This is a genomic window from Streptomyces sp. NPDC060064 (assembly GCF_042736455.1).
GTDB lineage: Bacteria > Actinomycetota > Actinomycetes > Streptomycetales > Streptomycetaceae > Streptomyces.
Map to the genome: position 1 here is coordinate 1 of NZ_JBHWWF010000018.1, position 57039 is coordinate 57039.

Annotated in this window: 46 protein-coding genes, 1 tRNA gene and 2 pseudogenes (1 of these 49 only partly in view); 23 read left to right on the plus strand and 26 right to left on the minus strand. The window is 69.6% G+C overall.

The genetic code is table 11. From position 1 onward, the window contains the following. Positions 1 to 45: 45 nt before the first annotated feature. A complete protein-coding gene (locus tag ACFWDI_RS21630; RefSeq protein WP_385306282.1) occupies positions 46 to 2175 on the minus strand; it encodes an OmpL47-type beta-barrel domain-containing protein in 2130 nt (709 codons plus the stop codon). A gap of 71 nt (positions 2176 to 2246) precedes the next feature. Further along, on the minus strand, positions 2247 to 4730 hold the full coding sequence (locus tag ACFWDI_RS21635; protein WP_385306094.1) for a ThuA domain-containing protein: 2484 nt from the start codon (positions 4728 to 4730) through the stop codon (positions 2247 to 2249). Between the two features lie 197 nt (positions 4731 to 4927). On the opposite strand from ACFWDI_RS21635, the gene ACFWDI_RS21640 reads away from it, so the two are divergent. After that, positions 4928 to 5926, plus strand: coding sequence for a multicopper oxidase domain-containing protein (locus ACFWDI_RS21640; protein WP_385306096.1), 999 nt, complete (start codon positions 4928 to 4930; stop codon positions 5924 to 5926). A gap of 5 nt (positions 5927 to 5931) precedes the next feature. Here ACFWDI_RS21640 and ACFWDI_RS21645 read toward each other — a convergent pair whose 3' ends face one another. Beyond that, the gene (locus tag ACFWDI_RS21645) at positions 5932 to 6363 is read right to left on the minus strand and encodes a hypothetical protein (RefSeq protein ID WP_385306098.1); all 432 of its coding nucleotides are present in this window, start codon (positions 6361 to 6363) and stop codon (positions 5932 to 5934) included. Between the two features lie 725 nt (positions 6364 to 7088). Here ACFWDI_RS21645 and ACFWDI_RS21650 point away from each other — a divergent pair. Continuing rightward, positions 7089 to 7883, plus strand: a complete 795-nt coding sequence (locus tag ACFWDI_RS21650) for a VOC family protein (RefSeq protein ID WP_385306100.1) — start codon at positions 7089 to 7091, stop codon at positions 7881 to 7883. 151 nt (positions 7884 to 8034) lie between these two features. Then, positions 8035 to 8280: a WhiB family transcriptional regulator gene (locus ACFWDI_RS21655; RefSeq protein ID WP_327327228.1), complete on the plus strand. Its 246-nt coding sequence runs from the start codon at positions 8035 to 8037 to the stop codon at positions 8278 to 8280. A 31-nt stretch (positions 8281 to 8311) separates the two neighbouring features. Here ACFWDI_RS21655 and ACFWDI_RS21660 read toward each other — a convergent pair whose 3' ends face one another. The 4 genes from ACFWDI_RS21660 to ACFWDI_RS21675 are packed head-to-tail and all read right to left on the minus strand — an operon-like array spanning position 8312 to position 11138. Beyond that, entirely contained in the window at positions 8312 to 8926 is a 615-nt protein-coding gene (locus tag ACFWDI_RS21660) for a hypothetical protein (RefSeq protein ID WP_385306102.1), read from the minus strand. Next, on the minus strand, positions 8923 to 9609 hold the full coding sequence (locus ACFWDI_RS21665; protein ID WP_385306104.1) for a hypothetical protein: 687 nt from the start codon (positions 9607 to 9609) through the stop codon (positions 8923 to 8925). Before ACFWDI_RS21665 ends, ACFWDI_RS21660 begins: the two co-directional genes overlap by 4 nt. Before the next feature lie 10 nt (positions 9610 to 9619). Further along, entirely contained in the window at positions 9620 to 10843 is a 1224-nt protein-coding gene (locus ACFWDI_RS21670) for a hypothetical protein (protein WP_385306106.1), read from the minus strand. Next, the gene (locus tag ACFWDI_RS21675) at positions 10836 to 11138 is read right to left on the minus strand and encodes a hypothetical protein (protein WP_385306107.1); all 303 of its coding nucleotides are present in this window, start codon (positions 11136 to 11138) and stop codon (positions 10836 to 10838) included. The genes ACFWDI_RS21670 and ACFWDI_RS21675 overlap by 8 nt, the downstream gene beginning before the upstream one ends. 266 nt (positions 11139 to 11404) lie before the next feature. On the opposite strand from ACFWDI_RS21675, the gene ACFWDI_RS21680 reads away from it, so the two are divergent. From ACFWDI_RS21680 to ACFWDI_RS21690, 3 genes are all read left to right on the plus strand, one after another. Further along, complete coding sequence (locus ACFWDI_RS21680; RefSeq protein WP_385306109.1) at positions 11405 to 12742, plus strand: SDR family NAD(P)-dependent oxidoreductase; 1338 nt, start codon at positions 11405 to 11407, stop codon at positions 12740 to 12742. Between the two features lie 176 nt (positions 12743 to 12918). Then, positions 12919 to 12994, plus strand: a tRNA-Trp gene (locus ACFWDI_RS21685). Between the two features lie 176 nt (positions 12995 to 13170). After that, a complete protein-coding gene (locus ACFWDI_RS21690) occupies positions 13171 to 13539 on the plus strand; it encodes a hypothetical protein (protein ID WP_385306111.1) in 369 nt (122 codons plus the stop codon). 224 nt (positions 13540 to 13763) lie between these two features. On the opposite strand, the gene ACFWDI_RS21695 is transcribed toward ACFWDI_RS21690, so the two are convergent. From ACFWDI_RS21695 to ACFWDI_RS21705, 3 genes are all read right to left on the minus strand, one after another. Continuing rightward, positions 13764 to 14738: an acyl-ACP desaturase gene (locus tag ACFWDI_RS21695; RefSeq protein WP_385306113.1), complete on the minus strand. Its 975-nt coding sequence runs from the start codon at positions 14736 to 14738 to the stop codon at positions 13764 to 13766. Between the two features lie 115 nt (positions 14739 to 14853). Beyond that, entirely contained in the window at positions 14854 to 15630 is a 777-nt protein-coding gene (ddaH, locus tag ACFWDI_RS21700) for a dimethylargininase (RefSeq protein WP_385306115.1), read from the minus strand. A gap of 286 nt (positions 15631 to 15916) precedes the next feature. After that, entirely contained in the window at positions 15917 to 17560 is a 1644-nt protein-coding gene (locus tag ACFWDI_RS21705; protein ID WP_385306117.1) for an ABC-F family ATP-binding cassette domain-containing protein, read from the minus strand. Between the two features lie 333 nt (positions 17561 to 17893). On the opposite strand from ACFWDI_RS21705, the gene ACFWDI_RS21710 reads away from it, so the two are divergent. After that, on the plus strand, positions 17894 to 18571 hold the full coding sequence (locus tag ACFWDI_RS21710; RefSeq protein ID WP_385306119.1) for a GPP34 family phosphoprotein: 678 nt from the start codon (positions 17894 to 17896) through the stop codon (positions 18569 to 18571). Positions 18572 to 18628: 57 nt separating this feature from the next. Here ACFWDI_RS21710 and ACFWDI_RS21715 read toward each other — a convergent pair whose 3' ends face one another. After that, positions 18629 to 19045: an SsgA family sporulation/cell division regulator gene (locus tag ACFWDI_RS21715; protein WP_327327241.1), complete on the minus strand. Its 417-nt coding sequence runs from the start codon at positions 19043 to 19045 to the stop codon at positions 18629 to 18631. Positions 19046 to 19165: 120 nt separating this feature from the next. After that, positions 19166 to 19586, minus strand: a pseudogene (locus ACFWDI_RS21720) ((4Fe-4S)-binding protein). A 74-nt stretch (positions 19587 to 19660) separates the two neighbouring features. On the opposite strand from ACFWDI_RS21720, the gene ACFWDI_RS21725 reads away from it, so the two are divergent. Further along, the gene (locus ACFWDI_RS21725; RefSeq protein ID WP_385306121.1) at positions 19661 to 20767 is read left to right on the plus strand and encodes a WD40/YVTN/BNR-like repeat-containing protein; all 1107 of its coding nucleotides are present in this window, start codon (positions 19661 to 19663) and stop codon (positions 20765 to 20767) included. A gap of 21 nt (positions 20768 to 20788) precedes the next feature. Here the strand turns inward: ACFWDI_RS21725 and ACFWDI_RS21730 are convergent, their stop codons facing one another. After that, the gene (locus tag ACFWDI_RS21730) at positions 20789 to 21088 is read right to left on the minus strand and encodes a YciI family protein (RefSeq protein ID WP_327327244.1); all 300 of its coding nucleotides are present in this window, start codon (positions 21086 to 21088) and stop codon (positions 20789 to 20791) included. Between the two features lie 78 nt (positions 21089 to 21166). Between ACFWDI_RS21730 and ACFWDI_RS21735 the strand changes: the two genes are divergently transcribed. Further along, a complete protein-coding gene (locus tag ACFWDI_RS21735) occupies positions 21167 to 21940 on the plus strand; it encodes an endonuclease V (RefSeq protein ID WP_385306123.1) in 774 nt (257 codons plus the stop codon). 62 nt (positions 21941 to 22002) lie between these two features. Then, the gene (mmpA, locus tag ACFWDI_RS21740; RefSeq protein WP_327327246.1) at positions 22003 to 22143 is read left to right on the plus strand and encodes a morphogenic membrane protein MmpA; all 141 of its coding nucleotides are present in this window, start codon (positions 22003 to 22005) and stop codon (positions 22141 to 22143) included. 48 nt (positions 22144 to 22191) lie between these two features. Here mmpA and ACFWDI_RS21745 read toward each other — a convergent pair whose 3' ends face one another. Continuing rightward, positions 22192 to 23391 carry a saccharopine dehydrogenase family protein gene (locus ACFWDI_RS21745; RefSeq protein ID WP_385306125.1) on the minus strand — a complete coding sequence of 400 codons (1200 nt, stop codon included), beginning with the start codon at positions 23389 to 23391 and terminating at the stop codon, positions 22192 to 22194. A 374-nt stretch (positions 23392 to 23765) separates the two neighbouring features. Here ACFWDI_RS21745 and ACFWDI_RS21750 point away from each other — a divergent pair, with 374 nt between their 5' ends. The 4 genes from ACFWDI_RS21750 (at position 23766) to ACFWDI_RS21765 (ending at position 29644) form a co-directional block, all read left to right on the plus strand. Then, positions 23766 to 24908 carry a CaiB/BaiF CoA transferase family protein gene (locus ACFWDI_RS21750; protein ID WP_385306127.1) on the plus strand — a complete coding sequence of 381 codons (1143 nt, stop codon included), beginning with the start codon at positions 23766 to 23768 and terminating at the stop codon, positions 24906 to 24908. After that, positions 24905 to 26047, plus strand: coding sequence for an acyl-CoA dehydrogenase family protein (locus ACFWDI_RS21755; RefSeq protein WP_385306129.1), 1143 nt, complete (start codon positions 24905 to 24907; stop codon positions 26045 to 26047). Before ACFWDI_RS21750 ends, ACFWDI_RS21755 begins: the two co-directional genes overlap by 4 nt. A 79-nt stretch (positions 26048 to 26126) precedes the next feature. Then, complete coding sequence (locus tag ACFWDI_RS21760) at positions 26127 to 27341, plus strand: acetyl-CoA C-acetyltransferase (protein ID WP_385306131.1); 1215 nt, start codon at positions 26127 to 26129, stop codon at positions 27339 to 27341. A gap of 128 nt (positions 27342 to 27469) precedes the next feature. After that, complete coding sequence (locus ACFWDI_RS21765; RefSeq protein ID WP_385306133.1) at positions 27470 to 29644, plus strand: 3-hydroxyacyl-CoA dehydrogenase NAD-binding domain-containing protein; 2175 nt, start codon at positions 27470 to 27472, stop codon at positions 29642 to 29644. Positions 29645 to 29692: 48 nt separating this feature from the next. On the opposite strand, the gene ACFWDI_RS21770 is transcribed toward ACFWDI_RS21765, so the two are convergent. After that, positions 29693 to 30433: a MerR family transcriptional regulator gene (locus tag ACFWDI_RS21770; protein WP_385306135.1), complete on the minus strand. Its 741-nt coding sequence runs from the start codon at positions 30431 to 30433 to the stop codon at positions 29693 to 29695. Positions 30434 to 30553: 120 nt separating this feature from the next. Between ACFWDI_RS21770 and ACFWDI_RS21775 the strand changes: the two genes are divergently transcribed. Then, the gene (locus ACFWDI_RS21775; protein ID WP_385306137.1) at positions 30554 to 31033 is read left to right on the plus strand and encodes a macro domain-containing protein; all 480 of its coding nucleotides are present in this window, start codon (positions 30554 to 30556) and stop codon (positions 31031 to 31033) included. 194 nt (positions 31034 to 31227) lie between these two features. On the opposite strand, the gene ACFWDI_RS21780 is transcribed toward ACFWDI_RS21775, so the two are convergent. The 3 genes from ACFWDI_RS21780 to sph all read right to left on the minus strand — a co-directional run bounded on the left by ACFWDI_RS21780 (position 31228) and on the right by sph (position 34427). Further along, positions 31228 to 32289 (minus strand): S1 family peptidase, encoded by a 1062-nt coding sequence (locus ACFWDI_RS21780; protein WP_385306138.1) that lies wholly within the window; start codon positions 32287 to 32289, stop codon positions 31228 to 31230. Between the two features lie 149 nt (positions 32290 to 32438). Then, the gene (locus ACFWDI_RS21785) at positions 32439 to 33359 is read right to left on the minus strand and encodes a cation diffusion facilitator family transporter (protein ID WP_385306139.1); all 921 of its coding nucleotides are present in this window, start codon (positions 33357 to 33359) and stop codon (positions 32439 to 32441) included. 78 nt (positions 33360 to 33437) lie between these two features. Beyond that, complete coding sequence (gene sph, locus ACFWDI_RS21790; protein WP_385306141.1) at positions 33438 to 34427, minus strand: sphingomyelin phosphodiesterase; 990 nt, start codon at positions 34425 to 34427, stop codon at positions 33438 to 33440. A gap of 419 nt (positions 34428 to 34846) precedes the next feature. On the opposite strand from sph, the gene ACFWDI_RS21795 reads away from it, so the two are divergent. Continuing rightward, positions 34847 to 35722, plus strand: coding sequence for an oxygenase MpaB family protein (locus ACFWDI_RS21795; protein ID WP_385306143.1), 876 nt, complete (start codon positions 34847 to 34849; stop codon positions 35720 to 35722). Here the strand turns inward: ACFWDI_RS21795 and ACFWDI_RS21800 are convergent. The 4 genes and pseudogenes from ACFWDI_RS21800 to ACFWDI_RS21815 all read right to left on the minus strand — a co-directional run bounded on the left by ACFWDI_RS21800 (position 35694) and on the right by ACFWDI_RS21815 (position 40456). Next, positions 35694 to 37094, minus strand: a complete 1401-nt coding sequence (locus tag ACFWDI_RS21800; protein ID WP_385306145.1) for a GH1 family beta-glucosidase — start codon at positions 37092 to 37094, stop codon at positions 35694 to 35696. The two genes, ACFWDI_RS21795 and ACFWDI_RS21800, sit on opposite strands and share 29 nt — an antisense overlap. Before the next feature lie 48 nt (positions 37095 to 37142). After that, complete coding sequence (locus ACFWDI_RS21805) at positions 37143 to 38048, minus strand: carbohydrate ABC transporter permease (RefSeq protein ID WP_385306146.1); 906 nt, start codon at positions 38046 to 38048, stop codon at positions 37143 to 37145. Beyond that, a complete protein-coding gene (locus ACFWDI_RS21810; protein WP_385306147.1) occupies positions 38045 to 38989 on the minus strand; it encodes a carbohydrate ABC transporter permease in 945 nt (314 codons plus the stop codon). The genes ACFWDI_RS21805 and ACFWDI_RS21810 overlap by 4 nt, the downstream gene beginning before the upstream one ends. Positions 38990 to 39153: 164 nt before the next feature. After that, positions 39154 to 40456: pseudogene (locus ACFWDI_RS21815) on the minus strand (extracellular solute-binding protein). Positions 40457 to 40696: 240 nt separating this feature from the next. On the opposite strand from ACFWDI_RS21815, the gene ACFWDI_RS21820 reads away from it, so the two are divergent. Then, positions 40697 to 43498, plus strand: a complete 2802-nt coding sequence (locus ACFWDI_RS21820) for a glycosyl hydrolase (protein ID WP_385306148.1) — start codon at positions 40697 to 40699, stop codon at positions 43496 to 43498. 42 nt (positions 43499 to 43540) lie between these two features. Here ACFWDI_RS21820 and ACFWDI_RS21825 read toward each other — a convergent pair whose 3' ends face one another. Together ACFWDI_RS21825 and ACFWDI_RS21830 are read right to left on the minus strand one after the other, a co-directional pair. Then, positions 43541 to 44581 (minus strand): LacI family DNA-binding transcriptional regulator, encoded by a 1041-nt coding sequence (locus tag ACFWDI_RS21825; protein ID WP_385306149.1) that lies wholly within the window; start codon positions 44579 to 44581, stop codon positions 43541 to 43543. A 204-nt stretch (positions 44582 to 44785) separates the two neighbouring features. Beyond that, entirely contained in the window at positions 44786 to 46276 is a 1491-nt protein-coding gene (locus ACFWDI_RS21830; RefSeq protein WP_385306151.1) for a M1 family metallopeptidase, read from the minus strand. Positions 46277 to 46464: 188 nt separating this feature from the next. Here ACFWDI_RS21830 and ACFWDI_RS21835 point away from each other — a divergent pair, with 188 nt between their 5' ends. The 3 genes from ACFWDI_RS21835 (at position 46465) to ACFWDI_RS21845 (ending at position 50117) form a co-directional block, all read left to right on the plus strand. Then, positions 46465 to 48441, plus strand: a complete 1977-nt coding sequence (locus ACFWDI_RS21835) for a Xaa-Pro dipeptidyl-peptidase (protein WP_385306152.1) — start codon at positions 46465 to 46467, stop codon at positions 48439 to 48441. Next, positions 48438 to 49718, plus strand: a complete 1281-nt coding sequence (locus ACFWDI_RS21840) for a M14 family metallocarboxypeptidase (protein ID WP_385306153.1) — start codon at positions 48438 to 48440, stop codon at positions 49716 to 49718. The genes ACFWDI_RS21835 and ACFWDI_RS21840 overlap by 4 nt, the downstream gene beginning before the upstream one ends. Before the next feature lie 102 nt (positions 49719 to 49820). Continuing rightward, on the plus strand, positions 49821 to 50117 hold the full coding sequence (locus ACFWDI_RS21845; RefSeq protein ID WP_385306154.1) for a hypothetical protein: 297 nt from the start codon (positions 49821 to 49823) through the stop codon (positions 50115 to 50117). A 95-nt stretch (positions 50118 to 50212) separates the two neighbouring features. Here the strand turns inward: ACFWDI_RS21845 and ACFWDI_RS21850 are convergent, their stop codons facing one another. Further along, a complete protein-coding gene (locus tag ACFWDI_RS21850; RefSeq protein ID WP_385306155.1) occupies positions 50213 to 51166 on the minus strand; it encodes an FAD-dependent oxidoreductase in 954 nt (317 codons plus the stop codon). Positions 51167 to 51232: 66 nt separating this feature from the next. Here ACFWDI_RS21850 and ACFWDI_RS21855 point away from each other — a divergent pair, with 66 nt between their 5' ends. The 3 genes from ACFWDI_RS21855 (at position 51233) to ACFWDI_RS21865 (ending at position 54784) form a co-directional block, all read left to right on the plus strand. Continuing rightward, positions 51233 to 52261: an oxidoreductase gene (locus ACFWDI_RS21855; RefSeq protein WP_385306156.1), complete on the plus strand. Its 1029-nt coding sequence runs from the start codon at positions 51233 to 51235 to the stop codon at positions 52259 to 52261. Between the two features lie 324 nt (positions 52262 to 52585). After that, positions 52586 to 53119 (plus strand): TrmH family RNA methyltransferase, encoded by a 534-nt coding sequence (locus ACFWDI_RS21860; RefSeq protein ID WP_385306157.1) that lies wholly within the window; start codon positions 52586 to 52588, stop codon positions 53117 to 53119. A gap of 27 nt (positions 53120 to 53146) precedes the next feature. Beyond that, positions 53147 to 54784, plus strand: coding sequence for an ABC-F family ATP-binding cassette domain-containing protein (locus tag ACFWDI_RS21865; RefSeq protein WP_385306158.1), 1638 nt, complete (start codon positions 53147 to 53149; stop codon positions 54782 to 54784). Positions 54785 to 54917: 133 nt separating this feature from the next. Here ACFWDI_RS21865 and ACFWDI_RS21870 read toward each other — a convergent pair whose 3' ends face one another. After that, positions 54918 to 57039, minus strand: the 3' portion of a protein-coding gene (locus tag ACFWDI_RS21870) for a Tex family protein (protein WP_385306159.1). It continues 275 nt past the right edge of the window; the window shows 2122 of its 2397 coding nt (coding positions 276-2397); its start codon lies off the right edge, out of view; the stop codon is at positions 54918 to 54920.

Below are 57039 nucleotides of genomic sequence, written 5' to 3' on the forward strand. Positions count from 1 at the left end.
CTTCCCGCCTGCGGGAAGGGAGCCGACGGCGAGCCGGGCCGGGGGCTACAGCTCCTGGACGCGGATATTGCGGTACGAGATCACGTCCGTCGTGCTGTGGACCTGGAGCCCGATATAGCCGGAGGAGTACCGCCGGCCGTCCGTGCCCGGGTCGTCGGCGCGCGGCGGTACGAACTCCTGGCCGCCCACATTGTCGAACTCATTGATCAGGACGCCGTTGCGGTACACCGAGTAGTGCTGGCCGACCACCCGGATCTCGTAGTCGTTCCAGGTGCCCTTCGGCGTCACACCCGCACCGCCGAGTCCGACCCGGTCGAAGCCGTAGATCGAGCCGGTCTTGTACATGTCGCCGTCCGGCCGGTCCAGGACCTGCACCTCATGGCCGTACTTGATGGCGACCCACTCGGGGCGCGGCTCCTCCGGATTGTCGTGGACGTACGGGAAGCGCACGAAGACACCGCTGTTGGCGTTGCCCGTGCCGGGAGCGTCGTCCCGCCACTGCAACTTCAGCGAGAAGTCCCCGTACTGCCGCTGCGGGAACCACAGCATGCCGAGACCGCCCTTGGTGGTGCCGCTCGTCATCGACCCGTCGGCGCCCAGGCCGAACGAACCGCCGCCCACGTGCTGCCACTTGCTGAACGACGCCTGCGTGCCGTCGAACAGATCGCGGTAGCCGGTGTGCCGGCCCGGCTCGCCGATGCCGGACTGCTTGGCCGCCTTGTAGATCTTCTTGTGCTCGCGCTGGTCGATGACGCCGTCCGCGAGCAGCTGGTCGAGGACCCTGTCCACGTGCTTGAGGAACAGCGCGTGCGAGGACCAGTCCTTCTCGTCCTCGATCAGCTCGTTGATGGTGCAGCGGCTGCGGGTGATGCGGTTGGGCACACCCGTGTCGACCGTGCCGACGATCACCGTCAACCGCTCGTCCCACTCAGGGCAGTTGGGCGCCGGGACCCCGCCGCCCTCGGCGACCGTGAACGTCACCTTCTGCGCCTGGGAGGTGTTGCCCGCCTTGTCCGTGGCCCGGTGCAGAACCGTGTGGAAGCCCACCCGGTCGACGATGACCGGCGTGGTGTAGGCGAGGTAGGGACCGCCGTCGAGGGAGTACTCGACCTTGTCGACCCCGGAGCCGGCGTCGGTCGCGGTGAGCGTCACCTTGGCGCTGGTGATGTACGCGCCGTCGGAGTTCTTCTGACCGGTCACCCCGGCCGAGGTCTCCGGCGGGGTCTTGTCCTCGGCCGGCGGCGTGACGACCGTGAAGTCCACGGACTTCTCGACGGCCGCGTTCCCGGCCTTGTCGGTCGCCTTGTAGCGGACCTTGTGCGTGCCCGCCTCATGCACCATCACCGGGGCCGTGTACGGCTGCCAGGCATCGCTCGTGCCGATCGCGTACTCGATGGTGTTGACGCCCGAGCCGGTGTCGGATGCGGTCACCGTGACCGTGGCCATGCCCAGATACTGGCCCTGGTCGTTCTTCTCGCCGCTCACCGTCGCCGATGTCTCCGGCGGGGTCTTGTCGTCCGTCGGCGGGGCGACGACGGAGAAGTCGACCGCCTTCTCCGCAGAGATGTTCCCGGCCTTGTCAGCGGCCCGGTAACGGATCTTGTGCGCGCCGACCTCGTTCACCACGACCGGAGTGGTGTACGCCTGCCAGGCGCCGGCCGCACCGACCGCGTACTCGATCTTGTCCACACCCGAGCCGGCGTCGGTCGCCGACACGGTCACGGTGGCCTGGCCGACATAGGCGCCGTCGGCGTTCTTGTCGCCGTCGACCTTCGCCGTCGTGTCGGGAGCCGTGGTGTCCTCGCCACCGCCCTCGGTGACGGTCAGGATCCCCTGCATCGCGCCGTGGCCGGGGATGGTGCAGTGGAAGCGGTACCGGCCAGGAGTGAGCGTGACCTCGACGGTGTGCTTCCCGCCCTGGTCGTCGCTGGGATTGGCGAGGATGTTCAACGGTACGTCGTTGTTGTACTCGGGATCGGACACGTCGAAGGTCAGCGTGTGCGGCATACCCATGGTGTTGCCGGTCGCCGTGCTGTTCTCGAACACGATCGTCGTCCTCCCCGCCACCGCGGTGGTCGGGAACGAGGCGTACTTCTCGATCGAGTCACCGGCCGTCCAAGTGAGGACCTGATCGGCCGCCAGATCGTCGCTCTGGCCGTAGGCGACCGCCGACATCAGCCCGAGGACCAGCGCCACCGACGCGAGCAGGGCCGTCCACAGCTTTGCCGTTCTGTGTCTCACGTGTCTCACTGCGCCGCCTTCCGTGCCAGGTTGTCGGCGGACGGAGTCGCCTCGCCGCCCTTGTAGGTGATGTGCCAGAGCGCCGACTTGGCGTCGGAGGTGAAGAATCCGCGCCCGTAGTCCAGGACGTACAGCGAACCGTCCGGCGCGAACTTCCAGTCCATGAGGTTGCGGATGCCGTCGGCCCCGACCGGGATGATCTTCTTCAGGGATTCGGCGTGCACCGGGATGCCGCCCTTGCCGACCGTCTTGGGGTCGGTGAGCACCGCGTGCCGCGGCTGGTCGCCGTCGTAGAAGTCGCCGACGAACCACTTTCCGTCCCAGTACGACGGCCACTTGTCCTTGCCGGTGCTCGCCGCGTCGTAGCGGTAGACCGGACCGTTCATGGTCGCCTGGCCGCCGCCCTTGAGCCACGGCATCAGGATCTTCTGCTCCTCCACCTTGTAGCTCGGGATGCCGCCCGCGTCGCGGGGATAGTCCACGCCGCCGCCCTGCGGCGAGTACCAGATGGTGTTCCCGGTGACCGGCGGCAGGTTCACCAGGCCGTTGTTGTTCGGTGACTCGTTCTTCGGGGCGTCGCAGTTGTACCAGCCGAGCGGCTTACTCGGATCGGGCAGATTGCGGTCGCGGTAGGGCTGCTTGTTGCCCATGCAGTACGGCCAGCCGTGGTTGCCCGCCTTGATGATGGCGGAGAAGGTGTCGTACTTGGCCGGGCCCCAGGTGGTGCTCGGCGCACCGGCGTCGGGGCCGACCCAGCCCGCGTAGAGGATGTCCGTCGACTTGTCGATGAAGATGCGCGCCGGGTTGCGTACGCCCATCACATAGATCTCGCCGCGCGTCTTGCCGCCGCCCTCGTCCTGCTCCTTGCCCGTGAAGAGGTTGCCCGCCGGGAGTGTGTACGTCCCGTCGTCCTCGGGGTGGATCCGCAGGATCTTGCCGTTGAGGTTGTTGGTGTTGCCGGCGGTACGGCGCGCGTCGGCGAAGGATACGCCCTTGAAGTTTGGCTCCGGGTTGTTGCCGGAGTAACCGCCGCTGAAACCGGAGGAGTTGTTGTCGCCGGTGGCGATATAGAGATTCTGCTGGGAGTCCCAGGCCATCCCGCCACCCGCGTGGCAGCAACTGTGGATCTGTACCGGCCACTTGAGCAGGACCTTCTCGGAGGCGAGATCCAGCTTGTCGGCGGCCAGGTCGAGCGTGAAGCGCGAGACGCGCCGCTCGGCCATCTGCGTGTCGCGGTTGATCTGCGAGTGCGGTGTGTAGTGCAGATACACCCAGCCGTTGGACATGAAGTCCGGGTCCAGCTCGATGCCGAGCAGCCCCTCCTCGACCTTGATCAGCTCATCGCCGCCGCCCTTGTTGCCGAAGACGGCCAGCGCCCCGGCGAGGGTGACCTTCTTGGTCTTCGGGTCGTAGACGTGGATCTCGCCCCGGCCCTTGCCGACGTCGGGGTTGTTCCAGTCGGTGACGACGGGCTTGCTCGAGTCGGCGCCGCCGCGCCCGATGTAGAGGACCCGCCCGTCCGGGGCGGTGACCAGGCCGTGCGGCTCGCCGATCTGGTCGTTCTGTCCGGGCTTGTTGGGCTGGGTGACGCGCTCGGCGGTGTAGTTGGCGTTGATGGTCGCCTTGCAGTCGGCGCGCGAGAGCCGGGTGGTCCAGGCGAGCGCGCCGCGCAGATGGTCGCGGAAGTCGGTTTCGGCGAAGCTGTCGACCGTACCGCCCATGCCGGTGTAGAAGGAGCGGCCGCCGTCGTAGTCACGGCACCAGGAGACCGGGTGGTCCCAGCCGTTGGCGCCGGTGCCCGGCGTGTAGGAGTTCTCCTTGACGCGGGCCACGGTGTGCACGTTGCCGGAGGGGTTCACCGCCCAGTTGAACCACCTGTCGGGCCGCTTCCACTGCAGCGGTAGCGACTTGGTGGCCGGATGCTGACGGTCGCCGACCTCGACGACCGCGCGCTGGACCGCACTTGCGGCACCGGCCGGCCGGGCACCGATCAGCCCGGTGAACCAGTCGGAGTACGGTTCGGTGCGTGCCGCGTCATGGATGCCGAGGAAGCCTCCGCCGGCCTCCAGATACGACTCGAGCCCGGCCTCCTGCTCCGGGTCGAGCACATCGCCGCCGCCGGTGAGGAAGACGACCGCGTTGTACTTGCCGAGCCTGGTGGCATGGGTGAAGACCGAGGCGTCGTCGGTCGCCTCGGTCTTGAAACGGCCTGCGGCGGGCCCGGTCTGCCCGATGGTCTCTATCGCCGCGATACCGGCGTCGACGGTCGGCGACTCCTCGGTGGCCGAGGCGTGGAAGACGAGCACCCGTACGTTCTGGCCGCCCGGCGGCGACGGAAGGGACAACGTTGTCGACGGTGGCTCCGGATAGGGCTTGGCGGAGGCTGCGGTCCCGCCGCCGAGCAGGGACGCAGTCAGTGCGCCGACCCCAAGGGCCGCCGCCAGACCGCTTCTTCGGGATCTCGACCGGTGATGTGGTGTGCGCTGCATGTGGTCACCCACCCCTCTTAGGTCACAACAACAGCCTTGGAAACTAGACCCCTTTTCGCGGTTCGCCAATAGGAATGACCTCAATGGCACGAACTTTGTCCTGACTGTGGATAAACAAAGATCGCCCGACTACCGTGTGGCCGTCCCCGGGGTCAGCTGAACCCCGTCAATCTCCGTACGAGACTGGAGAGTTCGGCATGGACAGACGGAGCTTCAACAAGCGCCTGCTGGCCGGGAGCGCGGTCGCGGCGACGGGCGTGACATCGTTGTCCCTCGCCTCCGCCACCGACGCGACCTCGGCGGAGAGCGCACCGAGGACTGCGCCGGCCGGAGGTCGGATACTCCATCTCAAGCTGTACGCGGAAAAATTGGCGGACGGTCAGATGGGCTATGGCCTGGAGAAGGGCAAAGCGACGGTCCCGGGACCGCTGATCGAGCTCATCGAGGGCGACACGCTGCACATCGAGTTCGAGAACACCACGGACGTACCGGTAAGCCTGCACGCCCACGGCGTTGACTACGACATCGCCAACGACGGCACCAGGATGAGCAGGAGCCATGTCGAACCCGGCGGCACGCGTACGTACACCTGGCGCACCCACACCCCGGGCAAGCGGGCCGACGGCACCTGGCGCGCGGGCAGCGCGGGTTACTGGCACTACCACGACCATGTGGTGGGCACGGACCACGGGACGGGCGGTATCCGCAAGGGTCTCTACGGGCCTGTGGTGGTCCGCAGGAAAGGCGACATCCTCCCGGACAAGCAGTTCACGATCGTCTTCAACGACATGACGATCAACAACAAGACGGGCGACCAGAGCCCCAACTTCCAGGCCACGGTGGGCGATCGGGTCGAGATCGTCATGATCACGCACGGCGAGTACTACCACACGTTCCATATGCATGGTCACCGCTGGGCGGACAACAGGACGGGTCTGCTGGAAGGGCCCGCCGACGTCAGCCGCGTCATCGACAACAAGATCACAGGACCGGCGGACTCCTTCGGCTTCCAGGTCATCGCGGGCGAACATGTGGGCGCGGGCGCGTGGATGTACCACTGCCATGTGCAGAGCCACTCCGACATGGGAATGGCGGGCCTGTTCCTGGTGGCGAAGCCGGACGGCACGATTCCGGGGTACGAGCCGCACCATGTCGCCGCGGACTCGCACTCGGCGCGGAGCGGGCACAGCCACTGACGGTGTCAGCCGCTGAGGTCCCATACGCCCCAGTCGGTGTACGGCGCGTCCTGTACATAGACACGCGGGCCGCGGCCGACGACCCGGCGGCGGCCGATCTCGCCGCCTTCGGGCCGGACGAGGGTGCTGTACGTGACCGGCTCGGCGGCGCTTTCGGTGAGCGCGCACACGACGAGGCGGCCGCTGTCATCCCCGTGCCCGCCGAAAAAGGCGACCCGGTCGCCGTGCACGGCGATTGCGTGAGCGCCCTTCACCGGGCTGGTGCGCACCTTGACGGGGCGGTCGTCGCGGATCTCCAGCAGCGGAAAGGCCGTGTAGGTGTAGGCCCAGGCGGCGCGCCGGCCCACATTGAGGGCGTAGCAGTCGAGGATCGAGTCGGCTCCGGACGTCGGCTTGAACTCCCAGAGCGCATCCCCGGTCGAGGACCAGCGCCGCACCCCGGGGCGCTGAGCCGATCGCCGAGTACACCCTTCTCGAAGTAGCCGATCCACAGATCGCCCGCCTCGTCGGCGAGCAGATGCGCAATACCGTCGCCGACGGTGAAGGCCCAGGAAGGGCGACCGAGAGCGTCGAAGATCTGCACTTTGTCCCTGTGCCGGTGCTTGGGGCTGCGCGCGTTCGCGAGGACGAAACCGCCGTCCGGGAGGGCGTCCAGCAGGGGGTGCTCCGCCGTCACCGCGCTGAGATGGGTCCGGTGGACGCTGCCGTCGTCGACAGTGACGACGAGGGCGTCGTACGGACCGTTCGGCATGGCATCGGGCCGCTCGACGAGCAGCCAGTGCGCGCGGCCGTAGGCATCCACCGTGCTGGTGATGATCGGCAGATCCCGGTGCGCGCGCGGCAGGCGGGCTTACGGGGTCAGAGGTACGGTCTTCAAGGCGCTCCTCGGCAAGGGCTGTGTTCTGACGGCATCCGCGGCGGATCACGGAGTCCGGCGGCGGTGCGTTGGCCGAGGGCGGCGGCATGCGGCGCCTGCGCGGCATGAGCCTTTCTGTTTCTCATTCCCGGGATCCTGCAGGGGCCGGCGGCTCGCGCGCAAATGGAATTCGCCCACTTCTACGGTGTACGACGCCTTGCGGGAGCCGGCCTTCCTGGATGCGCCGCTACGCGATCGGGAGCAGACTCGGACGACAGGCAACGGGATCCCGAGAAGGAGCGCACGATGCTCACCACCCGCTTTGTCACCGGCTCCCCGAACTGGATCGACCTCGGCACACCCGATATCGATAAGGCGCGCACTTTCTACGGCGGCCTGTTCGGCTGGACCTTCCGGTCGGCGGGACCCGAGGCCGGCGGCTACGGCATGTTCCAGCAGGACGGCAGGACCGTCGCCGGTGGCATGACGGTCACTCCGGAGCAGGGCGCCCCCGGCTGGTGCGTCTACTTCCAGTCGCCCGACGCCGACGCCACGGCCAAGTCGGTCGAGCAGGCCGGCGGCGCCGTCGTATTCGAACCGATGGACGTATTCGAAATGGGCCGCATGGCGGTCTTCAACGACCCGTCCGGCGCAGGCTTCGCGACGTGGCAGCCCGGCCGGAACAAGGGCTTGGACCTCGTCAACGATCCCGGCTCGCTGTGCTGGATGGAGCTGTACACGCCGGACCCGGGCGCGGGCGTGAGCTTCTACACCAGTGTTTTCGGCTGGGAGACGAACACCATGCCGCTGCCGGACGGCAGCGGCTCCTACATCATGGTCAACCCGGCCGGCGCGACCCCGGACGCGATGTTCGGCGGCGTCGCCCCGCTCGCGGCGGACCCGGTGGAGGCGGCGGACGGGCCGTGCTGGCTGCCCTACTTCGAGGTCGTGGACTGCGACGCATCGGTCGCCATGGCGAAGGCGCTGGGCGGCAAGGTCAGGATGGCGCCGGTCGACATGGAGGGCGTGGGCCGCTTCGCGAAACTGGCGGACCCGGCGGGCGCGCGGTTCGCGGTGATGCAGGGCGAGCAGCAGAGCTGACACGTTCGCGCGGGGCGCGCCGCACCGTCGGCGGCCTCGAGGATCTGTACGGTTCGTGGCGGGTCCTCGATGCCGGTGGGCGCGGGTGGCTGTGGGGGTCGTTGATCCTTCATTGACCGGGCGTTTATCGGCGCGGGGCACGGTGTCCTGCATGCCGATCAACACCATCACTGACAATGAACTCTCCTGGCAGGAGACCGCGTTGTGCGCCCAGACGGGGCCGGAATTCTTCTTCCCAGCCCCGGGGTCGTCGACGCGGGAGGCGAAGCAGCTGTGCGGGGCTTGCGAGGGGCGGGTGGCGTGCTTGGAGTACGCGCTGGCGCATGACGAGAGATTTGGGGTGTGGGGCGGGCTGTCGGAGAAGGAGCGGTACCGCCTCCAGCGCGGGCGGAGCTGAACCCGTCCCCCTCGGGGACCCATCGGGCTCCTCAGAACCAGCGGCGCAGGTACCGTCCCTCCTTGGCCAGCCCAGCGCCCTCGGCCAGGGCATCGGCCGCAGGCAGCTCCAGCGGGCGGCCTTGCCACAGGCCGGTACGCACTGCCCGGACTGGATAGTGGCCCCCCGCAGGGGACACCACACCACCGCATGCCGGGTCACCAGCGAACCAGATGGTGTCCGGATGCTCATTGCGCTTGTACTGCAAGTTGCAGCGGTACGGGGAGGTGTGCAGGAGCAGCTCTTGATCCGGGGCAACGCTGACGGAGATGAGGAAGTCCTGGCGCTGGCCGCGGGGTGGATAGCTGCACTGGTACGCGCGCCACGGGTAGGACTGGAGAATGCGAGCCGTTCGTGGCGTGTGGATCAGGGCCAAGGCCGAGATCAGTGCGGTAACCGGTGAGATCAGCATTACCAGGGCGAAGAGGGGGATGGCCCACTCAGGGGCCCGCAGGTGGGCACCCGCAGTGACGAGCCCGAGGGGCGCGCACAGAAATCCCGCGAGCCACCACCGGCGCCGACGGACAATCCTGCCGTAGCCCTCCGCCGTAGGCGGATGCTCGAAGGCCGTCTTCGTCAACGGCGGAGCCGGTGCGGGACGAGTCACAGCAGAACCTCCAACAGACGGCTCCGGCGGAGCGGAGGTTCGGGCTGAGGGTTGGGATCGGTGAAGCTGACAGTCCGTCCAATGCCGAGCAGGATCTCTGTGTACTCGTCCACGAATCCGACAGCGGTTGTGGTCAGGTCGATGAGTACCACCCGTGCACCTGTGGGGCGGGCAACACTCAGGCGCGCCTGGAACACCCCCGGGTTCGCCGACGGAACCCCCGCTTCGCCTCCGACGGATGGGTCCGGCAGGAGAGACGTCACCAGAGCCGCCCCCGCACTGCAGGGCAGATCCACGATTTCGCGCCGGAGAACTGTTCCGAAGGGACTGGTCGCCAGCTGAAGACCGCACTTGGCTGCGGCCAGCGTGCGGGTGGCTGCATTGATGGGGACGTCCGAGAGTGAGAGCACGGAAGTGGAGACTCCCTGATCCCCATCTGAGTGGAGGCCCAAGGCCAGGTGCATCGTGGCCTGCACATACAGGTCGCTGAGCAGTCCCAGAAGCACCTGCGCTTCGTGGAGGCGGTGATCTCGCACGGCTGGGTCCCGGTGAAGCAACGCGAGGTCGTCGCTGAGGCGTTGCCTCAATTCGTCCAATGTGTCCTGCTCGAGATCGATGAATCCCGGAGGGAGACGGAACCAGCAGCTGTTCGCCGGTGGCTCTGTGGCGGCGGCGTATGCCACGTCAGTGCTCCTAATGAGCGAGTTGAGCCCACGTGCGGGCTGCGTTGATTCCTGCTCCTGGGGTGTCGGACGCGGCCAAGCGCGCGCCGTCCACCCCCGTCGCCGTGTTCTTGACGGCGTCGTTGTCGTCGGCGGGACTGAGCCCGATGCCCGACGTCACCACTGCGCTGCCGGCTACGCCGGCCTGAAGGGGCACTTCGGCCTGCGGACTGGTCTTGCGGACGACCCAGTCCAGGACGGGCTTCGGCCCTGCGTCGGCCTCGCGCATCGCAGCGGTGGAATCGACCCCGAACGCGCGGGCTCCGCTGCGGAACGTCGCCGAAGCACCCTGCTCGGCGGCAACGCCTGCCCGGGTTGCCGCAGCCATACCCTTGGCCCCTTGTGCGACGGCACCCACACCCGGCAAGGCTCCCAGGGCGTCCCCGCCGAGTGTGACGACGCTGGACCAGAACTGGCCGTCGAACTTGCCCTGGGTGAAACCGGCTTTCAGGGCGGAGTCGTGCTTGGGGTCGGATGTGTGAGAGACGAAGGCCGCAAGGCTCAGTCCGGCTGCGGCGAACAGCAGGGGCACGGCGACAGGGGCCGCGACGAAGATGGCGATGAGGCCGAGTGAGGCCGACAACAGGCTCAGGCTGTCGCCCAAGTTGTCGCCGACCCAGTCCATCGCGTTGCTCAACGCACCCGGCTCCTGCGGCGCGAGCTTGTCCGTCGCCTCGTTGAGCGCCTTCGCGATCCGCCCCGCCTCCACCCTGTGCGTCTCCTCCAGCTCCCGCGCCAGCCTCCGCACCGACTCAAGCGCCTCCCGTGCCTTCGTCACCGCGGCCGTCGCCGCCGCCAGATCCGACTCCGGCAGGTCCGGCGCCGTCCGGACGCGCTCGTGCTGGGTCTCCGCCCGCGTCAGCGCCGCCTGTTCGAGCATCGCCCGCGTGTCGTACTTCTTCGCCGTCGCCTGGTAGCCCACCAGATCGTCGTGCCACCTCCGCAGTTTCGACGCTGCCTTGGACACGGACCGGTGCGCGTTCTTCAAGTCCCGCGGCAAGTCCCCGTCCAGCGACTCCCGGAACGCGTCCGCCGCCTCGCCGCGCCAGTACGCGCTCTCGCCGAGCAACTGGTCGACCAGGCGGTGCGCCGTGCCCAGTGCCGTTGCCGACGTGCTGAGCTTCGTCTGGAGCGCGGCGATCGCCGAGGGGCTTCCCGGGACCGGGTTCCAGCCAAGATGCGGGTACTCAGGCACGCGAATCCACCGCCCTGAACGCCGACTCGATCGCCTTGTTGACCTGGGCGTAGCCCTCGCGGCTCAGCTGCACTCCGACGTGCACCGCCCTGATCCTCGCGCTCAGTTGGTCCGCCCCGTACTTCCACCGCCCCTGGAAGCCGTCGCACGCCTCGTCCAGCTCCTTCGTGCCCAACTGGTCGGCCCGTACGTGCTCCAGCGCCCTTCTCGCCTCGCTGAGTGAGGTCAGCGAGCGACTCAGCGCAGTGGCGAAACGGCCCAACTGGTCGGTGTTCACCTGAAGATCGGATTCCATGGCCGACCACCCTTGCAGATCAACGCCAAACCTGAATAAACCACGTCACTCTGACGGGTGGCGGGGGTCACGGGGCGCTGACGCCCCGGGCAAGGCGAGGGGCTAAGATCGCCGCCAATGCCCGGACGTAGCGCAGAGGCAGGCGCCCCGCCTTGTCAGGGCTTATACGCCGGTCCGAATCCGTCCGGGACCGCCGTCCGGGACCACCGCACGGGACCACCGCACGGGATCCGACCACCGCAGGGAATGACGGGGCGGGACAGCAGATGCAGCACATCAGCGACGAAGAGCTCGCTGCGTTCGACCGCACGGTGAGCAGACTGCGCGCGCTGCCCGTCGACGACCCGGTACGCCTGCGGGCCGAGCAGGTCGCCGCCTCCTTCGCCCGGGACGGCCGGAATCGCAGGCGCAAGTCACGTAACAACGCGCGCGCCGACGCCGACGCGGCCGTCGTGGCCGGCACCGCGACCGGCGCCCTCGCCCGGCGCGAGGACGCGCCGCTGGAGGCCGCCGGAACGACCGGCGGGGTCTTCAACCGTCCGCGGCGCTGCTACGTGTGCAAGTCGTTCTATCGACAGGCCGACTCCTTCTACCACCTGCTCTGTCCCGAGTGCGCCGCCGACAACACCGCGCGGCGGACCATGAGCACCGACCTCTCCGGACGCCGCGCGCTCCTCACCGGCGGCCGGGTGAAGATCGGCTTCCAGCTCGCGCTGATGATGCTGCGCGACGGCGTGGAACTCCTGGTCACCAGCCGTTTCCCGCACGACACCCTGAACCGTTTCCACGCGGCGCCCGGCAGTGAGAAGTGGCTCGACCGGCTCACGGTCATCGCCATCGATCTCCGCGATCCCCGGCAGGTACTGGGTCTGTGCGAGCGGCTGCGCCGGGACGGCGAGCCGTTGGACATCCTCGTCAACAACGCCGCCCAGACGGTCCGCCGCCCGCCCGAGTCATACGCGCTGCTGGCTTCCGGGGAGCGCGCGGCGCTCCCCGGCGCAGTTGTGCGCGCGCCGGGCTACGAGCCGATGCGGGCCGCCGGGGAGGTGTCAGCCGCCCGGGCAGCCCTCGCGCTCGTACTGCCCGAGGCCGACGAGGCAGGACTGTTGCCCGACACCGCGCCGGCCAACTCCTGGTCGGCCCGCATCGGCGAGCTGGATCCCGCCGAGCTGCTGGAGACACAGCTCGTCAACGCGCTGGCCCCCACCCTCCTCGTCGACCGGCTGCTGCCGCTGCTGCTCGCCTCGCCCCACCAGAGCCGCTACATCGTGAATGTGACAGCTGTGGAGGGCCGGTTCGCGGTACGGCGCAAGACGGCCGGGCATCCGCACACCAATATGGCGAAAGCCGCACTCAATATGCTCACCCGCACCAGCGGGCCCGAACTCGCCGCGCAGGGCGTGCACATGTGCAGCGTCGACACGGGCTGGATCACCGACGAGAACCCGGTGCCGAAGAAGTCACGGATCGCCGCCGAAGGATTCCGGACTCCGCTGGACATCGTGGACGGAGCGGCCCGGGTGTACGACCCGATCGTGCGGGGCGAGGCCGGCGCCCCGGTGGCCGGCGTCTTCCTCAAGGACTACCGGGAAGCGGCGTGGTGACGCAGCGGGACGAGTCGAGCGGGACGAGCCAAGTGGGACGAGTCCTTCGCGGGAGTGCCGGAGTCGTTCGCGGGAATCTGCGGCACCGGCGTACTCGCCGCCGCCCAGACGGACCGCGCTTGTCTTCAGGGCCGGCCCGCGCCGGTGAGCGGATTGACCTAGGATCTCCGGCAAGGGCGGGGTCGTAGCGCAGAGGCAGACGCGCCGGTCTCCAGAACCGGAACACGCTGGTTCGACTCCAGCCGCCCCGCCCCCTCCACCCCTCGTCGCGCTCGGGCGACGGCACACCCGCTGTGACGATCAGCTTGGGCACGGCGCCCGGTGAAGGTCCCTCGATCACGGGCCCGTTATTCCGTACAGCTCGGCTATTCAGTACGGCTCACCGCTTCTCAGCAGGCAGACGTGAACTTGTCGTGCGCGCCGGGGAGATGAGTCGTGCGGAGTTGCGGTCGCTGCTGGCCGAGCTCGATCAGCGCGGTCCCTACGAGCGCGGGCTCGCCGTCGTCGCGGCCGCTGTGGGCGGGGACGCCGAGTGGGTCGGCGCGCGGCTCGCGGACCCGGACTCGTTCGTCCGCGGCCGGGCCCTGCGGGTCGCCGCGAGCCTCGGCGCCCCCACCGCCGTACGCGAACAGCTGCTGCGCGCGATGGTTGCCGCCCCGCACTCGCGGCACGCACCGCCGAAGTGCTGCGCGAGCGGCTCGGCGGCCGGGACAGGCCGGGCGACACCGGGACGCTGCTCGAAGCCGCCCACGCGCTCGCCGAGGCCGACGGTCGCACCGAAGAGCTCTTCGCCGTGACGGGTCACCTCGGCCGGCGGCTCGCGCACGTCCTGGGCCGAGCCGTGGCGGGTGCAGCTACGGAAGCGGCGTCGCCATGCGGACGCGGACGCGGACGTGCGCGATGCGGCCATGCGCACGGTGACGGCGTACGAATAGCCCGGACGGCGCTCGAACGGCCCGGACGGCGCCCGAACGGCCGGGAGGGCCGGGACGCTCAGACGGCCGGGACGGCGCCCGGACGGTCAGCCCGCCGCCCGCGCTGCCATCCGCGCCTTGCGCGCCGCCAGCTTCTCGTCGAACTTGGTCGCCTCGGAGTCCAGCCCGCCCATGTACAGGCCCAGCTCCTCCTGCGCCTTGAGGCCCTCCGGGCCCAGCCCGTCGATGTCCAGCACCTTCAGGAAGCGCAGCACCGGCTGCAGGACGTCGTCGTGGTGGATCCGCATGTTGTAGATCTCGCCGATCGCCATCTGCGCCGCGGCCCGTTCGAAGCCCGGCATGCCATGTCCTGGCATCCGGAAGTTGACGACGACATCGCGCACGGCCTGCATGGTCAGATCCGGGGCGAGCTCGAAGGCCGCGCCCAGCAGATTGCGGTAGAAGACCATGTGCAGGTTCTCGTCGGTGGCGATACGCGCCAGCATCCGGTCGCAGACGGGGTCGCCCGACTGGTGGCCGGTGTTGCGGTGCGAGACGCGGGTCGCGAGCTCCTGGAAGGCGACGTACGCCACCGAGTGCAGCATCGAGTGGCGGTTGTCGGACTCGAAGCCCTCCGCCATGTGCGCCATCCGGAACTGCTCCAGCTTGTCCGGGTCGACGGCGCGCGAGGTGAGCAGGTAGTCGCGCATCACGATGCCGTGCCGGCCCTCCTCCGCGGTCCAGCGGTGCACCCAGGTGCCCCAGGCGCCGTCGCGGCCGAAGAGCGAGGCGATCTCGTGGTGGTAGCTGGGGAGGTTGTCCTCGGTCAGGAGGTTCACGACCAGCGCGATCTTGCCGATGTCGGTGACCTTGGACTGCTCAGGCTCCCAGGCCTGGCCGTCCTCGAAGTAACCGGGGAAGTTGCGGCCGTCGGTGAACGGGACGTACTCGTGCGGCATCCAGTCCTTGGCGACCTTGAGATGGCGGTTGAGTTCCTTCTCCACCACCTCCTCCAGCGCGAACAGCAGTCGGGCGTCGGTCCACGCTTCCGAACTGCCGAGGTGGGGAGAGGTGATCGTCACGGGTGCTCCTGGGGACGGGAGAGTTACCTACGGATTCGTAGGTTACGAGACCGTAGGTTAAGGCGGCAGTAAGGCTTCGGCCAAGCCCGGTATGAAGTTGTCCTATTACGTTCAGTTATGCGTACAGGTCGCGGAGGCGTACGGAGAGGCAAGTCACGCACCCTTCGAGCTTCTCGAACTCGCTGATGTCGACCGTGACCGGCTCGTAGCCGAGGTCCGTGAGCAGTTCCGCCGACTTCGGCGCGCTCGCCGCCATCAGCAGCTTTCCGCCGCCGAGCAGCACCACATGCGCACCCGACTCCTCCGGCACCGGGAGATGCCGCGGGAAGACCGTCGGGGTGTCCACCAGCGGCGGGTATCCGATGACGGTGGAGTCCGGCAGCGCGGTCACCGCGGACTTCAGATGCAGCACCTTGCTCACCGGCACGGCCACGACACGTGCGCCGAGCGGCTCGAAGGCGGCGCGCAGCTGTTGCACCCCAGCCGCGTTCGTACGCCCGCCGCGGCCCACGTAGATCGTGTCGCCGATCTTCAGGACATCGCCGCCTTCGAGGGTGCCGGGCTCCCAGACCCAGTTCACCGAGCAACCGAGCCGTGCCAGGGTCTCCTCGACGGCCGCCGTCTCCGGCCTGCGGGACTCGGCCCCCGGGCGGGCGATCAACGCGACATTGCGGTACATGACCACCGTGTCCTCGATGAAGACGCTGTCCGGGCAGTCGTCGGCCGGCTCTGTCTCGACGGTCTCCCAGCCGTGCTCGCGCAGCGTCTCGGCGTATGTCTCCCACTGCTCGAGCGCCAGTGCGGCGTCGACCGTGGTCCGCTCGATATGGGTGACCAGGCCCTCGGCGAGGCGCGGGCTGGGGCGACGGATCAGGGCTTTCCTGCTGGGCACGGGCGCTCTCCAGGTCTGTCCGGGGTCTGGTCGCGCCCATCATGGCCCGCCGTCCGGGGGCGATGGAATCCCCGGTGGGCCGCCCGTGGGAGCGGGCGGTGCCGGTGGCGCCGGGTCCTTGCGGCCGTGCCGCCCGGCTGTGCGCGCACCGGCGATGACGACGTTCTCCGCAGGAGACCTGGCGCCAACCCGGATTCCAGACATTTTCTGTCCGGAATCCCGGCCGGCCGGGGAGCGCATCGCCTTACGATCCAGGCGCATCACGCTCCCATCAGGCGCATCGCGCTCACGTCATCGGAAGCCCCCCGTCCCGTGCCTCGTCCGCGGTGATGTCACGGAGCTCACCGTCCAGCAGCAGCCAGCGCGTGATGCCGATCGACTCCAGGAACGGCACATCGTGACTGGCCACGATCAGCGCTCCCTCGTACGACTCCAGCGCCGCCGTCAGCCTTCGTACGCTCGCCATGTCCAGGTTGTTCGTCGGCTCGTCGAGCATCAGCAGCTGCGGCGCCGGTTCGGCGAGCAGCAGCGCGGCGAGCGCCGCACGGAACCGCTCTCCGCCCGAGAGCGTGCCGGCCGGCTGGTCGGCACGCGCGCCCCGGAACAGGAAGCGGGCCAGCCGCGCCCTGATCCGGTTGTTGGTCGCATCGGGCGCGAACCGCGCCACGTTCTCCACCACGCTCAGCCCGTCGTCGAGCACATCGAGCCGCTGCGGCAGAAAGCGGAGCGGGACCTCGGCCACCGCCTCGCCGGCGACCGGCTCCAGCTCGCCGGTGATCGTACGCAGCAGAGTGGTCTTGCCCGCTCCGTTGCGCCCGACGAGCGCGATCCGTTCGGGGCCGCGTACCTCGAACTCTCCTTTCACCTCCGCCCCATAACGCAATGTCAGTTCCTTCAACCGCAGCACACCACGGCCCGGATGGACCTTGGTGAACGGCAGCTCGATACGGATCTCGTCGTCGTCGCGGACCGCGTCCACGGCCTCGTCGAGCCGCTCCTTCGCCTCGGCGAGTTTCTCGGTGTGCATGATGCGGTGTTTGCCGGCCGACTCCTGGGCCGCGCGTTTGCGCGCCCCCATAACGATCTTCGGCTCGCGCTTGGAGTCCCACATCTTCTGCCCGTACCGCTTACGGCGGGCCAACTTGAGGTGGGCGTCGGCCAGTTCACGCTTCTGCCGCTGCACGTCGGCCTCGGCAACACGCACCATGCGCTCCGCCGCCTCCTGCTCGACGGCGAGCGACTCCTCGTACGCCGTGAAGTTTCCGCCGTACCAATTGACCTCCCCGTCGCGCAGATCGGCGATCTGGTCGACCAGTTCCAGGAGTTCACGGTCGTGGCTGACCACGACCATCACTCCGGACCAGGCGGCGACCGCGTCGTACAGCCGCCGACGTGCGTACAGATCGAGGTTGTTGGTCGGCTCGTCGAGCAGCAGGACATCCGGTTCGGCCAGCAGAAGTGCGGCCAGCCGCAGCAGTACGCCCTCGCCGCCCGACACCTCGCCGATGGTGCGGTCGAGTCCGACATGGCCGAGACCGAGCTGGTCGAGGGTGGCGCGCGCCCGCTCCTCGACGTCCCAGTCGTCGCCGACCGCTGTGAAGTTCTCCTCGCTCGGATCACCCGCCTCGATGGCGTGCAGCGCGGCGCGCGTGGTGGCGATGCCCAGCACCTCGTCCACTCGCAGGGCGGTGTCGAGCACCAGGTTCTGCGGTAGCCGGCCGATCTCGCCCGCGGTGCGTACTGCTCCGCCTGACGGCGTGAGTTCACCGGAGATCAGCTTCAACAGCGTTGATTTTCCGGATCCGTTGAGGCCGATGAGACCGGTCCTGCCCGGGCCGACCGCCAGCTGGAAGTCGTCGAAGACCCCGGTGCCGTCCGGCCAGGCGAAGGTGAGCGAGGAGCAGGTGATGTAGGTGGGAAGAGTAGACATACGGGTCTCCCGGTTGCGTGGAAGTGGCAAGGGCAACGGGTGGAGACACCGGAATACGGGCGACGATCGCCGGGAACACGAGAAAGGTCCCGGTCGGGGAGGACGGCTCGAGCGCCGAGGTCGCACGCGATGCGCGCAGCATGCTTGAAGCAGCTGTACCGCACGGTGTCTCAGGACCTCAGACGAGCAACGTCCTACTCCAATCGACGACAACAGGACCGCTGTACAACGTACGAGGACGCTCGGGCACTGTCAACGAATTATCGTGATCGGGACCTGCGCGACCGGCCCCGGGACCGACCGGGACAGCACCGGGACAAGGAGGCTCCGCCCGTGCCCAATGGATCGCTCTCGATCGCCGCCCGGCTCTATCTCCTGTCCTGGGACACCGAGCGGATGACGCCCACCGGCACGTCCTGCCTCGCCCCACTCGTACGGGCCGGGGCGCTCACCGAGCTGGCCCAGCGCGGCATGCTCGCCGAAGCCGACGGCGTTGCCCGGCCCGTCGGCGACAACCTCACCGGTGACCCCGTGCTCGACGAACTGCTGGAACTCGTCGAGGAGTCCAGGCCACGTACCTGGAAGAGGTGGGTGACGCACCACGCCACATACACCCTCGAAGCCGTCCGTAAGCAGCTGGCCGGAGCCGGCTACTTGCGCAGGAGACGCGGGCGGCTGCTCGGCCTCTTCTCCGCCGCGCAGTACGAACTCGACCGTGCTGACGTGGTGAAGTCGCTGCGCGAGGAGACGCGTGCGGTGCTCGGAGGTCCGGTGCCGGTGGCCGAGATCTCCGACCGCGACGCCGCCCTCGTCGCACTCGCGGCCGCGGCAGAAGTGCGCACCCTCGCCACCGCCGATGAGCGCAGGCGCCACAAGGACCGGATCGACGCGCTGACGGAACGCAGCAGTGCGGCCGCTCCCACGCTGAGGAACGTCATCCAGGAGATACGGGACGCGGTGATCTTCGAGGTGACGTCGGCGCCCGCGGCGGGCGCCTCCGGCGGCAGCTGACACCTCGGCTCGCCGGCAGGGGTGACGTCGGAATCCGGCCGGCCACGGCGCCGGGCGTCAGCAGGCGTCGCGCAGCAGCTCGGCGAGATTGTGGTCGAGGTCCAGATAGAGGTGCTCGCAGCCGGTGGGGACCATGCCCTGGGCGCGCTTGAGGAAGCGGCGCACCTCGCTGGTACGGATGTGCACCATGGCGATGCCCTCGGGTGCGCGGAACTCCACCACCGTACGGTCGTAGCCGAACGGCCTGACGCGTACGTCGCCGACGCCGGCCGGTCCGTCGACACCCGCCGCGAGCAGGTCACGCGAGAAGGCCCACGACACCTCGTTGCCCTCCAGCGTCGCCGGCGGCGGGAAGGCCATCTGTACGGCGAAGGGATCCTCGCGGTCGTAACGCAGCGTGGCCGGAACAGACTCCATCTGGGGTGCGGAGGCGACCAGTCGGGCCTGCACGGCCTGCTCGATGACGGTGGACAAGGCCTGCTCCTTCGTGCGCGGCTCGCTGACGTCTCCCTGACACCGGGAGAGACGGCAGAACGAGCGATTGCGTGCATCGGAAGGGAACGTGACCTCCGTCACCGCGTCCCCCTCGCCGCGTCACGTCGTCACTTGTCGCCGTTCGGCGCAGGGCCCCGAATGGTCGCAGTACGGCTGATTTCCGCTCGCGCCGCAGCCGCAGAGCATCACCCGCGTCTCGTGAACGGTCGCCGTACGCCGTGCGGATGTCGAGATCGCCGCGTATCACCAGCTGACCGGCGAGGGAGCGGGTCACTGTGGTCGGCCGGTCCGGCTCCTCGGCCGCGCCGTCTGCGAGCCGGTACTGCAGGGCGCCGGACGGACAGCGCCGTACGACCTCGGCGACCCGGTCGGCGGCGGCTCCGTCGGGCTGCACCCAGGGCCGGCTGTCCAGGTCGAAGACGTGCGGGATACCGCGCACGCACTCGGCCGCGTGCAGACAGCGCCGTGACTCGAAGGTGACGGTGACCTCCCGGCCCTCGTACTCCTTGGGCTGGGAGATGAGCTCAGCCCAGGAACCCGCGCCGTCCGCCGCACCCTGGACGGGGTCCGGCCCGTGGGCTAGCTTCCAGCGCCATGACGTCCATGGGGAAGACGAGACGAACGGTGTCGGTGGGACTGTGTGCCGCGGCGGTGGCCGCGGCCCTGGCCGCGCCGGCGCAGGCAGCCCAGCCATCGGGCAGTGCTACGGCAGAAGGTACAGACGGTAGGGGGCCGAGCTGGAGCCTCAAGGACACCGGTACGAATGTACGGTTCCGGGGCCTCGCGGCCGTCAGCCGGAACGCCGCGTGGGTCGCCGGCTCGAAGGGCACCGTGCTGCGTACCGCGGACGGCGGCCGCAGCTGGCAGAACGTCTCCCCGCCCGGGGCGGGCGAGCTGGAGTTCCGCGACATCGAGGCCTTCGACGGCCGTCGCGCGGTGGTGCTGGCCATCGGCGAGGGCGAGGCGTCCCGGGTCTTCCGTACCGAGGACGGCGGATCGAGCTGGACCGAGTCCTTCCGCAACACCGACGCGAAGGCCTTCTACGACTGCGTCACCTTCTTCGACAGCCGGCACGGCCTCGCCATGAGCGACCCGGTGGACGGCAAGTACCGAATCCTGTCGACCGGCGACGGCGGCAGGTCGTGGAAGGTGCTGCCGAACACCGGGATGCCGGCGGCGCTGCCGGGCGAAGCGGCCTTCGCCGCCAGCGGCCAGTGCCTGGTCAGTTCGGGGAGCAAGGACGTGTGGCTGGCGACCGGCGGTGGCGCCACGGCGCGTGTACTGCACTCCGCCGACCGCGGTCTGAACTGGACCGTCGCCGAATCGACCATCCCCGCCGGGGATCCGGCGCGTGGAGTCTTCGCCCTCGCCTTCCGTGACCGCACCCACGGCATCGCGGTCGGCGGCGACTACCGCGCCGACCAGGCATCCCCGAGCGCCGGCGCGGTCAGCCGGGACGGCGGGCGCAGCTGGCAGCAGTCCAGGACACCGCCGCCGGCCTACCGTTCGGGCATTGCCTGGCTGCCGCACAGCCGGTCGGCGGCGCTCGCCGTCGGCCCGACCGGCACGGATCTGACGGTGGACGGCGGCCGCAGCTGGCGCACCGTCGACACCGGTTCGTACGACACGGTCGACTGCACACCCGACCTCGGCTGCTGGGCCTCGGGCGAGAAGGGCCGGGTCGCGCGGCTGGAGTTCTAGCCGAACCGTCGCACCGCGGTCCTACGAGGGCAGCTGCTGACGGTACGGGGCGAGTTCGGGCGCGGTCTTGGTCGCGATGAACTCCGTGATCCGGTACGCACACACGCCGCCGACCGTGAAGGGGTCGGCCGCCGCGATCGTCTCGATCCGCGCGCGGTCGTCCCCGACGGCCAGGATCACCCCGCCGTCGCGCGGGTTCTTGCGGCCCGAGGCGATGAACACGCCCTCCTCGTACATCGCGTCCAGCCACTCCACATGTGCCTCGAGCAGCTCGTCGACCCGCTCGACGGGTGCGGTGTAGGTCAATTCCAGTACGAACATGATCGCCAGGCTACGCCAGGCGGGAATCGCGATCAGGCCCTGGTGCCGGACCGACCGGGCCGTAGGCTGGGCGGCACCATGAAGATCATCGAGACGCCCCCCGCCTGGCCCGCCGACGAGACCGCGGCCCTGGCCGTCCAGGACGAACTGCGCACGCGGGTCGTTCTGGACGAGTCGGGGCCGCCGGTTGCCTCCGGTCTGGTGACGGGTGTCGATGTGGCGTACGACGACGAGCACGATGTCGTCGCGGCGGCGGCCGTCGTCCTGGACTCCGCGACGCTCACCGTCGTCGAGGAGGCCACGGCGGTCGGCCGGGTCGCGTTCCCGTACGTCCCGGGTCTCCTCGCCTTCCGGGAGATCCCGACCGTGCTGGCCGCCCTGGAATCCCTCACGACAGACCCCGGTCTGGTCGTCTGCGACGGCTACGGCCTGGCCCACCCCCGCCGCTTCGGACTCGCCTCCCACCTCGGCGTACTGACCGGGCTGCCGGTGATCGGCGTCGCCAAGAACCCCTTCGTCTTCAGTTACGGCGAACTCGGTCAGCGCCGCGGTGACTTCGCCCCGCTGCTCGCCGACGACGGCGAGGAGGTCGGCCGGGCGTTGCGCACCCAGGACGGAGTCAAGCCGGTCTTCGTCTCCGTCGGCCACCGCACGACACTCGACAACGCCTGTGCCCACACCCTCCACCTCGCGTCCCGCTACCGGCTCCCCGAGAGCACGCGCCGGGCCGACCGGCTCTGCCGGCGTGCACTGGAGGAAGCCACTCAGGCATCCGGGCCGGAGAACCGAGTCGGGGGATCGAGTCGGGGGATCGAGTCGGGGAACCGAGTCAGGGAACTGAGAGGGAACTGAGTAGGGGAACTGAGTATCTGAGCGGATGTCATGAGCCGGCCCTGATCGGCATGCTCCCTCGCATGACGACACAGACGACGCACAGCGCCACCGAGACCACCACCCACCCCGTTGAGCGCACCCTGACGGCCGTGCTCATCCTGTCCGCGCTGGCGGGCTTCGGCTGGGTGGGGGCGATGGTCTACACGGCGCTGTCCGGCTGACGCCCCGCCGGCTGACCGGCCGGCCGTGTTGGCGGCCGGCACCCGACCTCAGCGTGTGGCAGCCACCCGGAAGGTGATCCCGGCTGTCTGCAGTCGCTCCAGCAGCGCATCACCCATCGCTACGGCGGTCGTGACCTGGCCCGATGTTTTCGGCAGCGCGTCGAAGGCAAGGCAGAGCGCCGACTCGGCGAGCATCTTCGCCGTCTCGTCGTAGCCCGGGTCACCACCCGAGACCTCGGTGAAGACCCGGCGGCCGCCGCCCTCGCCCACAAAGCGCACCGAGAACCAGCTCTTCGCCCGGCGCCCTTCGTCAGGCCCCTCACCCGGCTTGAGGCGGTCCGACAACCAGCGCCGGGCGGGCGGCAGTTGCGCCAGACCGTAGAGCGCGCCCAAAGCCGTCACACCGCCCGCCGCCATCGGAAGCGTCCGTACGGCCGCATAGTGCCGGTAGCGGAAGTCCGGGCCGTAGCGGGGCAGCGCGGCCGCCGATCGCGCCACGATCTGCGGGTCGATCGTGGGCAGCGGCAGGGCCCAGGCGCCGGTCTCCGGGCTGAACCGCGGCCCGGCCAGCGGAGCTCGCGCCCGGCGTCCCATCAGCCGCGGCTCGTGCAGCCGCCGTTCGTGCGCAGCCTGCAGCATTTGCCGTCCTCGGCTCATCGCGGTGAGCGCCGAGGCGAACGTACCGCCGGAGAACGTGGCGTTGGAGCGTACAAATCCGTCGACGCGCAGCGGCACGTCCTGCGGAAGGTGCTGCACGGTGAAGTACGCGCCGAGGTCGTGCGGAATCGAGTCGAAGCCACAGGCGTGGACGATCCGCGCCCCCGTCTCCCGGGCCCGCGCGTCATGGCGTACGTACATCAGGTCCACGAACTCGGGCTCGCCGGTCAGGTCGGCGTAGTCGGTCCCGGCCTCCGCGCAGGCCGAGACCAGCGCCTCCCCGTACCAGAGATAGGGGCCGACGGTCGTCGCCACCACACGGGTGGACTCGGCGAGTTCGCGCAGCGCGTCGGGGTCGTCCGCGTCCGTCTCGATCAGCGGCAGCTCGGCGCAGCCGGGATTCACCGCGGCAAGGCGCTTGCGCAGTTGCTCCAGCTTCTGACGGCTGCGGCCCGCGACGGCCCAGCGGCAATCGTCCGGCGCGTGCGCCGCGAGGTACTCCGCGGTGAGCACACCGACGAATCCCGTGGCTCCAAAGAGCACGATGTCGTACGGGCGCTGTGCGCGATCGGTACCGTTCTGCCTGTTCAATGGCCCCTCCGCCGTTGCCCCCGCGGTCCTGTCGGTGGCTGAGGCTAGCGTGCGAACGAGCTTGGCAGTAGATGCGTTTCCCATCGGTAACATGCCGGGCCCCCGGGGCCGGATCCAGTGTGAGGACATGCGCACCGGGCGTCGCGGCGCAGTGCGGTCATCAACGCGGCGGGCCGCTGGGCGAAGGCCGAGCGTGCGACGACGATCCGAGCTCACCTCCTATATTGGCCGTAAACATGCGGTTTGGGCAGGAATTCCCAGAGCCGGCGACGGCCGGTTCTAAGCGCTTGCTCGGCCCAGGCCCTTGTGTCGAGTGGAACGCGTTCTTACCATCTCTGGTGTTACATCATTTGTGTCACAGTGCTGGGGGCTCAATGGCGGCGACAGGAAACGGCCCGCTGGCCGGGGTGCGTGTGGTCGAGCTGGCGGGCATCGGGCCCGGCCCGTTCGCCGCCATGGTGCTGGCCGACCTCGGCGCCGATGTCGTACGGGTCGACCGGCCCGGCGGCGCGGGGCTGAACATCGATCCGGCCTACGACCTCACCAACCGCAACAAGCGCTCGGTGCTCATCGACCTCAAGGCCGAGGGCGGCCCCGGCCAGGTCCTCGACCTGGTCGAACGCGCCGACATACTCATCGAGGGATACCGGCCGGGTGTCGCCGAGCGCCTCGGGGTCGGCCCGCAGGAGTGCCTCGCGCGCAATCCGCAGCTCGTGTACGGACGGATGACCGGCTGGGGCCAGGAAGGCCCGCTCGCCCAGCGCGCCGGACACGACATCGCCTACATCGCCATCACCGGCACCCTCGGCATGATCGGCAAGGCCGGCGAGCCGCCCGCCGTACCGGCCAACCTCGTCGGCGACTACGCGGGCGGCTCGCTCTATCTCGTCATCGGGGTGCTCGCCGCGCTGCAGCACGCCCGCACCGAGGGCGGCGCCGGCCAGATCGTCGACGCGGCCATCGTCGACGGAGCCGCTCATCTGGCCACGATGATCCACGGCATGATGGCGGCCGGCGGCTGGCAGGACCGGCGCGGCGCGAATCTGCTCGACGGCGGCTGCCCGTTCTACGGCAACTACGAGACCGCCGACGGCGAGTACATGGCGGTCGGGGCCCTGGAGCAGCAGTTCTACAACGAGTTCATCGAGCTGCTCGGCATCAAGGACGAGGTCCCGGCCCGTAAGGACTTCGCCCGATGGGGCGAGCTGCGCGGCGCTGTGGCCGCCCGCTTCAGGACGAAGACCCGCGACGAGTGGACCGCCGTCTTCGAGGGTTCGGACGCCTGCGTGGCGCCGGTGCTCTCGCTCGGCGAGGCTCCCTCGCATCCGCATCTCGCGGCCCGCGGAACCTTCGTCGAGCACAGCGGACTCACCCAGCCCGCACCCGCGCCCCGCTTCTCCGCCACGCCCGGCGCCGTGGTGCGTCCGCCCGCCCAGCCCGGCGCGGACACCGCAGAGGTCGCTCTCGACTGGGACATTCCCGGCCTTGCCGGCACCGCCAAGGAGGACGACCGTTGAAGCGCCAGATCTTCACCGACGAGCACGACGCGTTCCGTGAGACCGTACGAACCTTCCTCGCCAAGGAGGTCCTGCCGCACTACGAGCAGTGGGAGAAGGACGGCATCGTCAGCCGGGAGGCCTGGCTCGCCGCGGGCCGGCAGGGGCTGCTCGGCCTCGCCGTGCCGGAGGAGTACGGAGGCGGCGGGAACACCGACTTCCGCTACAGCGCCGTCCTCGCCGAGGAGTTCACCAGAGCGGGCGCCGCCGGGCTCGCGCTCGGACTGCACAACGACATCATCGGCCCGTATCTCACCGGCCTGGCGACCGAGGAGCAGAAGCGGCGCTGGCTGCCCGGCTTCTGCAGCGGCGAGATCATCACCGCCATCGCGATGACCGAGCCGGGCGCCGGCTCCGACCTCCAGGGCATCCGTACCACCGCCGAGGACCGCGGCGATCACTGGATCCTCAACGGCTCCAAGACCTTCATCTCCAACGGCATCCTCGCCGACCTGGTGGTCGTCGTCGCCAGGACGACGCCCGAAGGCGGCGCCAAAGGGCTGTCGCTGCTCGTCGTCGAGCGCGGCACCGAGGGCTTCGAGCGCGGCCGTAATCTCGACAAGATCGGCCAGAAGTCCCAGGACACGGCAGAGCTGTTCTTCAACGACGTACGCGTCCCCAAGGAGAACCTGCTCGGTGAACTGAACGGCGCCTTCATCCATCTGATGACCAACCTCGCGCAGGAGCGGATGGGCATCGCCGTCGCCGGCATCGCCGGCGCCGAATATCTGCTGGAGATCACCACCCAGTACGTCAAGGAGCGGGAGGCCTTCGGGCGGCCGCTCTCCAAGCTCCAGCACATCCGCTTCGAAATCGCCGAGATGGCCACCGAGTGCGCCGTCACCCGTACCTTCCTCGACCGCTGCATCGTCGATCACTCGAACGGGGAACTCGACGCGGTCCATGCCTCGATGGCCAAATGGTGGGCCACCGAACTCCAGAAGCGGGTCGCCGACCGCTGTCTCCAACTGCACGGCGGCTACGGCTATATGACTGAATACCGCGTCGCCAAGGCCTTCACGGACGGCCGTATCCAGACCATCTACGGCGGTACGACCGAGATCATGAAGGAAATCATCGGCCGCTCGATCCTCGGCTGACCTCCCGGACCCGCCCGGCCCACATTGCACAACCCTCGAAACGCAACCCGCATGACATAACCCTCGAAAGGCTGCAGTCTTGAGTACCGAAGCGTATGTGTACGACGCGATCCGCACTCCGCGCGGGCGCGGCAAGGCCAATGGCGCCCTGCACGGCACCAAGCCGATCGACCTCGTCGTCGGTCTGATCCACGAACTCCGCAGCCGCTTCCCCGGTCTCGACCCGGCGGCGATCGACGACATCGTGCTCGGCGTGGTCGGTCCGGTCGGCGACCAGGGTTCCGACATCGCCCGCATCTCGGCGATCGCCGCCGGACTGCCCGACACCGTCGCCGGCGTCCAGGAGAACCGCTTCTGTGCCTCGGGCCTCGAAGCCGTCAACATGGCGGCGATGAAGGTCCGTTCGGGCTGGGAGGACCTGGTGCTGGCCGGCGGTGTCGAGTCGATGTCGCGGGTGCCGATGGCCTCCGACGGCGGCGCCTGGTTCGCCGACCCGATGACCAACTTCGACACCGGTTTCGTACCGCAGGGCATCGGCGCCGACCTCATCGCCACCATCGAGGGCTTCTCCCGCCGCGATGTCGACGAGTACGCGGCGCTCTCCCAGGAGCGGGCCGCGGCGGCCTGGAAGGACAGCCGCTTCGAGCGCTCCGTCGTACCGGTCCTGGACCGCAACGGCCTGGTCGTCCTCGACCACGACGAGCACATGCGCCCCGGCACCACCGCGGACTCCCTCGCCGCGCTCAAGCCCTCCTTCGCCGGCATCGGCGACATGGGCGGCTTCGACGCCGTGGCGCTGCAGAAGTACCACTGGGTGGAGAAGATCGACCACGTCCACCACGCGGGCAACTCCTCCGGCATCGTCGACGGCGCCGCGCTGGTCGCGATCGGCACGAAGGAGGTCGGCGAGCGGTACGGACTCACGCCGCGCGCCCGGATCGTCTCGGCCGCGGTCTCCGGATCCGAGCCGACCATCATGCTCACCGGCCCCGCCCCCGCCACCCGCAAGGCGCTCGCCAAGGCCGGACTGACGATGGACGACATCGACCTGGTCGAGATCAACGAGGCGTTCGCCGGTGTCGTACTGCGCTTCGCCCGCGATCTCGACATTCCGCTGGAGAAGATCAACGTCAACGGCGGCGCGATCGCGCTGGGCCATCCGCTCGGTGCGACGGGCGCGATGATCCTCGGCACGGTCATGGACGAACTGGAGCGCCAGGACAAGCGGTACGGCCTCGTCACACTCTGCGTGGGCGGCGGCATGGGCATCGCCACGGTGATCGAGCGCGTGTAGCGGTGCGGCGGCGCGCCCCCGGGCCGGCACCCCGAACGGCCGGCACTCGAGCGGCAGCGCCCACACCCTCCGCGCCGACACCGCCATCGCTCGAAACGACCTGACCAAGACCTCCTGGAGACTCCGCAATGACCGAGAGCACCACCATCCGCTGGGAACAGGACGAGACCGGCGTCGTCACCCTCGTCCTCGACGACCCCAATCAGTCCGCCAACACGATGAACCAGGCCTTCAAGGAGTCCATCGCCGCGATCGCCGACCGCGCGGAGGCCGAGAAGGACTCCATCCGCGGCATCATCTTCACCTCCGCCAAGAAGACCTTCTTCGCGGGCGGCGACCTCAAGGACATGATCAAGGCCGGTCCCGAGGACGCCGAGGCCGCCTTCGAGGCCGGCATGGGCATCAAGCGCGCTCTGCGCCGGATCGAGACCCTCGGCAAGCCCGTCGTCGCAGCCATCAACGGCGCAGCCCTGGGCGGCGGTTACGAGATCGCCCTCGCCTGTCACCACCGCATCGCCCTCGACGCGCCCGGTTCCAAGATCGGCCTGCCCGAGGTCACCCTCGGCCTGCTGCCCGCGGGCGGCGGCGTCACCCGCACCGTACGGCTGATGGGCATCGCGGACGCGCTGCTGAAGGTCCTGCTGCAGGGCACCCAGTACAACCCGCAGCGCGCACTGGAGAACGGCCTGGTCCACGAGGTGGCCGCCACCGACGAGGAGATGCTCGCCAAGGCCCGCGCCTTCATCGACGCCCATCCCGAATCGCAGCAGCCCTGGGACGTCAAGGGCTACAAGATCCCCGGTGGGACCCCGTCCAACCCGCGGTTCGCCGCCAACCTGCCCGCGTTCCCCGCGAACCTGAAGAAGCAGACCGCCGGCGCGCCCTACCCCGCCCCGCGCAATATCCTCGCGGCGGCCGTCGAGGGGTCCCAGGTCGACTTCGAGACCGCGCAGATCATCGAGGCCCGGTACTTCACCGAGCTGGTCACCGGGCAGATCGCCAAGAACATGATCCAGGCGTTCTTCTTCGATCTGCAGGCAGTCAACTCCGGCGCCAACCGCCCCAAGGGCATCGAGCCGCGCCCCGTCCGCAAGGTCGCCGTCCTCGGCGCCGGGATGATGGGTGCGGGCATCGCCTACTCCTGTGCCCGCGCGGGCATCGAGGTCGTCCTCAAGGACGTCACGGCGGACGCGGCCGCCAAGGGCAAGGCGTACTCCGAGAAGCTGCTCGCCAAGGCGCTCTCCCGGGGCCGTACGACCGAGGCCAAGCGGGACGCACTGCTCGCGCGCATCACGCCGACCGCCGACCCGGCGGACCTCGCCGGCTGCGACGCCGTGATCGAGGCGGTCTTCGAGGACACCGCCCTCAAGCACAAGGTGTTCCAGGAGATCGAGGACATCATCGAGCCGGACGCGCTGCTCTGCTCCAACACCTCGACGCTGCCCATCTCCGTCCTCGCCGAAGGAGTGTCGCGGCCCGTCGACTTCATCGGGCTGCACTTCTTCTCGCCGGTCGACAAGATGCCGCTCGTCGAGATCATCAAGGGCGAGCACAGCGGCGACGAGGCGCTGGCCCGCGCCTTCGACCTGGTCCGCCAGATCAACAAGACCCCGATCGTCGTCAATGACTCGCGCGGCTTCTTCACCTCGCGCGTGATCGGTCAGTTCATCAACGAGGGCGTGGCGATGGTCGGCGAGGGCGTCGACCCCGTGTCGGTCGAGCAGGCCGCAGCCCAGGCCGGCTACCCGGCCAAGGTGCTCTCCCTGATGGACGAGCTGACCCTCACCCTCCCGCGCAAGATCCGCAACGAGACGAAGCGCGCGGTCGAGGAGGCAGGCGGCAGCTGGGCGGGGCATCCGGCGGACGTGGTGATCGACCGGATGGTCGACGAGTTCGGGCGCACGGGCCGCAGTGGCGGCGCGGGCTTCTACGAGTACGGCGAGGACGGAAAGCGGACCGGGCTGTGGCCGGGCCTGCGTGAGCACTTCACGCGTTCCGACCTGCACGTGCCCTTCCAGGACATGAAGGAGCGGATGCTCTTCTCCGAGGCGCTGGACACTGTGCGCTGCCTGGAGGAGCACGTGCTGATCTCGGTCGCCGACGCCAATATCGGATCGATCATGGGCATTGGCTTCCCGGCCTGGACGGGCGGTGCGCTGCAGTACATCAATGGCTACGAGGGCGGGCTGTCCGGCTTCGTGGCGCGCGCGCGTGAGCTTGCCGAGCGCTACGGCGAGCGCTTCAACCCGCCTGCGCTGCTGGTCGAGAAGGCGGAGCGCGGCGAGGTCTTCACCGACGCGTGACGCCGGGACCGGGCCGCGCTCAGCTCTCCCGGCTGGACGCGGCCCGCGTCAGTCCTGCCGGCTGAACGCGGCCCGCAGCTCCTCCTTGAGCGACCGCTGGAAGGCCGTCACCAGCGCCTGCACCACCATCGGCTGCATATGGGCGGACAGCGACTTCATCGCCGCCACCTGCTCGGGGTCCGGCTCCTGCTCGCGGTACGGATTCCATACCTCGTCCCGGAACAGCCTGGTGAGCTCGCGCGCCGCCGAGCGGGTGTGCTCCAGCAGGACGGTGCGGGCGGCGAGAATCGTCTCGTGCGCGATCGGTACGTCCAGCAGCTGCACACCGAGCCGCAGCAGGCCCGGGTCGAGCCGGTAGCCGTCCGCGCCCGCCGCGCCGTCCGCGCGCTCCAGGACGCCCATCGCCGCGAGCCGGTCGATGTCCTGCTCACTCAGCGTGCGGCCCGCGCGGCGCTCCAGGTCGGCGCGGGTCGCCTCCTCGGCCGAGTCCGGCGCCCAGGAGGCGACCAGCGCACGGTGGATCGCGAGGTCGTGCGCGCTCAGGTCCGGTGGCAGCTGCTCCAGATAGCGCTCGATCGCGGCGAGGGTCATGCCCTGGTGCTGGAGCTCCTCGATGAGGGCCAGGCGGGAGAGATGGTCCGGTCCGTAGTGGCCGACGCGGCGGGGTCCGATTGCCGGCGGCGGCAGGAGCCCGCGCGTGCTGTAGAAGCGGATGGTGCGTACGGTGACCCCGGCGCGCGCGGCCAGCTCGTCGACGGTGAGCGTCGGCTCCTCGGTCTCGGTCGCCATCTGTGCGCCTCGCTTCCCGCTGCCCGTTCCTGATCTCCGTGCAGTGCAACAGTATTGCTGTCTCACCACTGTTGTGAAAGGCGTCCGCCGATTGTCAGTGGTGATCCGTACGGTGGGTGCATGTCCGAGATCGAGTACGTACGGGGGGACGCCACCGCGCCGCAGGGCAAAGGGGTGAAGCTGATCGCGCATGTCTGCAACGACCTGGGCGGCTGGGGGAAGGGCTTCGTGCTGGCGATATCGCGCCGCTGGCCGGAGCCGGAGGCGGCGTACCGCCGTTGGCACCGGGAGCGCGCGGGCAATGACTTCGGGCTCGGCGCCGTGCAGTACGTCCGGGTGGCGCCGTATCTGTGGGTGGCGAACATGGTGGGGCAGCGGGGGATACGGACCGGCAGCAAGGGGGTTCCGGTGCGGTACGAGGCGATCGACGCGGCGCTCGGGGCGGTGGCCGGGAAGGCGGCGGAGCTGGGGGCGTCCGTCCATATGCCGCGGATCGGGTGCGGTCTCGCGGGCGGGAAGTGGTCGCGGATCGAGCCGCTGATAGCGGGGCGGCTGACGGCGCGGGGGATATCGGTGACGGTGTACGACCACGAGGGCTGAGCGTCGGGCTGCGGCACCGCTCGGCCGCACTGCTCGGCCGCACTGCTCGGTCGCACCCCTCTGCCTCCGTGGCACGCGTCGGGCTTGCGCCGAAGCCACCTGTCCGAACAGCGCGGCGGGCGTGCCCGATGGATGGCACGCCCGCACGCATCAGCGAGTCGGTCAGCGAGTCGGTCGGCCAGTCGGTCAGCCAATCAGTACACAGCCACGCCGTAGACGCCGAGTGCTTCCCGCACCGGCTGGTGGATGGCCGAGCCATTGGTGCCCGTGCAGCCGGAGCTGCCCGAGTGGATGCCCAGCGCGGTGGTACCCGCGAAGTGCGCACCGCCGCTGTCGCCGGCGGCCGAACAGGCGGTGGTGCGGACCATGCCGTAGGTCGGCCCTTCGACGTAGTTCACGGTGACGTTCACGGCGGTGACCCTGCCGCTGGTCACGTGCGTGGTGGAGCCGCTCTTCCGGATGGTTTGGTTGACGATGGCGTTGGCCGCGGTCGTGATGTCCTGGTAGCTGCCGTTGTAGAGGTTGACGTTTCCGGCGGGCAGGGCGCCATCCGTGTACCGCACGATGCCGTAGTCGTTGCCCGGGAAGCTGGTCCCCCTTCGGAGCCCGATGATCGGGCCGCCGGGTGACGCATACCAGTTGACGGCCTCGTTGGTGCAGTGACCGGCCGTCAGGAAGTATCGGGCTGTGCCCTTCGAGACGTTGAAGGCCGCCGAGCAGCGGAAGCCGCCGCCGTAGATCGCGTTGCCGCCGGCCACCTCCCTCTTGAAGACTCCGGGCACACGCTTGATCCGCACGGCGTCGCCGAGACCTGCGGCCACGTGCTGCAGCTGGGTCATGGAGGGTGCGGAGACAGACCGGTCGGCTTCGATCGCGACCTGGTTGGTCGAGGGGTCGATGCCCCACGAGGTGCCGGTGATCTTCGCCTGGGCCTCGAGGGTGTCCATGGCCGCTTCGAGCCGTTCCGTGCTGCGCTTGACGAGCTTGGCGCGTGCGCCGGCGGCCCGTACCTTGTCGGCCGAGGCTGCATCGGTGACGGTGACGACCAGTTCGCCCGTTTTGGTGTCGAGATACGAACCGGCGCTGTGGTCGCCGAGGGCGCGTTCGAGCGTGCTGTCGAGGCTGTACTGCGTCGGGGATGCGGTGACGCCCGGCACCGGATCCGGGGCGGCCCCGGCGGTGCCCGGGCCCAGGCCGACGACGGGCAGGGCGAGGATGACGGAAAGGCAGATGCGCGCGCGGAGCGTGCGTCTCATGGGGGCTTCTCCTTCGAACGAGTCCGCGATGGGGGGATTCGAGGAGAAGTTTGGTCTGGATCAGTTCGGAGCGCGGACGCGACGTGGCATGACCCCGCCATGCATCCAGAAGCCGCGAGAACACCGAACCACCCACCCGTTCGGGGGAGTCACGGATGGACCTGGACCGTGGCCGCGGTCAGCCGCCGGACCCCGTGCAGCAACGCGTGCTCGGCGGCCAGGGCCACCGCATGCGCCTGCCGCACCGTCAGCGCCGGGTCGACCACGATCGAGGTCTCGGCCCGCAGATCGTGCCCGAGCCAGCGCATTCGCACGTCCCGCACGGCCCGTACGCCCTCGACATGGGAGAGCGCGTGCTCGGCCTCGTCGACCAGCGCCGGGTCCACCGCGTCCATCAGCCGGTGCCAGATCTCGCGCACCGCACCGCGCAGCACCACCGCGATCGCCCCCGTGATCGCGAGCCCGATCAGCGGATCGGCCCACCTCCATCCGAGTACGGCTCCGCCCGCGCCCAGCAGTACGGCCAGTGAGGTGAAACCGTCGCTCCGGGCATGCAGTCCGTCGGCCACCAGCGCGGCCGACCCGATCCTGCGGCCCGTACGGATCCGGGCCCTTGCCACCCACTCGTTGCCGGTGAAACCCACCAGACCGGCCGCGGCCACTGCGGCCGGATGGCTGACATCCTGCGGCTCGAACAGCCGCCGCAGCGCCTCGTACCCGGCGAAGACCGCCGACGCGGCGATCACCAGCACCACGAAGACGCCCGCCAGGTCCTCGGCCCGGCCGAAGCCGTAGGTGTAACGGCGGGTGGCCGCCCGCCGGCCGAGGATGAAGGCGAGGGCGAGCGGCAGAGCGGTCAGCGCGTCGGTGGCGTTGTGGACCGTGTCACCGAGCAGCGCCACCGAACCCGACGCGGTCGCGATCACCGCCTGGACGGCGGTCGTGGCGGCAAGCACACCGAAGGAGAACCACAGCGTCCGCAGCCCCTCGGCCGATCGCTCGAGGGCGGCGTCGATGCGGTCGTGGGTGTGGTGATGGTGGTGACCATGGACGTGCCCGTGACCCGTCATGGTCACCACCCTGGCGCATCAAATCCCTTGCAGCCACTGCCGAAAAGCGGCCGCTGACCAGCTGCGAAGGGTTTGCGACTACTGTCCGGACGCGATGACCGGGTAGTGGTCGGAGAGGTTGGTGTAGGTGTACTTCGTGCCCCAGCTGGAGACCGTCCAGGGCGCGCTCTGCTCCTTGATCACCTCATTCGTCCAGCCTGCCGGCTTTGCGTGTCCGGCCCGGTGCAGGACGTAGTCCAGGTCCTCGCGCGGGTCGTTGGGATAGCGCTCGGAGGCGATGGAGTTCTCCTTCGTGTCGAATGAGTAGGGGTGCCCGGTGCGCGCGTCCGCCCCCACGAGGCCGGCGTCGGCGAGCATGGTCGCGTACTCCGGCGTCCGCGAGTCGACATTGAAGTCGCCCGCGACCAGGACCTGTTCGGACGCCGGGATGTTCTTGGCGTCGAGGAAGGCGTCGATGGCCTTGAACTGGCGGCTGCGCATCTGCGCCGCCTCGCCCGCGCCGCAGCCGGGGTCGGTCGACTGAGCGTGCGTGCCGACCACATGAACCTTCGCGCCGTTCACATTCAACACGACATAGACGAAACCCTTGTTGGACCACCAGTCCGCCCCGCAGGCGTCCTTGTAGACGTACTGCTCCTTGCGGACGACCGGCCACCTGCTGAGCACCGCGACCCCGCCGTCCTCCGGGGTGGTGGCCGAGTACGAACCGCCGGTCGCGTCCCAGCCGTCCTTGCTCCGCCCCATCACCGGGGTCTGATACGGATACTGGGCTGCGGCCTTCTGCTTCAGCGCGTCCGACGAGGAGTTGTCGAAGGCTTCCTGCACAACGACGACGTCCTTGCCCTGGAAGAACGTGGTCGCGGGAATGGCCGCGGCCCGGTGGTCCTGGCCCCAGTTGGGGTACAGCGTCTTGCTGAACAGGAAGGTGTTGTACGTCAGCACTTTGAGGGACGGCGTCGCCTCCGCCGGTGCGGCGGAGGCCGTCGGAGCCGTTCCGGTGAGGACGGCGGCGGCGAGGGCGGTGGACAGGGCCGCGCCAGGGATACGGCGGAGCACGGAGTGCGGCACAAGGACTCCAGAGTCTGGTGGGGGGTACGACCGGCGCCGCACATCCAATCAGCCGGAGTTACCTCCTGGTAATGACCAGGTGCCCACTTTCTTTCCACAGGACCACGATCACACCAACTCCTGCAACCCGTACGGTTCTTCGCACGCATGGAGGATCGACGCCGCCGTCGAGCGGGCCGAGCAGCTACGCGCCGAGGCCACGGCCCAACACGCCGACTACGAGGCCGTGCTCGCCGGATTCCGCCATGACGCCGCCCGCACCCGCCGGCGGGCGCACGAGGAGGGCGTGGCACTGTGCGGACCCATGTACTGCCGCACAGGGGAGTCGCAGTTTACAATTGCTAGCGAGTTGTTCACGGGCCTCGTCAACAGCGCTGACACTGATTCAGACCGGGCTCGGACCCGCCAGGAGCGCACAGATGAGCAGGGCCGCAGCAGAACCCGTACCGCTCCCGCCCGGCGGAGTGCTCTGGACCTACGCCGGCGACATCCGGGCCCTGCTCATGCTGCCCGCCGCCCTCACCCTGCAGGTCGCTCACCCCGCCGTCGGCGCGGGCGTCGACGACCATTCCGTCTTCCGCACCGACCCCTGGGGCCGGGGAGAGCGCTCCCTGCACTCGCTCCAGCTCTGGGTGTACGGCGGCGAGGCGGCGGCCGAAGAGGGCCGCAGACTCCGCGAGCTCCACAAGACGATACGGGGCACCGACGCCCACGGCCGTCGCTACCACGCGCTCAGCCCGGCCTCCTACTCCTGGGTCCACGCCACCGGCTTCCCGGTCTACCAGCACGCGCTGCGCTATCTCGCGCCTGCGCTCACCGACGTCCAGGAGCGGCAGCTGTACGCGGAGTGGCTCCAGGTCGGCCGGATTCTCGGCATCCACGACCGGGACATGCCGCAGACGATCGAGGAGTTCTGGCCGTACTACCGCAAGGTGCTCGCGGACGAGATAGAGGCGACCGTCGTTGTACGCGAACTGATCGCCACGGACCAGCCGGTGCCGCCGCCCGACCGCGGGCCGCTCGCGGTGAGACTGCTGCTCAGGACGGTGTGGCCGCTGCTGCTGCCTCCGCTCGCCCGCTTCCGCCGCTTCATGACGATCGGGCTGATGCCGCCCGCCGCACGCGAGGCGATCGGCCTGGAGTGGACGGACGAGCAGGAACGGCGGCTGCGCAGAGTCGCCCGGGTCGTACGGACCGTGGTTCCCGTGCTCCCCGAGCGACTGCGTTACCTCCCGCTCGCGCGCGAGGCGCGGCGGGCCGCCCGGCTCAGCCGGTCAGCCCGCCCCGTGCGATGACGTCCGCGTACCAGCGGGCGCTGTCCTTGAACGTACGGCGCTGGGTCGCGAAGTCGACATGGACGATGCCGAACCGCTTGCTGTAGCCGTAGGCCCACTCGAAGTTGTCCAGCAGCGACCACAGGAAGTAGCCGCGCACATCCGCGCCGTCCTCGATCGCCCGGTGCACCGCCGTGAGGTGGGACCGCAGATACGCCACCCGCTCGGGGTCATGGACCGCGCCCGACGGATCGGCGTAGTCGTCGTACGCGGCGCCGTTCTCGGTGATCACCAGCGGAACGCCCGGCAGATCGTCGCGCAGGCGGATCAGCAGCTCGTGCAGGCCGTCGGCATCGACCGGCCAGTCCATCGCGGTACGCGGTCCGGGCGCGGGCAAAAAGCGGACGTGCTGTTCCGCGCCGGCCCACGGCGAGGGCGAGTCCGACGACCCCGCCCCGACGACCGTGGGGGAGTAGTAGTTGATGCCCAGCGAGTCGATCGGCGTGGAGATGATGTCCAGATCGCCGTCCTGGACAAAGGCCCAGTCGGTCACCGCAGCCGTGTCATGGACCAGATCCTCCGGAAGGCGGCCGTGGAACACCGGATCGAGGAAGATCCGGTTCCCGACGGCGTCGATCCGGCGAGCCGCGTCCCGGTCGCCCTCCGAGTCCGTGAGCGGCCGCACCGCGTGCAGATTGAGCGTCAGCGAGATCTCGGACGTCGACGGCAGCGCGGCGTGCAGCGTCTGCGCGGCCCACCCGTGCGCCAGGTTGAAATGGTGCGCGGCGCGCAGCGAGGCACTCGCGCTGGTGCGCCCCGGGGCGTGCACGCCGGAGCCGTAGCCGAGAAACGCGGCGCACCACGGCTCGTTCAGCGTGGTCCAGGTCTTCACCCGGTCCCCGAGCGCGTCCGCCATGATCCCGGCGTACTCGCCGAAACGCCGGGCGGTCTCGCGCTGCGGCCAGCCGCCCGCGTCCTCCAGCTCCTGCGGCAGATCCCAGTGGTAGAGCGTGGCCACCGGCCGGATGCCCGCCTCGAGAAGCTCGTCGGTGAGCCGACGATAGAAGTCCAGTCCCTTCTGCACGGCGGGACCGCGCCCGGTCGGCTGCACCCGCGGCCAGGCCACCGAGAACCGGTAGTCGGTGACGCCGAGCTGCTTCATCAGCGCGACGTCCTCGCGCATCCGGTGGTAGTGGTCGGCGGCGATGTCGCCGGTGTCGCCGTTGCGGACCTTGCCCGGCGCACGGCTGAAGGTGTCCCAGATGGACGGCGTACGGCCGTCCTCCGCCGCGGCTCCCTCGATCTGGTACGCGGCGGTGGCGGTGCCCCAGCGGAATCCGGCCGGGAACCGGAGGTCCGTCGTCGTCTCGGGGCGTGCGTCGACAGCGGTCATGACGTGGAACTCCCAGGAATAGAGATGGAGCGGTGCGGGGGAGGGGGGTCAGCCCTTGACGGCGCCCTGCATGATGCCGCCGACGATCTGCCGGCCGAGCAGACCGAAGACGAGCAGCACCGGGAGAGTGCCGAGCAGCGTGCCCGCCATGATCACGGACTGGTCGTGGACATAGCCGCCGCCGAGCTGGCGCAGGGCGACCTGCACGGTCGGCTCCTGCGAGGAGAGTGCGACGATCGGCCAGAAGAAGTCGTTCCACGCGGACATGAAGGTCAGCATTCCGAGCACGGCCATACCGGGCCGGGCGATCGGCACCACGATCGACCAGAAGATCCGGGCGGTGGATGCGCCGTCGACCCTGGCCGCCTCGATCAGCTCGTCCGGCAGCGACTGCACCAGGTACTGCCGCATGAAGAACACACCGAAGGCGGAGACCAGACCGGGCAGGATCACGGCCTGCAGCTGGTTCACCCACTGCAGCTTGGCGATCAGCATGAAGAGCGGGATCACACCGAGCTGTGGCGGGATCATCATCGTGCCCACCGTGACCGCCAGCAGCGCGCCGCGGCCGCGGAAGCGCAGTTTGGCGAAGGCGAATCCGGCGAGCGTGCAGCAGAGCACCGTGCCGACGGTGATCGAGCCGGAGACGATGAAGGAGTTGAGAAGAGCCTTGCCGATATCGGCCTCCTCCATCACCGCCTGGAAGTTGTGGAACAGATTCGAGCCCGGCAGCAGCGTCGGCGGCACCTTCGCCAGATCGGCGTTGGAGCGGCTGGCGGCGACGATCGTCCAGTAGAAGGGGAACGCCGAGACGAGGACGGCGGCGGTCAGGATCGCGTACGCGAGCTTGCCGCCCTGCATCGTGCGCCCGGCCCGGTTCCTCGTCCGGCGCGTGGGCCCGGGTCGTGTGCCCTCGGCGGGCGGCTCGGTCGGCGGAGCGGCGAGCACGGTCATCGGCCGGCCTCCTTGCGGGAACGGCGGTGCGCGATCAGGGCGTTGACCCCGACCAGCACCAGGATCAGCAGAAACATCACCCAGGCGATGGCGGCGGCCCGGCCCAGATGGAAGAAGCCCCAGCCCTGCTCGTACATATAGAGACCGAGTGTCTGGTACTGGTGCGATATACCGCCGGAGATGGAACCCTCGAACAGCAGCGGCTCACCGAAGAGCTGGGTGGCGCCGATCGTCGAGACGACGACGGTGAAGAGGATCGTGGGACGCAGCCCCGGCAGGGTGACATGGATGAACTGCCGCCAGCGTGAGGCCCCGTCCATCTCGGCGGCCTCGTACAGCTCGCTCGGGATGGACTGCATGCCCGCCAGATAGATCAGTGCGTTGTAGCCGGTCCAGCGCCAGATGACGATGGTCGATACGGCGATCTGCGAGGAGACCGTGCCGGCCTGCCAGTCCACCGGATCGAAACCGACCAGGCCCAGCACATAGTTGATCAGGCCGAAATCGCGGCCGAAGAGCTGCGCGAAGACCAGGGTCGCGGCGGCGACGGAGGTCGCGTACGGCAGCAGCATCGCCGTGCGCAGGAAAGTCCGGCCGCGCAGCCGATAGTTGAGCAAGTGGGCCAGGCCCAGCGCCATCACCAGCTGTGGGACGGTGGACAGCACCCCGATGGTGAACGTGTTGCCCAGTGCGGTCCAGAAGATCTCGTCGCCGAAGAGCGCGGTGTAGTTGCCGAAGCCACGCCACTCCATCTCCCCGGGCGTCTGCAGTTCGACGCGGTAGAGCGAGACGAAGGCCGTGTAGATCAGCGGGAAGAGCCCGAAGGCGGCGAACAAGGCGAAGAACGGAGCGATATAGGCGTACGGCGAGAGCGTGCGCCAGGTGCGGTGCGCGGCCGAGGGCCGGGGGGAGACCGGCTTCGCGCTGGCGGTGAGGGTCACGGTGCGGCCCTTCGAGGAGTGGGAACGGGAGGTTGGGCACGACCAGCAGCCGGAGGCCGGTCAGGCCGGGAATCAGCACCGGCCGGAATCATGACCGGCCCGAGGAAGTTGAGCGGTGCCGGGGAGGTTCGGGTGGCGTCCCGCACTTCCCCGGCACCGCCGGGTCAGCCGGTGGCGTTCTCCACGTTCTTCTTCGCGGTCGACCAGGCCTTGTCGGGCGAGGTGCCCTTGCGCTCCACCTCGCTCAGCGCGTTGGTGATCTGGTCGGCGACGCTCTTGTCATGGACTCCGAGGACCTGGACGGGCGCCGCCTTGGCGGCGTCGCCGAAGATCTGGCCGATGGGCGCGTCCGAGAAGTACGGGTCCTTGGCCGCCGCGACCTTGGCGATGGCGCCGGTCGATGACGGGAAGTTGCCCTGCTTGGTGAAGAGCTTGGCCTGCTGCTCGGGGGCGGTGAGCCACTGGATCAGCTCGTACGCCTCCTTCCTGTGCTTGGCGGCACGGGGGATCGAGAGATACGAACCGCCCCAGTTGCCGGCGCCTGCGGGCAGCTTGGCGATGTCCCACTTGCCCTTGCCGGCGTCACCGGCCTGGCCTTTGATGTAGCCGAGCATCCAGGCGGGGCAGGGCATGGTGGCGAACGAGCCGGCGGAGAACGCCTGGTTCCACTGCGGTGACCACTGGTCGAGCTTGGCGCTCAGGCCCGACTTCGCCGCCTCGGCCGAGGCGTCCCAGGCGGCCTTGACCGCCGGGTTGTTCTCGTAGATCAGCTTCCCGGAGGCGTCGTAGTACCGCTCCTTCTCCTGGCCGATCATGATCGTGTAGAGGCTGCCGACGCTGTCCATCCAGGCGCTCTTGGCCGGAGCCTTCTTCTTGTACTCCTTGCCGAGCGCCAGATAGCCGTCCCAGGTGGACCACTTCTTCGCGAGCTCCGCGCGGTCGGTGGGCAGACCGGCCTGCTTGAAGAGGTCGGAGCGGTAGCACATGGCCTCCGGGCCGACATCCGTGCCCAGGCCGAGGACCTGGCCGTCCTTGCCGGTCGCCGCCGACCACTTGGCCTCGGCGAACTGGTCCTTGAGCTTGTCGGCGCCGTACTGCTTCAAGTCCTCGAACTTGTCGGACTGCTGCTGGGTGACCGCGGCGATCCGGCCGACCTCGATGCCCTGCACATCCGCGAGGCCGCCACCGCCGGCGAGCCGCGTCTGCAGCGACTTCCAGTAGTCCTGCTCGTCCTCGGTGTCGGTCTGCTTGATCTTGACGTTCGGGTGGAGCTTCTCGTACTCCGCGTAGAGCCCGGCCTCCTTGTAGCCGAAGGATCCGAAGAGGTCCACGGTGTGTGACCTTGCCGCCCGCACTGTCGGATGCGCCGTCCGACGATCCGGATCCACAGGCGGCGAGCAGTGCCCCTGCGAGCGCGACCGCACCCAGGCGGACCGCGGTTCTCTTGGCGGCTCGGGCGTTGGGCATGGGAAGCCTCCCTTGGCTTCGGTGGAGCGAGATCGCGTGAGAGCGCTCTCAGAGATGCGTTTGGAGCGTGCCCCGGAGGCATCCGCCCCGTCAAGACTCGAAGGCATAACGGCTAGGACTCGGCGCGAACTACTCCCTGTGTCCCGCGTATTGACACCTCTGTTTCAGGAGTTTTACGTTCCTCCCCATCTGAGAGCGCTCTCGGACGCCCCTTCCCGTGATGACTTCGAGGTGCCGTCCATGCCAGCCACCCGCACCGGACCAGCCACCCGCACCGGACCAGCTGCCGCGCTGGTACTGGTCTCAGCCCTGGCCGCTTTCGGTCTGGGCCCGGCCGCCACCCCGGCGGCGGCCGCCACCGTCCCCGTCGGCTCTGGCAGTTACTCCGACACCCGTCCTGCCGGTACGTCGGGCCCGACCACCAACACCGGCGCGCCGGTCACGCCCAAGGTCACCTCCGCAGCCAAGGACAAGCCGGTCCCCACCAACGACTGGTGGACCTCGCTCGCCTTCCAGCGGTACGGCGACAACCCGTACTCCACCCCCATGTACGGCCATCCCCTCACCTACCAGGCCACCGCCGGCGGACTCGAGGTCGGCTACCCGACGACCCCGGCTATCGTCGGCGAGGGCCGCCAGTACGAGTACGCCCACAAGCGGGACCTGACCCTCGGCATCACCGGGCTCAACTCACCGGACACCAAGGCCGACGACTGGTCCGACTGGACCGTGACCCCCTACTGGTCCGACGGCGCCCGCACGCTGCGCACCACCATCGGCCACGGCCTGCCGTTCGTATACGCCAAGGGCTCCGGCGGCAACGCCCAGATCACCACCGCCGCCGCGCCCACCGTCTTCGCCGACCAGGGCAATGTCCTCGGCATCACCGTCGCAGGGCATCACTACGCGCTGTTCGCGCCGAGCGGCAGCGACTGGACGGTCTCCGGCTCCACCGTGACCGCGGGACTCGGCACCAAGGACTACTTCTCGCTCGCCGTACTGCCCTCCACCGACGCACTGGCCATGTACAAGAAGTACGCGTACAGCTTCGTCACCGGCTCCAAGGCGAGCTGGAGTTACACCGGCGGCACCGTGAACGCCACCTACACCCTGACCACCGAGGCCAAGGAGGGCACCGAGCGCGGCACGCTCCAGGCCCTCTACCGCCATCAGTGGCTGAACACCACGGACGCGCTCACTCCGTACACCTATGTATCGCCGCGCGGCACCATGAAGGTCCGTGAGGCGACCTCCTTCACCACCAGCCAGAAGGCGTCCGCGGTGCTGCCCGCACTGCCGAAGACGAACGCTGTCGACACCGCACGGCTCAGGGGCTACCTCGACGCGGTGGCGAACGACCCCGACCCGTTCAAGGGCTACACGGACACCTACTGGACCGGCAAGGTGCTCGGACAGCTCGCCCAGCTCGTGCCCGTCGCCGACCAGATCGGTGAGACCGCGACCAGGGACAAACTGCTGGCCCTGATGAAGGGCCGGCTCCAGGACTGGTTCACGGCAGGCGGCGCGAACGAGTTCTCGTACGACCAGGTCTGGAAGACCCTCACCGGCTACCCGGCCTCGTACGGCAGTGACACCGAGCTCAACGACCACCACTTCCACTACAGCTATTACGTGTACGCGGCCGCGATCGTCGCCCAGTACGACCAGGCCTGGGCTGCCGACTCGGCATGGGGCGGCATGGTGAAGACCCTGGTGCGGGACGCGGCAAACCCCAGCCGCACCGACAGCGCCTTCCCGTTCCTGCGGGGCTTCGACGTGTACGCGGGCCACAGCTGGGCCTCCGGACACCAGGGCTTCGCGGCCGGCAACAACCAGGAGTCGTCCTCGGAGTCCATCAACCTCAGCGCGGGCCTCGTGCTGCTTGGCTCGGCCACCGGCGACACCGCGCTGCGCGACCTCGGCACCTATCTGCTCACCACCGAGTCCGAGGCGATCGCCCAGTACTGGTTCGACGCCGACCAGCAGGTCTTCCCGTCCGCCTTCGGGCATGACACGGTCGGCATGGTGTGGGGCAGCGGCGCGGCGTACGCCACCTGGTGGACCGCCAACCCGGAGGAAATCCACGGCATCAACGCCCTTCCGCTGACGGGCGGTTCACTGCATCTGGGCGGCGAGAAGGCCGCGATCCGCCGCAATATCGCCGAGATGGAACGGGAGAACGGTGGGCTGGCCGTCGAATGGCGCGACATCCTCTGGGAGTTCCAGGCGCTGGCCGACCCGGCGTCGGCGAAGTCCAAGTGGGACGCGGGCAACGCGGGCTACACCCCGGAGCAGGGCGAGTCCAAGGCGCATACGTACCACTGGATCAGCACACTCGACACGCTCGGCGCCCCTGACGCGACGGTCACGGGCGACATCCCGAGCTCCGCGGTCTTCACCAAGGGCACGGTACGGACCTACGCCGCGCACAACTACGGTGCCACGGCCCGCACGGTGACCTTCTCCGACGGCAAGACGCTCACGGTCCCGGCGCGCTCGACGGCGACCGGCACGGGCACCGGGGGAGGCGACCCGGACCCCGGTCCCGACCCGGAACCGCCCACGGGCAACACCTTCCAGCTCCGCACCGGCGGGGTACTGACCACCGCGGCGGGCGGCACGGCGGGTGCCGACACGATCGCCTCGGCGGCCGGCGCCAACTACGACGGCACCCCGCACCAGCCGCTCGTCTATGAGATCAAGAAGGTCAACGGCACGCTCGCTCCCGGCGCGGCCACGGCGTTCCGCCTCCAGCTGGACGCGGGCACCACGGTCGGACTCGGCCAGCAGGCCAGGATCAGCTACGACCTCACGGGCGACGGCACCTTCGACCGGACCGAGACCTACCAGTACTTCGCGACCGACCCGGTCACGGGCTGGGAGGAGTACACCCAGTCACGCGGCCTGAAGTCGGCGACCGGAACCCTCGGCGACCTCAAGGGCGGCACCGTACGCCTCGAGGTGTGGAACGCGATCGGCAACGGAACCGCCACGCTCCAGACCGGCACCGACCGTTCGGTGCTGGTGATCCCCTTCAGCTGACGACTGAAGCAACCACGCGGTGTGCGACGGGTCCCCGGCGACTCAGGCCGAGGCCCGCCGCACCAGCGTGGTCGGAGTGATCACCGATGCGGGGGCCCCGGCTCCCGGCTCGTCCTCGTTCAGTACGCGCATCAGCAGCCGGACCATCAACCGGCCCATTCCCTCTATGTCCTGACGGATCGTTGTCAGTGGCGGATCGGTCGACTCGACGACCGAGGGCATGTCGTCGAAGCCGACCAGCGCGACATCCTCGGGCACCCGACGACCCTGCCGGCGCAGTGTCCGCAGCGCCCCCGAGGCCATCAGATCGTTGGCGGCGAAGACGGCGTCCAGATCGGGGCGGCGCTCCAGCAGCTCAGCCATCGCGCGGGCGCCGCTGTCCGCGGTGAAGTCGCCCTGGCAGACCAGCTCCGGGTCGGCGTCCAGCAGGACATCGCGGTAGCCGTCGATCCGGTCCAGCGCGGAGGTCTGGTCGCGCGGGCCCGCGATGTGCGCGATGCGCTCGCGGCCGAGAGAGACCAGATGCCGTACGGCCTCCCGGGCGCCGCCGCGGTTGTCGCAGTCGACATACGGGACGGCGAGCTCGGAGGCGGCACCGGGCCAGCCGGGGCGGCCGCCGAAGACGGTCGGCACCTTGACCCGCCGGATGATCGACGGCAGTTCGTCGTCATTGTGCAGCGAGAAGGCCAGCGCGCCGTCGACATGGCCGCCGCCGAGGTAGCGGGCGATCCGGTCGTAGTCACCCGGCCCCTCCACCCACAGCAGCACCAGCTGGGAGTCGTAGGCCGTCAGCTCGCGGCTGATGCCACGCACCTGCTGCTCGAAGAAGGGGTCCGAGAAGATCCTGAACTCGGGCTCGGCGATGATCACGGCGACTGCGCCGTTGCGCCGGGTGACCAGGGTGCGCGCCGCGTGGTTGGGTACGTATCCGAGCTCCTCGACCGCCTGACGCACCTTGTCGACCAGCGGCGGCCGGACACCGGCGCCGCCGTTGACGACCCGGGAGGCCGTGGCCCGGGAGACGCCGGCGCGGGCGGCGACGGCTTCCAGAGTGGGGCGGGACCCAGTGGTCTGCTCGGGCAAGGCGGGCGCTCCTCGTCTGCTTCAGTCAACCGCTTCAGACGACAGCGGGGGAGAACGCTGCCGGGTAACAGGATATCCGGCTCCCGATGATCTTCTGAGAGCGCTCCCCTCCAGCCCGCGGAAGGGAAAGGAGAGGGCAGGGAGAAGGGGGCACGGCAGAGCGCCGCCGTCCCTGTTTGGGGACGGCGGCGCTCCTGCCACGTCTCAGTGGTCGTGGACGGTGTTCGTCGCCGCGATCGTCTTCCAGGACTTCGGCCGGACGTGCTTGACGTCCGCCCGAGCGCTCCGCACTCCGGCCGCCGCCGGAGCGCCCGGCTTCGACGGCTGGTAGAGCCAGCTGTCGAAGAGCCCGGCCAGCGGCTTGCCCGAGATCTTCTCGGCGTACTTCACAAAGTCGCCGACCTTTGCGTTGCCGTAGGCGTGCTCCTTCGGCCAGCCCTTGAGGATGGCGAAGAAGTCCTTGTCGCCGACCTTGTTGCGCAGTGCCTGCAGCGCCAGCGCGCCCCGGTCGTAGATGGCGATGTCGAACTGCTTGTCCGGACCCGGGTCGCCCGGCTTGACGGTCCAGAACGCGTCGTCGGCCGGGTGCTGGGCGTAGACGTAGTCCGCGAGCTCCTGCGCGGTGCCCTCGCCCTCCTTCTCCGACCACAGCCACTGGCTGTAGCGGGCGAAGCCTTCGTTGACCCAGATGTCCTTCCAGCCGTCGACGGAGACGCTGTCGCCGTACCACTGGTGGGCCAGCTCATGGACGACCACGGAGACATTCGCGCCGTTCGCGAACTGCCGCGGGCTGTAGAACGGCCGGGTCTGTGTCTCCAGCGCAAAAGTGCTGGTGACATTGGGGACGTAGCCCCCGAGTGCGTTGAAGGGGTACGGGCCGAAGACCCCGGTGAGCCACTCGGCCACCTCGCCGGTCCGCTCGACGCTCGCCCGCGCCGCCCCGGCGTTGTCGCCGAGATCCTTGCTGTACGCGTTGAGGATGGGCAGCCCGTCGGCCGTCTTGTCGGTGGTGATGTCGAACTTTCCGACGGCGAGCGTGGCGAGATACGACGCCTGCGGCTTGTTGGAGCGCCAGTTGTAGCGCGTCCGGCCCAGCTTGGAACTCTGCGACTGCAGCACGCCGTTGCTGATCGCCTGGGTGCCGTCCGGCACCGACACCGAGATGTCGTACGTCGCCTTGTCCAGCGGGTGGTCATTGCTCGGGAACCACCACACGGCCGAGTCCGGCTCCTGGGCGGCGACGCCGCCGTCCGGAGTGCGGTGCCAGGCTGTATAGCCGCCGATGCTCAGTTCGGAGGGCTTGCCCGCGTACCGGACGACCACCGAGACGGAGGCGCCCTTCTCCAGCGGCGTGGCCGGAGTGACGACCAGCTCCTGGTCGCCCTCCTTGGCGAACTTCGCGATCTTGTTGTTGACTCGCACCTCGCTGACCTTCAGTCCGAAGTCGAGGTTGAAGCGGTTCAGGTTCTGCTTGGCGGTGGCGAGGATCGTTGCCGTACCCGTCAGCAGATCCGTACTGGGCTCGTAAGTGAGCCTCAGGTCGTAGTGGGATACGTCGTATCCGCCGTTTCCGCTGGCCGGGTAGTAAGGGTCGCCGATGCCCGGGGCGCCCGGAGAGCTGTCGGCGGCCGATGCCGGGATCGCCAGCAGCAGAGAGGCCGCGAGCGCGCTCGGGACGATAAGTCTGCGGTGCACGGATGCTCCAAGTCGTGGGGACTGATGATCTCTTGAAGCCTATTCAGACCCGGCGCCCGCAGTCAGGACGCCGCTCGGCCTTTCACGTGATCGCCATTCGGCCGACATGATCCCGGGTGTCCCTTCGGTCACTTTGATGCCCAGATTGCCCCCTGTTGCAGGGGAGTTGGCCGGAGTACCTTCCGCCCATGCCGATTCGTGCGCGGGTCACCCGCTTGACGTACAGATCGCTGGTGGTGGCGGCCTCGGCCGCCCTGATGACCATGACCCTCTCGCCGACAGGGGCGCAGAGCGCGCCGGTACGGGAGAGCAGGCCCGTCTACTCCTACGAGCACGCGATCCGTGAATCCGTATGGGTGGACACCCGGCTCGACGGCGACGGCGACGGGAAGACAGACCGCGTCGCCGTCGACATCGTCCGGCCGCGCGAACCCGCCCAGCAGGGCCGGAAGATTCCCGTGATCATGGACGCCAGTCCGTACTACTCCTGCTGCGGTCGCGGTAACGAGAGCCAGAAGAAGACGTACGACGCGAACGGCAACGTCGCCCAGTTCCCGCTCTTCTACGACAATTTCTTCGTTCCCCGCGGCTATGCCTTCGTCGCGGTCGACCTGGCCGGAACCAACCGCTCCGACGGCTGTGTCGACGTCGGCGGCCGCTCCGACATCCAGTCCGCCAAGGCTGTTGTGGACTGGCTGAACGGCCGCGCCCGCGGGTACACCACCCGCACCGGCGGCGCGCCCGCCCGCGCCGGCTGGACCAACGGCAGCACAGGCATGATCGGCAAGAGTTACGACGGCACGATCGCCAACGGCGTTGCCGCCACCGGGGTCGAGGGGCTCAAGACGATCGTCCCGATCTCCGCCATCTCCTCCTGGTACGACTACTACTTCGCCAAGGGCGCCCCGCTCTACGACTCGGGCCCCGAGTGGCTCTCCGACTATGTCGAGAGCCCGGAGGCCCGAGCCCGCTGCCAGGCCGTCCAGAAGCGCCTGGTGGACGAGGCTCCGCGGACCGGTGATCTGACCCGGCTGTGGAGCGAGCGCGACTATGTGCGCAACGCGGACAATGTCACGGCGAGCGTCTTCGCCGTTCACGGTATGCAGGACCTCAACGTCCGTACCAAGCACTTCGGTCAGTGGTGGGACGCGCTTGCCGACGAAGGCGTGGAGCGCAAGGTCTGGCTCTCGCAGACCGGGCATGTCGACCCGTTCGACTTCCGGCGCGCCGAGTGGGTCGCGACCCTGCACCGCTGGTTCGACCACTACCTCCTCGGCTACGACAACGGTATCGACCATGAGCCGATGGCCGACATCGAGCGCGCCCCCGACCAGTGGTCCACCGACCGCGTCTGGCCGCCACGCGCCACCCACAGCACCAGCCTCCGCCCGGGCAACGGCACGGCCGCCGGCGTCGGCACCCTCGGCCTGATGCCCGCGCGCCCCGGCTCGGTCGAGACCTTCACCGACGACCCGAAGCTGGACGAGACCGACTGGGCCGCCCAGATCGACCGGTCCACCTCCGCCAAGGCCGGATTCATCACCAAACCGCTCGGCCGTGATCTGCGGCTGTCCGGCTCCTCCAAGGTGACGATCACCGCGACGCCTTCGACCTCCAGCGCCCATCTCTCCGCCGTGCTCGTGGATCTCGGCCCCGACACCATCCGTGACTACGCCACCGCAGGCGAAGGCATCACCACCCTCACCGAACGCACCTGCTGGGGCGCCAGCACTCCGGGCGACAGCCCGTGCTTCAAGGTGACGCAAGCGCGCACGGCTGCCGTCGGCTACACGGTCTTCAGCCGCGGCTGGGCCGATCTGGGCAACTACGCCTCCGGCGCCAAGGGCCGCCCGCTGACCCCCGGCAGGGCGTACACCCTCACCCTCGATCTGCACGCCAGTGACCATGTCGTCCCGGCAGGCCACCGGCTCGCCCTGATCGTAGGCGGCACGGACAAGGACCTCATCGACCCGCCCGCCACCACGCCGACGCTCAGCCTCGATCTGGCCCGGACGTCGGCGCGGCTGCCGATCGTCGGCGGTGCGGCCGCTTTTGTGCGTGCCACCGCCGGGTCCGCCGCAGCGGTTGCCCCGAGCCCGTCCCGGCTCAGCGGTGTGGCCGAGCCGCGAGCCATCCGCCCGATCCCGGGAGGCGGCAGCCGATGAAGTTCCGTATCCGCACGCTCGCCTTCGCCGTCACGGTCGCGGCGCTGGCAGTGCCGCTGGTGACGGCGCCGGCCGAGGCGGCGCACGCCCTGCCCCGTACCGGCTTCGAGACCAGCAACGGCGCGCGCTGGACCAGTCAGCCCGAGGAGCAGGAGTTCCTCGCCGCCGTCGACCGGGGCAGCGACCGGGTGTCGGTCGGCCGGATCGGGACGACGAAGCAGGGCCGTCCGCTGCAGCTCGTACGCATCGGCGCGCAGCACACCTCGAACACGGTGCTGCTGATCTGCAGTCAGCACGGCGACGAGCCCTCGGGCCGCGACGCCTGTCTGAGCCGGATACGCGATCTGGCGTATGCGAGGGACAGCGAGACCCGGCGCCTGCTGTCCCGGACACGGATTCTCGTCGTCCCCACGGCCAACCCGGACGGGCGGGCCGCGGACACCCGCGGCAACTCCGACGGCGTCGACATCAACCGCGACCACATCGCTCTGCAGACCGCCGAGGGGCGGGCGATGGCGGCGGTTGTCCGTGACCAACGCCCGGACGTCATCTACGACTTGCACGAGTACGGCGCCACCCCGCCGTACTACGACAAGGATCTCTTCGACCTCTGGCCGCGCAATCTCAACACCGACGCCAAGGTCCACCAGGAGTCGCAGATACTCTCCGACCGGTACGTCCGCCCGGCCGCGCACGAAGGCGGCTTCAGTACCGGCACCTACGGCATCTGGACCGACCCGGTCACCGGCGATCCCATCAAGCAGACCGCCGGAGACGGTCAGGAGCGCATCCTGCGCAATGCCGCCGGCGTCAAGAACGCGGTGGGTCTCCTCATCGAGAGCCGCGTCGATCCCGTGACCGATGCGGAGAAGGCCGACGCGTCGCTGAACAACCGGCGCCGGGTGGCCAGCCAACTCGACGCTCTGGGCGGGCTGTTCTCGTTCGCCGACGAACGGCGCACCCGGATCGAGACCGCGACCACCGGTGCCCGGCTGGCGGGGTTCAAGGACCGCGGCCCGGTCTATCTCGGCGGCGCCGACAACGACCCGGCGAAGCCGGAGCAGATCCTCGCCGATCCACCCTGCGGCTACCGCTTGGACGCGGCGCAGTATGCGGACGTCAAGGACGAGTTGGCCCTGCACGGTGTCATGGTGCGGCCGGTCGGTGAAGGGGCCTTCGTGCCGCTGCGGCAGTCCCGGCGCGAGCTGATCCCGCTGCTGCTCGATGCCCGTGCGACCTACCACCTCGCCTCGGGGGAGGCGGTCACCGCGTGTTGAAGCGGCCGGTACGGGACCGCGTGATCACGTCGGCTAAAGTTACCGGCGAGTATTGAACAACACGCCCAACGGGGGCGCACGACTTTGTACTTGGAGAATGAGATGCGTCGTACAACCATGCTCGCAGTGACCACGGCGATGGCCGGTGGACTGCTGTTCGCCGCCGCGCCCGCGCAGGCTGCCGGCACCGGCACGGAATCCGCCGTGTCGGCCGTGTCCGCGAGGGGTGTCATCACCTGCAACCCGGCGGAGCTCCGCCAGGAGGCCGCGAAGACCGAGCAGGCCGCGGAGCGGGCGCGCGCCGCGCGCAAGATCGAGGAGTACAGGCGGCTGCACGCCACGGCGAACGCGCTGCGGGCCAAGGCCCAGCAGTGCGAGGACGCTGACAACAACGCGTAGTTTCCCGGCCGTGCGGCACCGCCCGCTCCTGTCGGGGCGGGCGGTGCCGCATGTGCGTCCGTCCGCGGCGCCGTACGCCACCGGAGCCCGCGCGCCTACGGCACCAGCCGGGCCGCCGCCTCCGCGCAGCCCCAGGCGACCGTGACACCCGCGCCCCCGTGCCCGTAGTTGTGCACCAGCAGGCCGCCGCCGGGCAGGGGTCCGGCCTCGATCCGTACGCCCTCGGTCCGTGCCGGACGCAGGCCCACCCGGTGTCCGAGGATCCGCGCATCCGCGATCTCCGGACGGATCAGCGCACAGCGCGCGACGATCTCCTCGGCCGTCGCGGGATCGGGCTCGAGCCGCCAGTCGTCCTCGTCTGCCGTGCCGCCGAGGATCAGCCGCCCCGGCTGCGGAAAGAAGTACGTCGTCCTGTCCGAGGCATGGTCGACCGCGGTGCACCACTCCTCGATCCCCGGGTTCTCCACCAGCACCAACTGCCCGCGCACCGCGCGCACTCGATCGTCAGGCACCAGCCGCCTCGCCGCGATCCCCGTGCAGTTGACCACGACCCGCGCCTCCTCGGCCGCCTCGGCGAAACCGCCGACCGTACGGGTCTCCAGCGTGCCGCCCGCCGCCTCGAACCGCCGTCGCAGCCAGGCCAGATGAACCGGCATGTCGATCAGCGGGATCCGCGCCCACAGCCCGCAGTCGTACCCCTGCGGCAGCTCCCTCGCTCGCGCCTCGCGCAACCCCTCCACCTGCGCGGCCCACGACCCCAGCCTTGTCAGCCGCTCACCGGCCTGGACGCCCGCGACCAGGCGTACGCCGGTCTCCTCCGGGCGGGCTGCCAGCTTCTCGTACACCCGCAGCGAGGCGATCGACCAGTCGCCGACCGGCCTCTCCGGCTGAATGCGGTACGGCCACCACAGCGCGCCCGCCACCGCCGATGTGGTCTCCTCCGCCGCGTCCCGCGTCCACACCCGTACGCGGCGGCCGCTCTCCGCCAGCACTATGGCCGTCGTCAGCCCGATGACCCCGCCGCCCACCACCGTCACATCGCCGCTCATGGCGGGACCGTAGCCCAATGCCGGATGCCGTGCTCAGATCACCCCATAACTGGGGATACTCAGGACATGTCTGCCGAGTACGCGACCTTCGGGCTGGCGCCGGCGATGCGGGCCGGCGGAGTCCTCGCGGATGGTGGCTACCAAGTGCACCGGGACTTCATGGACTTCATCGTCGACGGGCGGCCGTTGCTGTTCCAGCTCTCCGACCTCGACGCGGTCTCGCCGCTGGCCTCCGACGTACCGCCGGCGATCTTCACCGCCCATGTGCGCATGCTGCTGCTGGAGTGCCCGGCGCCGCTGGAGGGCGGGCGCTGTGTGATCTACGGCTGTCCCGAGTGCGAAGGCATCGAATGCGGAGCGGTGACCGCCGTCATCGAGCGCGACGGGGACGACATCGTGTGGCGGGACTTCGCCTGGCAGACGGACGAGAGAGCGGACCTGGAACTCAACGGCTACCACGGGATGGGGCCGTTCCGCTTCCGCGGTGATGAGTACCGGGCCGAGCTGGAACGGCTGCTGACGGACGGCGGGGACGCCGGGCCTGTGCGCCGCCGGGTGCTGCTGATCGGCGCGCGGGTGGCCGTGCTGGCGAAGCTCGCCGCGGCCCTGCGGACCATCGGCATCGGCGCGGAGATCACGAGCGACGCGGCCGGCGTTCCCGCGGAGGAGCTGCGCACCTATGGTGCGGTCGCTTTCGGGCGCGCGGTCGGCGAGCGGGATCGTGCGGAGGTGCGTGCGGCGTTCGAGCGGGCTCAGGTGCGGGTCGCGTACGTCGATGGGCTCGCCCCGATCATTCCGCTGCTGGTCGCGCAGATCGAACACGCCCTGGACCGCGGCCCGTTGGAGCGCCGTCGGCTGACCCGGCTGACGATGTCGGACGACGCGGCGGACGTGGAGGTGACCTCGGCGTGCCGGGTGCGACTGGTGGCGTACCGCCTCGACCGGCTCTACCGCACGCATACGCGGGAGCTGTTCGACGGGATGCTGGAGCCGGGGGAGCACCGAATTCCGGTGGACGCGCGGGCGGTGAAGGGGCAATCCTTCCTTGTGGCACGCACCACGGGGAGCGTGCTGGTCGCACCGATGGTGCACTGACACCGACGATGGCCCGGGCGAGCCGCGAATCGCCACGCATGATGCATCGACTGAACCATGGGCCCGCCGGCCTTTCCCGGACGCGCCCCTCGCGCCGGACTCCGTCCGCCGGCCCGGGTGGCCCCGGACTCGGCCCTTCGCCGCGAGCGGCCTGGAGGCGATGAGCGGCCGCGACGGCGGACCCGCCGGCCTTTCGCGGACGCGTCCCTCGCGCCGTTCGGCCCTGGGGGGCCTCATGGGCATCGGGGCGCTGCGCCGGACTCCGTCCGTCGACCGGGGTGACCGTGGGCACGGCCGGGGGTGGCAACCAGAGCCGTGCGGGCGATGAGCGGCCGCGACGGCGGACCCTCCATCCGCACCCGTACCCGCGAGGAACTTCGCCGCACCCGTCGTCCCCGCGCCCACTCCTGCTGGGATCACCTGTACGCCGCGCCCCTCTGGCCGCTGCACGGGGCCAACCTCGGCACCCTCGCCCGTACCTGCGACGCCGTCGGTGCCTGTCTCACCGTGCCGCGTTTCCCGTGGGTGCCCGAGGCCCTGGCCCGCGGCAACACCCTGCGCAAACCGCTCTGCGTGCACTGGACCGGCGACCCGCTGGGCTGGCTCGCACGGCAGCGTGAGCGGGGCGCGCGGATCATCGGGGTGGAGCTCGCGGACGAAGCCGTACGACTCGGCGACCTGCCCGCCGCCCGGCAGCCCACCGTCATGGTCCTGGGCCACGAACAGAAAGGCATCCCGCCCGAGGCACTCGACCTGCTCGACCAATGCGTCGAGATCCCCATGGTCGGCACCGGCGCCAGCCTCAATGTCGCGGTCGCGGGATCTCTGGCCCTGTACCGGCTGGCGGGCCTCCTGTGAAAGCGTCCCGTTAGGATCAGCCATCTGATGACAGCAACCCTCGTCGCCAAGGATCTCGCCGCAGGACACGGCGACCGCTCGCTCTTCTCCGGGCTCGACCTCGTCGTCGCGCCCGGCGATGTGATCGGCCTCGTCGGTGTCAATGGCGCCGGCAAATCGACCCTGCTCCGCCTGCTCGCCGGACTCGACAGTCCTGAACAGGGCGAGCTGAAGATCTCCCCGCCCACCGCCACCGTCGGCCATCTGCCGCAGGAGCCCGAGCGGCGGGCGGAGGAGACCGTACGGGACTTCCTCGCCCGCCGTACCGGCGTCACCGCCGCCCAGATCGCCATGGACGAGGCGACCCAGGCGCTCGTCGACGGCGCGCCCGGCGCCGACGACGCGTACTCCACCAGCCTGGAACGCTGGCTGGACCTCGGCGGCGCGGACCTCGACGAGCGCGCCGAGGAGGTCGCCGACTCGCTCGGTCTGACCGTAGGGCTCGACCAGCCGATGACCGGTCTCTCCGGCGGCCAGGCGGCCCGCGCCGGCCTCGCCTCGCTTCTTCTGTCGCGCTACGACGTCTTCCTGCTCGACGAGCCCACCAACGACCTCGACCTGGACGGTCTCGAGCGCCTGGAGGCCTTCGTCCAGGGCCTGCGCGCCGGCACCGTGGTCATCAGCCACGACCGTGAGTTCCTCACCCGCACCGTCACCAAGGTCCTGGAACTCGATCTCGCACAGCAGCAGATCACCCTGTACGGCGGCGGATACTCGGCGTACCTGGAGGAGCGGGAGACCGCCCGCCGGCACGCCCGCGAGGGCTTCGAGGAGTACGCCGACAAGAAGGCGGCGCTCGAGGGCCGGGCGCAGATGCAGCGGTCCTGGATGGACAAGGGCGTCAAGAACGCCCGCCGCAAGGCCACCGACAGCGACAAGCTCGGCCGCAAGTTCCGCAGCGAGGCCAGCGAGAAGCAGGCCGCGAAGGCCCGCCAGACGCAGCGCATGATCGAACGCCTCGACACGGTGGAGGAGCCCCGCAAGGAGTGGGAACTCCGTATGGAGATCGCGTCGGCCCCGCGCTCGGGATCGGTCGTCGCGACCCTGCGCAGCGCGGAGGTCCGCCGGGGCGACTTCAGCTTCGGCCCGGCCGACCTGCAGATCGACTGGGCGGACCGGGTCGCCATCACCGGAGCCAACGGCGCGGGCAAGTCCACCCTGCTCGCCGCCCTGCTCGGCCGCCTCAGCCTCGACGCGGGGCACGCCTCGCTCGGCTCGGGCGTCGTGGTCGGCGAGGTCGACCAGGCCCGCGGCCTCTTCTACGGCACCGAAACCCTGCTCGACGCCTTCTGCGCGGCCGTCCCGGAGACCGAACCGGCCGAAGTCCGCACCCTGCTGGCCAAGTTCGGCCTGAAGGCGGACCACGTACTGCGCCCGGCGACCACGCTCTCCCCCGGCGAGCGCACCCGCGCCGCACTGGCGCTGCTCCAGGGCCGCGGCGTCAATCTCCTCGTACTCGACGAGCCGACCAACCACCTCGACCTGTCGGCGATCGAGCAGCTGGAGTCCGCGCTCGACTCGTACACCGGCACGCTGCTGCTGGTCACGCACGACCGCCGGATGCTCGACGCGGTCCACACCACGCGCCGTATCGAGGTGTCCGGAGGAAAGATCACGGAACACTGATCGCCGTCGAGCGGGGTCCGGCCGGCACAGTCCGCCGGCGTCCGCCGGGCACCGGTGACCACTCACCGGGGTGAGAACGCAAAAACGACGCGGGGCCCCGTCACCGTCCGGTGGCGGGGCCCCGCGTGCGTGGTCAGCCGCGCCGCTTGGGATCCGCGAGGCCTGCGCGCCGCAGCGCGTCCGCCATCGCGCTGTTCGCCGGCGCCGGAGCCTGGCGGTCGCCGCCACGGTCCCCGCCGCGGCCGCCCTGGCCGCCCTGCCCGCCCTGCTGACGGCGCTGCTGCGGCGGACGGCCGCCGCGCTCACCCCGCTCACGCTGCTTCGGGCCGCCGCCCGTCTTCGGCGCGGCCTCGTCCTCCAGCCGCAGCGTCAGCGCGATCCGCTTGCGCGGGATGTCGATGTCGATGACCTTCACCTTCACCACGTCGCCCGGCTTCACCACATCCCGCGGGTCCTTGACGAAGGTCTTGGACATCGCCGACACATGGACCAGACCGTCCTGGTGGACACCGACGTCCACGAAAGCGCCGAATGCCGCGACATTGGTCACCACGCCCTCCAGAACCATCCCGGGCGCAAGGTCGCCGAGCTTCTCCACGCCCTCCTTGAAGGTGGCCGTCTTGAACGCCGGCCGCGGGTCGCGCCCCGGCTTCTCCAGCTCCCGCAGGATGTCCGTCACCGTCGGCAGACCGAACGTCTCGTCCACGAACTCCGCCGGCTTCAGCGAGCGCAGGACCGGTGCGTTGCCGATCAGCGAGGCCACCTCGTCGCCGACGGCCTTGACCATCCGCCGGACCACCGGATACGCCTCCGGGTGCACGCTGGAGGCGTCGAGCGGGTCGTCCCCGCCCCGGATCCGCAGGAAGCCCGCGCACTGCTCGTACGCCTTGGGGCCGAGCCGTGCCACGTCCTTGAGCGCCTTGCGCGAGCGGAAGGGACCGTTGGAGTCGCGGTGCGCGACGATGTTCTCGGCGAGGCCGGTGCCGATGCCCGACACCCGTGAAAGCAGCGGTGCGGACGCGGTGTTGACGTCGACGCCGACGCCGTTCACACAGTCCTCCACGACCGCGTCCAGCGAACGGGAGAGCTTCACCTCGGACAGATCGTGCTGGTACTGGCCGACACCGATCGACTTGGGGTCGATCTTCACCAGCTCCGCCAGCGGGTCCTGGAGACGGCGCGCGATGGAGACGGCCCCGCGCAGCGACACATCCATGTCGGGCAGTTCCTGCGAGGCGAACGCGGACGCGGAGTACACCGAAGCGCCGGCCTCCGAGACCATCACCTTGGTGAGGCCCAACTCCGGTTGCTTGGCGCACAGTTCACCGGCGAGTTTGTCGGTCTCGCGGGACGCCGTGCCGTTGCCGATCGCGATCAGATCGACCGAGTGCTCCTTGGCGAGACGCGCCAGCTTTGCCAGCGACTCGTCCCATCTGTTCGCCGGGACGTGCGGGTGGATGACGTCCGTCGCGACGACCTTGCCCGTCGCATCGACGACGGCGACCTTCACCCCCGTACGGAAACCGGGGTCGAGTCCGAGCGTCGCCCGCGTGCCGGCCGGCGCGGCCAGCAGCAGATCCCGCAGGTTCGCCGCGAAGACCCGTACCGCCTCGTCCTCGGCGGCCGTACGCAGCCGCAGCCGCAGATCGATGCCCAGATGCACCAGGATCCGTGTCCGCCAGGCCCACCGCACCGTGTCCGCGAGCCACTTGTCGCCGGGACGGCGCTGTTCCCCGGGGGCTGCGATGTGGAAACGCCGGGCGACCATCCCTTCGTACGTCGAAGGCCCTGGCTGCTCCGACGGCTCCTCGGGCTCCAGCACCAGGTCGAGGATCTCCTCCTTCTCGCCACGGAACATGGCGAGCACCCGGTGCGAGGGCAGCTCCTTGAACGGCTCCGCGAAGTCGAAGTAGTCGGCGAACTTGGCGCCCGCCTCCTCCTTGCCGTCGCGCACCTTGGCCGTGAGCCGGCCCCGCGTCCACATCCGCTCGCGCAGCTCGCCGATCAGGTCGGCGTCCTCGGAGAAACGCTCCGTCAGAATCGCTCGCGCGCCCTCCAGCGCCGCGGCGGCGTCCGCCACACCCTTCTCCGCGTCCACGAAGGCCGCCGCGGCCGCGAGCGGCTCCACCGACGGGTCGCCGAGCAGCCCCTCGGCGAGCGGCTCGAGGCCGGCCTCGCGGGCGATCTGCGCCTTCGTCCGCCGCTTCGGCTTGAACGGCAGGTAGATGTCCTCAAGACGCGCCTTGGTGTCGGCG

Excerpts from the sequence above, each read along its gene's own strand:
- ACFWDI_RS21630 (WP_385306282.1), bottom strand. The coding sequence starts at position 2,175 with ATGTCGGCGGTCGCCTACGGCCAGAGCGACGATCTGGCGGCCGATCAG.
- ACFWDI_RS21635 (WP_385306094.1), bottom strand. The coding sequence starts at position 4,730 with ATGCAGCGCACACCACATCACCGGTCGAGATCCCGAAGAAGCGGTCTG.
- ACFWDI_RS21640 (WP_385306096.1), top strand. The coding sequence starts at position 4,928 with ATGGACAGACGGAGCTTCAACAAGCGCCTGCTGGCCGGGAGCGCGGTC.
- ACFWDI_RS21650 (WP_385306100.1), top strand. The coding sequence starts at position 7,089 with ATGCTCACCACCCGCTTTGTCACCGGCTCCCCGAACTGGATCGACCTC.
- ACFWDI_RS21655 (WP_327327228.1), top strand. The coding sequence starts at position 8,035 with ATGCCGATCAACACCATCACTGACAATGAACTCTCCTGGCAGGAGACC.
- ACFWDI_RS21675 (WP_385306107.1), bottom strand. The coding sequence starts at position 11,138 with ATGGAATCCGATCTTCAGGTGAACACCGACCAGTTGGGCCGTTTCGCC.
- ACFWDI_RS21680 (WP_385306109.1), top strand. The coding sequence starts at position 11,405 with ATGCAGCACATCAGCGACGAAGAGCTCGCTGCGTTCGACCGCACGGTG.
- ACFWDI_RS21690 (WP_385306111.1), top strand. The coding sequence starts at position 13,171 with ATGAGTCGTGCGGAGTTGCGGTCGCTGCTGGCCGAGCTCGATCAGCGC.
- ACFWDI_RS21705 (WP_385306117.1), bottom strand. The coding sequence starts at position 17,560 with ATGTCTACTCTTCCCACCTACATCACCTGCTCCTCGCTCACCTTCGCC.
- ACFWDI_RS21725 (WP_385306121.1), top strand. The coding sequence starts at position 19,661 with ATGACGTCCATGGGGAAGACGAGACGAACGGTGTCGGTGGGACTGTGT.
- ACFWDI_RS21730 (WP_327327244.1), bottom strand. The coding sequence starts at position 21,088 with ATGTTCGTACTGGAATTGACCTACACCGCACCCGTCGAGCGGGTCGAC.
- ACFWDI_RS21735 (WP_385306123.1), top strand. The coding sequence starts at position 21,167 with ATGAAGATCATCGAGACGCCCCCCGCCTGGCCCGCCGACGAGACCGCG.
- mmpA (WP_327327246.1), top strand. The coding sequence starts at position 22,003 with ATGACGACACAGACGACGCACAGCGCCACCGAGACCACCACCCACCCC.
- ACFWDI_RS21750 (WP_385306127.1), top strand. The coding sequence starts at position 23,766 with ATGGCGGCGACAGGAAACGGCCCGCTGGCCGGGGTGCGTGTGGTCGAG.
- ACFWDI_RS21765 (WP_385306133.1), top strand. The coding sequence starts at position 27,470 with ATGACCGAGAGCACCACCATCCGCTGGGAACAGGACGAGACCGGCGTC.
- ACFWDI_RS21770 (WP_385306135.1), bottom strand. The coding sequence starts at position 30,433 with ATGGCGACCGAGACCGAGGAGCCGACGCTCACCGTCGACGAGCTGGCC.
- ACFWDI_RS21775 (WP_385306137.1), top strand. The coding sequence starts at position 30,554 with ATGTCCGAGATCGAGTACGTACGGGGGGACGCCACCGCGCCGCAGGGC.
- ACFWDI_RS21780 (WP_385306138.1), bottom strand. The coding sequence starts at position 32,289 with ATGAGACGCACGCTCCGCGCGCGCATCTGCCTTTCCGTCATCCTCGCC.
- ACFWDI_RS21785 (WP_385306139.1), bottom strand. The coding sequence starts at position 33,359 with ATGACGGGTCACGGGCACGTCCATGGTCACCACCATCACCACACCCAC.
- ACFWDI_RS21795 (WP_385306143.1), top strand. The coding sequence starts at position 34,847 with ATGAGCAGGGCCGCAGCAGAACCCGTACCGCTCCCGCCCGGCGGAGTG.
- ACFWDI_RS21800 (WP_385306145.1), bottom strand. The coding sequence starts at position 37,094 with ATGACCGCTGTCGACGCACGCCCCGAGACGACGACGGACCTCCGGTTC.
- ACFWDI_RS21805 (WP_385306146.1), bottom strand. The coding sequence starts at position 38,048 with ATGACCGTGCTCGCCGCTCCGCCGACCGAGCCGCCCGCCGAGGGCACA.
- ACFWDI_RS21820 (WP_385306148.1), top strand. The coding sequence starts at position 40,697 with ATGCCAGCCACCCGCACCGGACCAGCCACCCGCACCGGACCAGCTGCC.
- ACFWDI_RS21835 (WP_385306152.1), top strand. The coding sequence starts at position 46,465 with ATGCCGATTCGTGCGCGGGTCACCCGCTTGACGTACAGATCGCTGGTG.
- ACFWDI_RS21840 (WP_385306153.1), top strand. The coding sequence starts at position 48,438 with ATGAAGTTCCGTATCCGCACGCTCGCCTTCGCCGTCACGGTCGCGGCG.
- ACFWDI_RS21845 (WP_385306154.1), top strand. The coding sequence starts at position 49,821 with ATGCGTCGTACAACCATGCTCGCAGTGACCACGGCGATGGCCGGTGGA.
- ACFWDI_RS21850 (WP_385306155.1), bottom strand. The coding sequence starts at position 51,166 with ATGAGCGGCGATGTGACGGTGGTGGGCGGCGGGGTCATCGGGCTGACG.
- ACFWDI_RS21855 (WP_385306156.1), top strand. The coding sequence starts at position 51,233 with ATGTCTGCCGAGTACGCGACCTTCGGGCTGGCGCCGGCGATGCGGGCC.
- ACFWDI_RS21860 (WP_385306157.1), top strand. The coding sequence starts at position 52,586 with ATGAGCGGCCGCGACGGCGGACCCTCCATCCGCACCCGTACCCGCGAG.
- ACFWDI_RS21865 (WP_385306158.1), top strand. The coding sequence starts at position 53,147 with ATGACAGCAACCCTCGTCGCCAAGGATCTCGCCGCAGGACACGGCGAC.